The 46,945-nt window shown below is 34.2% G+C and carries 54 protein-coding genes, 1 tRNA gene, 1 pseudogene and 1 riboswitch; of the genes and pseudogenes, 46 read left to right on the forward strand and 10 right to left on the reverse strand.

What is annotated here, in order from left to right:
- Together metK and KTQ83_RS03015 are read left to right on the forward strand one after the other, a co-directional pair.
- The coding region (gene metK, locus KTQ83_RS03010; RefSeq protein WP_217255993.1) for a methionine adenosyltransferase at positions 1–792 on the forward strand (792 nt) is incomplete at its 5' end.
- Positions 793–984: 192 nt separating this feature from the next.
- Entirely contained in the window at positions 985–1,854 is an 870-nt protein-coding gene (locus tag KTQ83_RS03015; protein ID WP_227402349.1) for an NlpC/P60 family protein, read from the forward strand.
- Positions 1,855–1,927: 73 nt separating this feature from the next.
- Here the strand turns inward: KTQ83_RS03015 and fucO are convergent, their stop codons facing one another.
- Positions 1,928–3,091, reverse strand: coding sequence for a lactaldehyde reductase (fucO, locus tag KTQ83_RS03020; RefSeq protein ID WP_217255992.1), 1,164 nt, complete (start codon positions 3,089–3,091; stop codon positions 1,928–1,930).
- Positions 3,092–3,249: 158 nt separating this feature from the next.
- Here fucO and KTQ83_RS03025 point away from each other — a divergent pair, with 158 nt between their 5' ends.
- The 10 genes from KTQ83_RS03025 (at position 3,250) to KTQ83_RS12490 (ending at position 11,681) form a co-directional block, all read left to right on the forward strand.
- Entirely contained in the window at positions 3,250–4,185 is a 936-nt protein-coding gene (locus tag KTQ83_RS03025) for an AEC family transporter (RefSeq protein ID WP_217255991.1), read from the forward strand.
- Positions 4,186–4,243: 58 nt separating this feature from the next.
- Positions 4,244–4,900: an amino acid ABC transporter permease gene (locus KTQ83_RS03030; RefSeq protein ID WP_117925185.1), complete on the forward strand. Its 657-nt coding sequence runs from the start codon at positions 4,244–4,246 to the stop codon at positions 4,898–4,900.
- 3 nt (positions 4,901–4,903) lie between these two features.
- Complete coding sequence (locus KTQ83_RS03035) at positions 4,904–5,644, forward strand: amino acid ABC transporter ATP-binding protein (protein ID WP_117925187.1); 741 nt, start codon at positions 4,904–4,906, stop codon at positions 5,642–5,644.
- 1 nt (position 5,645) lies between these two features.
- A complete protein-coding gene (locus KTQ83_RS03040) occupies positions 5,646–6,428 on the forward strand; it encodes a transporter substrate-binding domain-containing protein (protein ID WP_117925189.1) in 783 nt (260 codons plus the stop codon).
- A gap of 127 nt (positions 6,429–6,555) precedes the next feature.
- On the forward strand, positions 6,556–7,761 hold the full coding sequence (locus KTQ83_RS03045; RefSeq protein WP_186998745.1) for a M20 family metallopeptidase: 1,206 nt from the start codon (positions 6,556–6,558) through the stop codon (positions 7,759–7,761).
- A 99-nt stretch (positions 7,762–7,860) separates the two neighbouring features.
- Positions 7,861–8,781 carry a LysR family transcriptional regulator gene (locus KTQ83_RS03050; RefSeq protein WP_186998746.1) on the forward strand — a complete coding sequence of 307 codons (921 nt, stop codon included), beginning with the start codon at positions 7,861–7,863 and terminating at the stop codon, positions 8,779–8,781.
- Positions 8,782–9,005: 224 nt separating this feature from the next.
- Positions 9,006–10,052, forward strand: coding sequence for a methionine ABC transporter ATP-binding protein (locus tag KTQ83_RS03055; protein ID WP_186998747.1), 1,047 nt, complete (start codon positions 9,006–9,008; stop codon positions 10,050–10,052).
- Complete coding sequence (locus tag KTQ83_RS03060) at positions 10,045–10,743, forward strand: methionine ABC transporter permease (protein ID WP_217255990.1); 699 nt, start codon at positions 10,045–10,047, stop codon at positions 10,741–10,743. Before KTQ83_RS03055 ends, KTQ83_RS03060 begins: the two co-directional genes overlap by 8 nt.
- Positions 10,744–10,761: 18 nt before the next feature.
- Positions 10,762–10,968 (forward strand): MetQ/NlpA family ABC transporter substrate-binding protein, encoded by a 207-nt coding sequence (locus KTQ83_RS12485; RefSeq protein WP_217255989.1) that lies wholly within the window; start codon positions 10,762–10,764, stop codon positions 10,966–10,968.
- Positions 10,965–11,681 (forward strand): MetQ/NlpA family ABC transporter substrate-binding protein, encoded by a 717-nt coding sequence (locus KTQ83_RS12490; RefSeq protein ID WP_217255988.1) that lies wholly within the window; start codon positions 10,965–10,967, stop codon positions 11,679–11,681. Before KTQ83_RS12485 ends, KTQ83_RS12490 begins: the two co-directional genes overlap by 4 nt.
- Before the next feature lie 28 nt (positions 11,682–11,709).
- Here the strand turns inward: KTQ83_RS12490 and KTQ83_RS03075 are convergent, their stop codons facing one another.
- Genes KTQ83_RS03075 through KTQ83_RS03090 form a run of 4 tightly spaced genes read right to left on the reverse strand, consistent with a single transcriptional unit; the run spans position 11,710 to position 13,828 of the window.
- Positions 11,710–12,015, reverse strand: coding sequence for a multidrug transporter (locus KTQ83_RS03075; RefSeq protein WP_186998749.1), 306 nt, complete (start codon positions 12,013–12,015; stop codon positions 11,710–11,712).
- A 10-nt stretch (positions 12,016–12,025) separates the two neighbouring features.
- Entirely contained in the window at positions 12,026–12,853 is an 828-nt protein-coding gene (locus KTQ83_RS03080) for a hypothetical protein (RefSeq protein WP_186998750.1), read from the reverse strand.
- On the reverse strand, positions 12,853–13,224 hold the full coding sequence (locus KTQ83_RS03085) for a hypothetical protein (RefSeq protein WP_217255987.1): 372 nt from the start codon (positions 13,222–13,224) through the stop codon (positions 12,853–12,855). Before KTQ83_RS03085 ends, KTQ83_RS03080 begins: the two co-directional genes overlap by 1 nt.
- On the reverse strand, positions 13,214–13,828 hold the full coding sequence (locus tag KTQ83_RS03090; protein WP_117925207.1) for a M15 family metallopeptidase: 615 nt from the start codon (positions 13,826–13,828) through the stop codon (positions 13,214–13,216). The genes KTQ83_RS03085 and KTQ83_RS03090 overlap by 11 nt, the downstream gene beginning before the upstream one ends.
- Before the next feature lie 79 nt (positions 13,829–13,907).
- Between KTQ83_RS03090 and KTQ83_RS03095 the strand changes: the two genes are divergently transcribed.
- Positions 13,908–14,510 (forward strand): hypothetical protein, encoded by a 603-nt coding sequence (locus KTQ83_RS03095; RefSeq protein ID WP_186998752.1) that lies wholly within the window; start codon positions 13,908–13,910, stop codon positions 14,508–14,510.
- Positions 14,507–15,121, forward strand: coding sequence for a pentapeptide repeat-containing protein (locus tag KTQ83_RS03100; RefSeq protein ID WP_117925211.1), 615 nt, complete (start codon positions 14,507–14,509; stop codon positions 15,119–15,121). The genes KTQ83_RS03095 and KTQ83_RS03100 overlap by 4 nt, the downstream gene beginning before the upstream one ends.
- Here the strand turns inward: KTQ83_RS03100 and KTQ83_RS03105 are convergent.
- Positions 15,111–15,641: a TetR/AcrR family transcriptional regulator gene (locus tag KTQ83_RS03105; RefSeq protein WP_117925235.1), complete on the reverse strand. Its 531-nt coding sequence runs from the start codon at positions 15,639–15,641 to the stop codon at positions 15,111–15,113. The two genes, KTQ83_RS03100 and KTQ83_RS03105, sit on opposite strands and share 11 nt — an antisense overlap.
- Before the next feature lie 81 nt (positions 15,642–15,722).
- Between KTQ83_RS03105 and KTQ83_RS03110 the strand changes: the two genes are divergently transcribed.
- The 15 genes and pseudogenes from KTQ83_RS03110 (at position 15,723) to KTQ83_RS03185 (ending at position 30,569) form a co-directional block, all read left to right on the forward strand.
- Entirely contained in the window at positions 15,723–16,094 is a 372-nt protein-coding gene (locus KTQ83_RS03110) for a metal-dependent transcriptional regulator (protein ID WP_117925213.1), read from the forward strand.
- Positions 16,095–16,139: 45 nt separating this feature from the next.
- Positions 16,140–18,305, forward strand: coding sequence for a peptidase U32 family protein (locus KTQ83_RS03115; RefSeq protein WP_217255986.1), 2,166 nt, complete (start codon positions 16,140–16,142; stop codon positions 18,303–18,305).
- Between the two features lie 62 nt (positions 18,306–18,367).
- A complete protein-coding gene (gene eno, locus KTQ83_RS03120; protein WP_117925217.1) occupies positions 18,368–19,696 on the forward strand; it encodes a phosphopyruvate hydratase in 1,329 nt (442 codons plus the stop codon).
- A gap of 95 nt (positions 19,697–19,791) precedes the next feature.
- On the forward strand, positions 19,792–20,598 hold the full coding sequence (locus KTQ83_RS03125) for a Cof-type HAD-IIB family hydrolase (RefSeq protein WP_217255985.1): 807 nt from the start codon (positions 19,792–19,794) through the stop codon (positions 20,596–20,598).
- A gap of 3 nt (positions 20,599–20,601) precedes the next feature.
- Entirely contained in the window at positions 20,602–21,594 is a 993-nt protein-coding gene (locus tag KTQ83_RS03130) for a dipeptidase (RefSeq protein ID WP_217255984.1), read from the forward strand.
- A 93-nt stretch (positions 21,595–21,687) separates the two neighbouring features.
- Positions 21,688–22,359, forward strand: a complete 672-nt coding sequence (locus KTQ83_RS03135) for a 5-oxoproline transporter, DUF969 family subunit (RefSeq protein WP_217255983.1) — start codon at positions 21,688–21,690, stop codon at positions 22,357–22,359.
- An 89-nt stretch (positions 22,360–22,448) separates the two neighbouring features.
- Positions 22,449–22,987, forward strand: a pseudogene (locus KTQ83_RS12235) (5-oxoproline transporter, DUF979 family subunit).
- Entirely contained in the window at positions 22,969–23,262 is a 294-nt protein-coding gene (locus tag KTQ83_RS12495; RefSeq protein ID WP_254242890.1) for a 5-oxoproline transporter, DUF979 family subunit, read from the forward strand. The pseudogene KTQ83_RS12235 and the gene KTQ83_RS12495 overlap by 19 nt, the downstream one beginning before the upstream one ends.
- A gap of 13 nt (positions 23,263–23,275) precedes the next feature.
- Positions 23,276–23,923 (forward strand): pyroglutamyl-peptidase I, encoded by a 648-nt coding sequence (gene pcp, locus KTQ83_RS03155; protein ID WP_217255980.1) that lies wholly within the window; start codon positions 23,276–23,278, stop codon positions 23,921–23,923.
- Positions 23,924–24,209: 286 nt separating this feature from the next.
- A riboswitch (Lysine riboswitch) is annotated at positions 24,210–24,376 on the forward strand.
- Between the two features lie 82 nt (positions 24,377–24,458).
- Complete coding sequence (locus KTQ83_RS03160) at positions 24,459–25,289, forward strand: transporter substrate-binding domain-containing protein (protein WP_117925225.1); 831 nt, start codon at positions 24,459–24,461, stop codon at positions 25,287–25,289.
- A gap of 2 nt (positions 25,290–25,291) precedes the next feature.
- Complete coding sequence (locus tag KTQ83_RS03165) at positions 25,292–26,014, forward strand: amino acid ABC transporter permease (protein ID WP_117925227.1); 723 nt, start codon at positions 25,292–25,294, stop codon at positions 26,012–26,014.
- 10 nt (positions 26,015–26,024) lie between these two features.
- Positions 26,025–26,762, forward strand: coding sequence for an amino acid ABC transporter ATP-binding protein (locus tag KTQ83_RS03170; protein ID WP_117925229.1), 738 nt, complete (start codon positions 26,025–26,027; stop codon positions 26,760–26,762).
- A gap of 103 nt (positions 26,763–26,865) precedes the next feature.
- On the forward strand, positions 26,866–28,404 hold the full coding sequence (gene gpmI, locus KTQ83_RS03175; RefSeq protein ID WP_217255979.1) for a 2,3-bisphosphoglycerate-independent phosphoglycerate mutase: 1,539 nt from the start codon (positions 26,866–26,868) through the stop codon (positions 28,402–28,404).
- Between the two features lie 91 nt (positions 28,405–28,495).
- Positions 28,496–29,182: a response regulator transcription factor gene (locus KTQ83_RS03180; RefSeq protein WP_117926851.1), complete on the forward strand. Its 687-nt coding sequence runs from the start codon at positions 28,496–28,498 to the stop codon at positions 29,180–29,182.
- The gene (locus tag KTQ83_RS03185) at positions 29,175–30,569 is read left to right on the forward strand and encodes a sensor histidine kinase (protein WP_186999570.1); all 1,395 of its coding nucleotides are present in this window, start codon (positions 29,175–29,177) and stop codon (positions 30,567–30,569) included. Before KTQ83_RS03180 ends, KTQ83_RS03185 begins: the two co-directional genes overlap by 8 nt.
- Here the strand turns inward: KTQ83_RS03185 and KTQ83_RS03190 are convergent.
- The gene (locus KTQ83_RS03190; protein WP_217255978.1) at positions 30,566–31,453 is read right to left on the reverse strand and encodes a hypothetical protein; all 888 of its coding nucleotides are present in this window, start codon (positions 31,451–31,453) and stop codon (positions 30,566–30,568) included. The genes KTQ83_RS03185 and KTQ83_RS03190 overlap by 4 nt on opposite strands.
- Positions 31,454–31,715: 262 nt before the next feature.
- Between KTQ83_RS03190 and KTQ83_RS03195 the strand changes: the two genes are divergently transcribed.
- Positions 31,716–32,084: a thioesterase family protein gene (locus KTQ83_RS03195; RefSeq protein ID WP_186999309.1), complete on the forward strand. Its 369-nt coding sequence runs from the start codon at positions 31,716–31,718 to the stop codon at positions 32,082–32,084.
- Between the two features lie 31 nt (positions 32,085–32,115).
- Here KTQ83_RS03195 and KTQ83_RS03200 read toward each other — a convergent pair whose 3' ends face one another.
- Genes KTQ83_RS03200 through KTQ83_RS03210 form a run of 3 tightly spaced genes read right to left on the reverse strand, consistent with a single transcriptional unit; the run spans position 32,116 to position 34,709 of the window.
- Entirely contained in the window at positions 32,116–33,744 is a 1,629-nt protein-coding gene (locus KTQ83_RS03200; protein ID WP_217255977.1) for a putative glycoside hydrolase, read from the reverse strand.
- Between the two features lie 45 nt (positions 33,745–33,789).
- Positions 33,790–34,191 (reverse strand): VanZ family protein, encoded by a 402-nt coding sequence (locus KTQ83_RS12695; protein ID WP_217255976.1) that lies wholly within the window; start codon positions 34,189–34,191, stop codon positions 33,790–33,792.
- On the reverse strand, positions 34,188–34,709 hold the full coding sequence (locus KTQ83_RS03210; RefSeq protein WP_217255975.1) for an HAD domain-containing protein: 522 nt from the start codon (positions 34,707–34,709) through the stop codon (positions 34,188–34,190). Before KTQ83_RS03210 ends, KTQ83_RS12695 begins: the two co-directional genes overlap by 4 nt.
- Positions 34,710–34,791: 82 nt before the next feature.
- Here KTQ83_RS03210 and rapZ point away from each other — a divergent pair, with 82 nt between their 5' ends.
- From rapZ to rplT, 16 genes are all read left to right on the forward strand, one after another.
- Positions 34,792–35,652: an RNase adapter RapZ gene (rapZ, locus tag KTQ83_RS03215; RefSeq protein WP_186999313.1), complete on the forward strand. Its 861-nt coding sequence runs from the start codon at positions 34,792–34,794 to the stop codon at positions 35,650–35,652.
- On the forward strand, positions 35,649–36,596 hold the full coding sequence (locus KTQ83_RS03220; protein ID WP_117926531.1) for a gluconeogenesis factor YvcK family protein: 948 nt from the start codon (positions 35,649–35,651) through the stop codon (positions 36,594–36,596). Before rapZ ends, KTQ83_RS03220 begins: the two co-directional genes overlap by 4 nt.
- A 2-nt stretch (positions 36,597–36,598) precedes the next feature.
- Positions 36,599–37,546: a DNA-binding protein WhiA gene (gene whiA / locus KTQ83_RS03225; RefSeq protein ID WP_217255974.1), complete on the forward strand. Its 948-nt coding sequence runs from the start codon at positions 36,599–36,601 to the stop codon at positions 37,544–37,546.
- Positions 37,539–38,060 (forward strand): hypothetical protein, encoded by a 522-nt coding sequence (locus tag KTQ83_RS03230; RefSeq protein WP_117926533.1) that lies wholly within the window; start codon positions 37,539–37,541, stop codon positions 38,058–38,060. Before whiA ends, KTQ83_RS03230 begins: the two co-directional genes overlap by 8 nt.
- Entirely contained in the window at positions 38,060–38,416 is a 357-nt protein-coding gene (locus KTQ83_RS03235) for a NusG domain II-containing protein (RefSeq protein WP_118116392.1), read from the forward strand. The genes KTQ83_RS03230 and KTQ83_RS03235 overlap by 1 nt, the downstream gene beginning before the upstream one ends.
- Positions 38,413–38,922: a Gx transporter family protein gene (locus KTQ83_RS03240; RefSeq protein WP_117926535.1), complete on the forward strand. Its 510-nt coding sequence runs from the start codon at positions 38,413–38,415 to the stop codon at positions 38,920–38,922. The genes KTQ83_RS03235 and KTQ83_RS03240 overlap by 4 nt, the downstream gene beginning before the upstream one ends.
- A complete protein-coding gene (locus KTQ83_RS03245; protein WP_199593316.1) occupies positions 38,909–39,157 on the forward strand; it encodes a TIGR03905 family TSCPD domain-containing protein in 249 nt (82 codons plus the stop codon). Before KTQ83_RS03240 ends, KTQ83_RS03245 begins: the two co-directional genes overlap by 14 nt.
- Positions 39,150–39,749 carry a hypothetical protein gene (locus tag KTQ83_RS03250; RefSeq protein WP_117926537.1) on the forward strand — a complete coding sequence of 200 codons (600 nt, stop codon included), beginning with the start codon at positions 39,150–39,152 and terminating at the stop codon, positions 39,747–39,749. The genes KTQ83_RS03245 and KTQ83_RS03250 overlap by 8 nt, the downstream gene beginning before the upstream one ends.
- Positions 39,750–39,846: 97 nt before the next feature.
- Positions 39,847–40,482: a redox-sensing transcriptional repressor Rex gene (locus KTQ83_RS03255; RefSeq protein ID WP_117926538.1), complete on the forward strand. Its 636-nt coding sequence runs from the start codon at positions 39,847–39,849 to the stop codon at positions 40,480–40,482.
- Positions 40,483–40,714: 232 nt separating this feature from the next.
- On the forward strand, positions 40,715–42,070 hold the full coding sequence (gene asnS / locus KTQ83_RS03260) for an asparagine--tRNA ligase (protein WP_217255973.1): 1,356 nt from the start codon (positions 40,715–40,717) through the stop codon (positions 42,068–42,070).
- A 57-nt stretch (positions 42,071–42,127) separates the two neighbouring features.
- The gene (locus KTQ83_RS03265; protein WP_217255972.1) at positions 42,128–43,414 is read left to right on the forward strand and encodes a hypothetical protein; all 1,287 of its coding nucleotides are present in this window, start codon (positions 42,128–42,130) and stop codon (positions 43,412–43,414) included.
- 9 nt (positions 43,415–43,423) lie between these two features.
- Positions 43,424–45,286 (forward strand): ABC-F family ATP-binding cassette domain-containing protein, encoded by a 1,863-nt coding sequence (locus KTQ83_RS03270; RefSeq protein WP_217255971.1) that lies wholly within the window; start codon positions 43,424–43,426, stop codon positions 45,284–45,286.
- 81 nt (positions 45,287–45,367) lie between these two features.
- Positions 45,368–45,443 (forward strand) — tRNA-Lys (locus KTQ83_RS03275).
- A gap of 228 nt (positions 45,444–45,671) precedes the next feature.
- Positions 45,672–46,223 carry a translation initiation factor IF-3 gene (gene infC, locus KTQ83_RS03280; RefSeq protein ID WP_117926784.1) on the forward strand — a complete coding sequence of 184 codons (552 nt, stop codon included), beginning with the start codon at positions 45,672–45,674 and terminating at the stop codon, positions 46,221–46,223.
- Positions 46,224–46,236: 13 nt separating this feature from the next.
- A complete protein-coding gene (gene rpmI / locus KTQ83_RS03285; RefSeq protein ID WP_003865815.1) occupies positions 46,237–46,431 on the forward strand; it encodes a 50S ribosomal protein L35 in 195 nt (64 codons plus the stop codon).
- An 18-nt stretch (positions 46,432–46,449) separates the two neighbouring features.
- Positions 46,450–46,809, forward strand: coding sequence for a 50S ribosomal protein L20 (gene rplT, locus KTQ83_RS03290; RefSeq protein WP_003865814.1), 360 nt, complete (start codon positions 46,450–46,452; stop codon positions 46,807–46,809).
- The last annotated feature ends 136 nt before the right edge of the window (positions 46,810–46,945 follow it).

Raw genomic sequence — 46,945 nt, forward strand, 5'->3', positions numbered from 1 at the left:
GATGAAGTATGTGCTGGTGACCAAGGTATTATGTTTGGTTATGCATGTGATGAAAATGATGAATACATGCCATTAACTATCTATTATGCACACCTTTTAGCTCGTCAATTGTCAAAAGTTAGAAGACAACACCCAGATTTATTAAAACCAGATGGAAAAACACAGGTGTCTGTTGAATATGAAAATGATGAAATCAAACGTATTGATACAATCGTTGTTTCAACTCAACATTCAAAAGATATTACGCAAAAAGAAATTAAAGAATTAATCATGAATGAAGTGATTAAACCTTGCATTGATGAAAAATATTTAGATGAAAACACAAAATATTTCATTAACCCATCTGGAAGCTTCGTTGTTGGTGGATCATGGGGAGATTCAGGAACGACAGGACGTAAAATCGTATGTGATACATATGGTGGACGTGGACGTATTGGAGGAGGATGCTTCTCTAGTAAAGACCCTACGAAAGTAGACCGTAGTGCTGCTTACTACTCTCGTTATGTAGCTAAAAACATTGTTGCCAATGGCTTAGCTCGTCGTTGTGAAGTTGAAGTTGCGTACGCAATTGGTAAAGCACAACCTGTATCTTTATGTGTAGACACTTTTGGAACTGGTAAATTTGATGATGAAAAACTATTAGAAATCGTTAAGAAAAACTTCAATTTTGAAGTAGGAAACATCATTTCCGAATTGGATTTAAGAAAGCCAGTTTACCACAAAACATCATGCTATGGACACTTTGGTGATCCTCAATTTACTTGGGAAAAGGTTAAAAAATTGGAATATTAATCGTTTAGAACTACAAATCTTGTAGTTCTTTTTTTTACTAAAAAGTGCAAATTAATGGGACGAGCTCGTTAATAATGGCAAATTTAAACAAATTAATATGTTAAATTGTGGGAAATACGGGTATTCTTTTGACACTTACAAGAAATTAGTGTAGCTTCTTTAATTGTGTGAGCAATGAGGAGGCCCATAACAATGAAAAAATTAATGCAAGTATTTGCGAGTGTGATGATTGCTACATCTACATTTGGAGGCGTTACAAGTGTTGCGGCAAAAGAAAACACAGCAGCTTATAAAATTGAATATCAAGATGCAGATTCAATGCAGTCTGTATTTACAAAAGAATTACATAAAAAATATGCGAATGTAAAATTTAAAAAGAAATCAAAAAATGTATCTGTATATGAATCAAAAAACTACAAGGTAAAAGTAAAAGATTTAGATATAGAAACAGTTGGTAAACAAACTGTTTCTATTGAAGGAAAAAACAAAAATACAAATGAAAAGCACAGTGCTGAAGTAAGTATCAAGGTAGAAGATACAACAGCTCCTGTAATTACTTGTGAGGATACAATCACAGTGGAACAAAATGAAGCATTTGATATCAATCGCTATGTTTCATTAAATGAAGAAGGAACTATGACTGTGACTAAAAATGTAGATACAGCAAATACAGGAACTTTTACAACATCCATTAAAGCGAAAGATAAAGCGGGAAATGTAAGTGAAAAAAATATAACAGTTAATGTAGAAAAAGATTTCTATCAAAGAATTGCCGATGCTGCATTAGCTCAGATTGGTGTTTATCAAGATTGTACAATGTTAGTGACAAATTCACTTGCTGCTGTAGGAATCAATTTCCATGGTGCACCAGCAGCTTATTTAAGTTTAGGAACTTTGACAAACAATCCAGTTCCAGGAGATATTTGTGTCTATCAAGGACATGTAGCATTATATATTGGTAATGGGCAGGCTGTTCATGGTGGATGGTTTGGATGTCAGACAACAATTTATAGTGTTGAATGTAACCAACCATTTATTGGATATGTTCATGTAAATCGTTAATGAGATGAGAGTGATCTCATCTTTTTTTGCACAGAAAAAAGAAGGCAACTAGATTGCCTTCTAAATGGATGTATTAGTCTCTTCCGTTAAATGCGTATTTATATAAGTCGAAGATCAATTCTTTAGTACATGGACGTGGGTTACCACCTGTACATACGTCAGCCATAGCTGAATCTGTTAATGTAGGTAAGTCTTCTTCTTTAACACCGATTTCTTTTAAGCTTTGAGCAATTCCACAATCTTTACTTAATTGAATAACGGCATCAATAGCTGCTTGACGATATTCTTCTTGAGACATTTCATCAACACCTTCAACTCCCATTACACGAGCGATTTCTCTAAATTTTTCACCAGTGTAATCTTTGTTGAATTCCATAACGTATGGAAGTAATGTAGCACAAGCAACACCGTGAGGGATTCCGTAGAATGCGCTTAATGGGTGAGCCATACCGTGGTCAACACCTAAACCAACGTTAGAGAATGCCATACCTGTCATATATTGTCCTAAAGCCATGTCTTCACGTCCTTTTGGATCGTTAGCACATGCAGCACGTAAGCTTCTTGAAATGATTTCGATAGCTTTTAAGTTTAATGTATCAGCAAGTTCCCAAGCAGCTAAAGTTGTATATCCTTCAATAGCGTGAGTTAATGCGTCAAGACCAGTACTTGCTGTTAAGCCCTTTGGCATACTTGACATCATTTCTGGATCGATAATCGCAACAACTGGAATATCGTGAGCATCTACACAAACGAATTTTCTTTTCTTTTCAGTATCTGTAATTACATAATTGATTGTAGTTTCTGCTGCAGTACCTGCTGTAGTCGCAATAGCGATAACTGGGACAGATTTGTTTTTAGTTGGAGCAACACCTTCCAAGCTAACAACATCTTCAAATTCTGGGTTTGCCAAGATGATTCCAATACCTTTACAAGTATCTTGTGGGCTTCCACCACCAATAGCGATTAAATAGTCTGCACCAGCATCTTTAGCTGCTTGTACACCATTTTTAACTTGTTCAACAGTTGGGTTTGCCTTAACCTCATCATAGATTTCGTAAGGAAGACCAGCTTCATCTAATAAGTCTGTGACTTTAGTAGCTACACCAAATTTGATCAAGTCTTTGTCTGTAACAACTAAACCTTTCTTTAATCTACGTGCTTTAACTTCTGTAACCACTTCTTTGATGGCTCCAGCACCATGATAACTTGTTTCATTTAAAATAAAACGATTTGCCATAAGTATTATTTCCTCCTTATATACTTGTTAATTTTATTTTACGAACTAAACCGCTTACATACAAGTTACAGATTGATAATAATGTCACATATAAGTGTTTTAGTGCATATTGTCCAATATTTGTGCTAAAATTTTAAGAAAGTTTTGGAGGGATTTTTGTGGAAAATTTATTATTTAGCCTAAATGCAACGATTCCCATCTTTCTATTGATGGTTGTCGGTTATTTCTTAAATAAAATCAATGTGTTGGATGACATACTGGCATCGAAATTAAATTCATTTGTCTTTAAAGTATCATTGCCACTATTGTTGTTTGTCGATGTGTCTAAATCTAATTTTAAAGATCTTTGGGATACAAAGTTTGTCGTATTTTGTGTTGTATCTACTCTAATTAGTATTCTATTATCTATATTATTTTCATTGCGATTAAAAGATAAAGCGATTCAAGGTGAATTTATTCAAGCTTGTTACAGAAGCAGTGCTGCCTTATTAGGACTTGCATTAACATCAAATATTTATCCAGATGTAGGTGTTGCCCCATTGATGTTGATGAGTGTTGTATTTGTTTATAACGCAGTATCTGTTGTGATTCTATCTTTCTTTAAGGCTGAACAATCGAAGGTTGATTATAAGAAAACATTCATTGGAATTTTAAAGAATCCACTAATTCTAGGTATTGTGATAGGTGTACTTGTTAGTATATTACCGTTTAAACTGCCACAAGTCATCAATAAAACAATTTCTATGATTGCAAGTACGGCAACACCACTAGGTTTAATGGCGATGGGAGCTATTTTTGATTTTGATCAGGCGAAAGGAGAATTGAAACCATCTTTATTTTGTACATTTATGAAATTAATTGGTTTTTGTACGATCTTCTTACCAATTGCAGCTTTATTAGGATTCAGAAATCAAGCCTTAGTTGCGATTTTGATTATGTGTGGTTCAAGTACAACCGTATCTGGTTTTGTGATGGCTAAAAGTATGGGACATAAAGGTGTTTTAACATCAAGTGTTGTGATGCTGACAACATTGCTTAGTGCTTTCAGTATTACATTCTGGTTAACGATATTAAAATCGTTTGGATTGATTTAGTTGACCTAAAGTTCACTTTAGGGTGTAGAATAGTATAAAGATTTTAGGGAGGGAAAGAATGGAATTGTTTTTAGAATCATTCCCAAAGATATTTATTTCGGGAATTGTAATGACATTACCTTTGGCAGTCATTTCTTTTGTTCTAGCTATGATATTGGCCATTTTTTGTGCCTTGATACAATATGCGAAAGTTCCGGTTATGAAGTATGTTGTTCAATTCTATATTTGGATATTTAGAGGAACACCTATGCTTGTACAATTATTTATTATGTATTTTGGAATGCAATCGATTGGCGTGAGAATATCGGCTATTACGGCAGCGATTATTGTATTTTCATTAAATACAGGCGCTTATTGTGCAGAAACCATTCGCGGATCGATTGAAAGTGTACCACAAGGACAAATGGAAGCCGGACTATGTGTAGGAATGAGCTATATGCAGATTATGATGCATATTATTTTACCGCAAGCTTTTCGAAGTGCATTTCCATCATTGTTTAATAACTTGATTTCACTTGTAAAAGATACGTCTTTAGCTGCGAATATTACAGTTACAGAAATGTTTATGCAGACCGAAAGGATTGCAGGAAGAACTTATCAGTTTATGCAGTTATACATAGAAGTGGCTTTAGTTTATTTGATTTTCTGTACAGTTTTAACTTGGCTGCAAGCTTGGGGTGAAAAGAAGCTGAATTATTATCAGGCAGGGAGATAGAGTATGGCTTTATTAGAAATTAAAGATATTCATAAATCATTTGGGAATTTAAATGTTTTGAATGGAATAGATCTTACGGTCAATAAAGGAGATGTCATTGCGATATTAGGTCCTTCAGGATCGGGTAAGACAACTTTGCTTCGCTGCATTAATTATTTAGAGACAGCTGATGCAGGGACTATGATTTTTAATGGAAAATCTTATGATTTATCGAATACATCAAAGAAGGATGTTGCCCAGCTTAGAAAGTATACGGGATTTGTATTTCAAAATTACAATTTATTTGCGAATAAGACAGCCCTACAAAATGTAACATTAGGTCTTACTGTAGCGCGAAATGTTTCTAAAGAAGAGGCCAATGTGATTGGTATGCAGATGCTTGAAAAAGTAGGAATGAAAGATCTTGCGACTCATTATCCTTCACAATTATCGGGTGGACAACAACAGCGTGTCGCAATCGCAAGAGCTTTGGCAACAAATCCAGACATTATTTATTTTGATGAACCGACTTCAGCTCTTGATCCAGAGTTGATTCAAGAAGTTTTAAGTGTTATGAAAACACTGGCTAATGAAGGAATGACTATGGTTGTGGTCACGCATGAGATGGCTTTCGCGAAGAATGTTTCTAGTCATGTGATTTTAATGGAAAAAGGAAAAATTGTTGAAGAGGGCAGTTCAAAGAATTTCTTTGAAAATCCGAAACAAGAACGAACAAAAGATTTTTTAAGGAAAGAGGAAATGTAAGATGAAAAAATTATTAGCAAGTTTATTAAGTACGGCTATGGTTTTTACTTTAGCAGGATGTGGATCAAGTAAGGATCATTTAGCTACGATTCAAGATAAAGGTGAAATCACAATTGGTTTAGAAGGAGATTGGCAACCATTCTCTTATCATAATAAGGATGATAAATTGATGGGTGTTGATGTGGAAGTCGCTAAGAATATTGCCAAGAAATTAGGTGTAAAAGCCAATATTGTGGAAGGCAAATGGGATGGATTATTAACTGGATTATCAACGGGTACGTATGATTTAGTTATTAATGGTGTCGATATCACAAAGGAAAGAGAAAATAAATTTGATTTTTCTACACCTTATGCGTATGATCATACAGTCTTAGTTGTTCGTAATGATAATACGACAATTACTTCGTTTGATGATTTAAAAGGAAAGACAACTGCCAATTCGATTGGATCTACCTATATGGAATTGGGTGAAGACTATGGGGCAACTGTAAAAGGTGTTGATGATTTAACGAAATGTATGGATCTTGTAAAGAGTGGTGGTGTGGATGCGACAATCAATGCAGCTACTTCAATCAATGATTATCTTCAGACGACAAAGGATAGTTCATTTAAAATTGTTGATCAATCTAAAGAATCTACCCCCTATGCCATCCCAATGGTAAAAGGGGATGATAATGCCTCTTTAAAGAAAGCTGTAAATAAGGCTTTAAAAGAACTAAAAGAAGATGGAACTTTATCTAAGATTTCTATCAAGTATTTTGGTGAGGATCTAACGAAAGAATAAGCGGCTATGCCGTTTTTCTTTTTGCTTGAAATATAAAAATAATTTATAACTAGATATAAATAAATAGAATTTGAATATAGCAATTGTTCTTTGTACAATAGACTCAACTTTTAGGAGGAACTATTTTATGTCAGAATTAAAGAATCAAATTTCTCAATTTATAGATACAAACGCAAAAGTATATCAAGATATTTCTTTGGCTATTCATGCCAAGCCAGAAGTTAGTGACTTTGAATATTTTGCTTCTCAAACCTTGAGTGAACAATTAAAAAAAGAAGGCTTTGAGATTGAATTACCAGCGGCAGGACATCGTACAGGCTTTGCGGCAACCTACAAAAGTAATAAACCAGGTCCTACGGTTGTTTTTCTAGCAGAATATGATGCTCTTGCAGGTTTAGGCCATGGATGTGGACATAATGTGTTTGGTGCTACTTCTTCTCTTGCTGGTGCTGCTTTAAAAAGTGTCGTGGATCAAATTGGTGGAGAAGTACGTGTATATGGTACGCCTGGAGAAGAGGGTGGACAAAATGGAAGTGCCAAAGGTTCTTTTGTGAAGAAGGGATATTTAAAAGATGTGGATTTTGCCTTATGCGTGCATCCAGGCTCAGGTCCAGAAGATGGATTAAGTACGCGTAATTATGCATGTGCACCTGTAGATATTGAATTTTGGGGAAAACCGGCGCATGCAGCAGGATGTCCTCAAGATGGAATCAATGCGTTGGATGCGCAGATCTTAACTTATGCAGCCATTGGTGTTTTACGACAACAACTAACAGATCGCATTCGTATTCATGGTGTGATTGTTGATGGGGGAACAGCTCCCAATGTCATTCCAGAATACACAAAGGCCAAATATTATATTCGAGCTGCCGATATTGATACGTTGCATGAGTTATATGAAAAAGTAGAGAATATTGTGAAGGGTTCCGCTTTACAGACGGGTTGTACATCGAGTATGAAGTTGTATCAAAATCTTGTAGAAAATATGGTTTTAACACCTTCTTTAGATGCAATCTATGAAAAATATATTACAGAACTTGGCAATACTGTAAAACATGTAGAAGATGTGGTCATGCCTGGAAGTAGTGATGTGGGTAACATTAGTCAGGTTGTACCTACGATTCAGCCACATATTAGTATTACAGATGTACAGATTGCAGGGCATAGTCAAGATATGGTCAATGCTTCATGTAGTCAAAAGGCAATGGATGCGATTGTCAAAGGTGCAAAAGCATTGGCTTTTACGGCACTCGAATTATTTGAAAATCCAGAAGAACTTGCGAAAGTGAAAGAGGATCATACTTGGCATGTAGAACATCAAAAAGAGAATTAATTATTTTACGCTTAAAGGGCTTTTCAAGCTCTTTTATTTTATGGAATCTTGAAAATCAACAAATATTCATTAAAATTATATAAATAAAGGAGACTGAAAATGACGCTTCAACAATTACTTTATGTATTAACGGTGTCAGATGAGAAATCTATGAATAAGGCGGCTGAAAAGCTTTTTGTGTCTCAGCCTACTTTAACGTCTGCCATTCAATCACTTGAAAAAGAACTGGATATTCAAATCTTTAATCGTACAAGTCATGGAGTCACTGTGACGCAACAAGGACAAGAGTTTTTAACATACGCAAGACAGTTGTACCAACAATATGAATTGTTAAAAAATCGCTATGAAGATGTAAGCTTACGAAGAAATAAGTTTCGTGTTTCGTGCCAGCACTATTCATTTGCGACCAAAGCATTTGTGGATACAGTGAAGAAGTATGGGACTTCCAAATATGATTTTGCGATCAGTGAAACTAAGACGATGCATGTTATTGAGGATGTAGGTAATTCTTTAAGTGAGATAGGAATCTTATATTTATCCAACTATAATCGTCGTTTTATGATGAAACAATTTGATGAGTGGAATTTAGAATTTCATAAATTAGCGGATTGCGATGCCTTTGTGTATTTGTATAAGGGGCATCCTCTTGCTAATAAAAAATCAATTACGTATGAAGAATTATTGCCATATCCAAATATGACTTTTGATCAAGGGGATAATCCTTCGATGTATACGGCAGAGGAGATATTGGTTGAAAATGAATTTCCAAGAAAGATTCAAGTGAATGATCGTGCTACGATGCTGAATTTAATGAGAGGACTGAATGGATATACTTTATGTTCTGGAATTATTAGTCGTGATTTGAATGGGGATGACTATGTAGTTGTGCCTTATGAAGCGAATGTAGAGAATCCCAATTCTATGATGGAAATTGGGTATATCACAAGGAAAAATACAGTGTTGAGTGAGATTGGTAGTACGTATATTCAAACGATGAAGGATTATTTTAGTAATAAATAAAATTTATTACTGCTTCAAAAATTTAACAATTAGACAATAGCTAAACCTTCTTGTAGAATACAAACATGCAAGGAGGAAACGAAAATGAAAACAATGATGATGTCAATGATGCAAATGTATATGTTAAAAAATGTGACCCGGTTTTCAATTCGTTTGTCGCTTATTTAAGTGTGTGATTGCCGGGGAAATACCTCGGCTTTTTTTGTTAGATTGGAGTGTTATAAATGATTAATATAGAGCATTTAGATAAAACCTATCATTTAAAGAATGCAGACGTACATGCCGTAGATGATGTTTCACTACATATTGAAAGTGGGCAAATCTATGGGGTGATTGGATATTCTGGTGCTGGTAAAAGTACTTTGGTTCGATGCTTGAACTTTTTAGAGATTCCAGATTCTGGAAGTATTGAAATTGAAGGATTTGGAAAAGTAAGTGCAAATCAAGGAAGTTTAGATATAAGTCAAAAGAAATTAAGAGAGTTAAGACGATCCATAGGAATGATCTTTCAACATTTTAACTTATTAGATCGAAGCACTGTATTTGATAATGTGGCGTACCCATTAAAATATACGGGGTTATCAAAGAAAGAAATTGAGACTCGTGTGGATGAATTATTAGATCTTGTGGATTTGGCAGATAAAAAATACGTGTATCCATCACAATTATCTGGTGGACAAAAACAGCGTGTAGCCATCGCAAGAGCCTTATCAAACAATCCTAAGGTGTTACTTTCTGATGAAGCAACTTCTGCTTTAGATCCAGATGCGACAGAATCCATTCTAAAGTTATTGAGGGATTTAAATAAAAGATTAGGAATAACAATTATCTTGATCACACATGAAATGAGTGTGATTAAATCTATCGCAAATCGTGTGGCAGTTATGGAGAATGGTAAGGTTGTTGAAGAAGGAGATGTATATGATATCTTCGCCAATCCTAAAGAAGAGATTACCAAAAAATTTATCAACTCGTCTTCTGCATTATCGAATATTACGAAGTTGATTGAGAATAAGACAATTATTCCTGCAGATAGTAAATTAGTTAAACTTACATTCACTAGAGATAGTGTTGGTAATGCAACCATTTCAAAAATATCTCGTGAATATAATGTGGATGTAAATATCATGTTGGCTAACGTGGATGTCGTTAATGCGGATGCTTTGGGTGGCATTATTGCTTCAATTGAAGGGACTAAAGAAAATGTACAGCGTGCCATAGATTTTCTACATGAATCTAATGTAAAAGTGGAGGTGATTCATCATGCCTAAATTTATAGCAGATTTTTTTCCAAATGTTGCCAATTACTGGGATATATTTTTAACAGCATTGACTGCAACGTATCAAATGTTTTTCATCGCAGGCTTGATTACATTACTAATTGGAGGTGCTTTTGGAATTTCATTGATTGTAACAAAGACAGATGGTATTAAGCCAAATCGGATTATTCATTTTATTCTAGAAGTTATCACGAATGTGTTTAGAGCCGTACCATTTATCATCTTGTTGATTTTCTTGATTCCGTTAACACGAAGTATTGCGGGTACTTCGATTGGAGTCAAAGGGGCTGTTGTTCCATTAGTCTTTGGAGCGGTTCCATTCTACACAAGACAAGTCGAAACGGCATTAGCGGATGTAAATCCAGGAAAAATAGAGGCCGCTAGAAGCATGGGAAGCTCAACACTAGGAATTATCTTTCGTGTTTATCTGCATGAGGCGTTACCGGATTTGATTCGTGTAACAACCATTACGGCTATTTCATTGATTGGATTAACAACTTCTGCAGGTGCAGTTGGTGCTGGTGGAATTGGTTCGTTCGCAATTAATTATGGACAAAACTTACATTATCAAGATGTTGTGAATTTATGTGTAATCTTATTATTGATCATTGTTTCGTTGATTCAATTATTGGGAAATACATTGTCAAAAGCAACAACGAATAAAGAATTGTTTCATAAATAAAAGAGGGAGAAAAGGATTATGAAGACAAATAAATTATTTAAAACATTTTTAACAGTAGGCTTAGTAGCTACAACATTACTTACAGGATGTTCATCAAAGTCATCAAGTGAACCTGTAAAAATTGGTATTCCAAGCGATGCCACAAATGGTGGAAGAGGGTTATTGCTTCTAGAAAAAGCTGGCTTGATTGAAGTGATGACAAGGCTGGTTGGACTCCAGAATTGAAGGATGTTACGAAGTATAAATACAATATTGAAATTGTTCCTACACAAGCCAATACATTAGTTTCGACTTTGGATGATTTTGGAGCAGCCACAATCAATGGAACATATGCGGTTCCAGCTGGATTAAAACCTAAAAAGGATGGTTTAATTACGGAAGTACAAGAAGTAGGAAGTGATAATCCATTTATTAATGTGATTGTTGCGCGTACAGCTGATAAAGATAATGAAGATTATCAAAAGGTAGTAAAGACATACCAAAGTCAATTGGTGGCTGAATATATTTTAGAAAAGAATAGTGGCGCTACGGTTCCTGCATTTGAATATGATGAAGATTATACAGTCGATAAAAATTTTGTGGGCGATATTGAAGGATATCAATCAAGTTCAGATGGAAAGAAAGTTATTAAGATTGGTACTTGTGGTTCTGCCGACACATTTAGAGCGGTACAAAAAGTATTAGATGATGAAAATTCTGGAATCTATTTAGATGTAGTTGTATTTGATGCATATAACTTACCAAATGAAGCTTTAAATAATGGCGAAATTGATTTGAACTCATTTCAACACAAAGCGTATTTAGAAAATGAATGTGAAGCACAAGGATATGATTTAACAGCGATTGGTGATACTAGTTCTGCTCCATTAACTTTATATTCAAAGAAAGTTGATTCTTTGAAAGCATTAAAAGAATTAGCTGGTAAAAAAGAAGACTAAATGAAAAAAGCCGATTTATTTCGGCTTTTTACTTCATATATTGTTTAATATCTTCCTTTAGCTCATCACTAAACTCATCTAGATCATCCATGGTGATTGCTTCATCGCGCAATAATCCTAACAAAATGATAAACATATTTGAACGAGAAACATCTCTTGCCAAAACACCAGGACTTTTATAATCCTCATAAATTTTCTTTCGTAGAGCCCAGTATTTATCAGAAGATAATGCATCTGAATTTAAAATGGATTTGTATTCCTCAACGAGCTTATCCATATAGGCTTCTTGCCATCTACCTAGTTTCTTTCTAAATAATTTCCAATCTTTTTCCATGTTGACCTCCCTATTGAAATAAAGTTTGAATGATTTGATCAATACTCATAGAGTGCAATTGATCTGTATCTTTTAATGTTTTTGAATTCCAGTGAAATAAAGATACATTACTTGGTTCAGTAAAACTAGAATCGACAGTGCAATTTGGATAACGACTGTACCAGTCTGGATAATACGTTTCCATGATTTTTTGTGCATATCCGACAGCTTGTGAATTTGAATTTCCATTTTGGTCATATGTACCTGAAATTTTAACACCTGGAGGACTAGAGTGAGCAATCAATAAACTGCCATCCTCACATACACAAAGTACAATATAAACATGAGCATTCGCCATAGAGACAATATCACCTGGTTTTGCGTTTTGAATTGAATCTTTGTAGCTTCCTAACTTCATGTTCGCATATGTTTTTGTCATTTCTTCAGCCTTTAATACATAGCCATTGCCATGATTGGATTTGGTTTCTAGAGTATTGTAGATAGTCCAACCGATATAGCCTGAACAATCAAGACCTTTATGGATTTCATACATATAGTTTTCATAATTATATGTACTATCTTGTGTATCATAGAAGGATTTCCATTCCTTAGATAAGCCCAAAGTTAACGCTTCAGTTCCGGAACCTGTTTGCGCTTCGTTCCAGCCTCCACCATAAATATAGAGTGTTTGACCAACGGGTTTTAACGCGTTCTTTAAAAAATCAGTTGTAGTATGAATGGGTTTTGATTGAACTTTTGTTTCTTCTGTTTTATGACATGAAGATATCCCAAAGATGATTACACACAGTATTAAGATAGGCAATAAAATACGGTCATAGCGAATTTTTCTTTTTTTCATTATTTCTTGACCTCTTCTATCAATTCATCAATATAAGAATCATCAATGTCAAAGCCTAAATAACATAGACCGCGATAGATGAAGTTCATATCATTTAAATGAAGGATTTGATTCATCAATTCCTTTTTCTTGTCATTAATCAAAGACATGTCATAATCACTTGTATTGCCACAAGGATGCGTACACGTTTTACATCCTGGTGATATCTTGTCTTTTTCTTTGTGTACTAAATCAATTAGATCTTGTGTTACCGTATGATTTTTTAAATGTTGAAGACAATCTAAAATAATTGTGTCTGTGTTTTCTGTTTTTGGATTTGAATCCACGGTTTTAGAAAGACCAATTAAAGCAGACCATAATTTAGTTTCCATCAGATTTTACCTCCACATTAAAATAAGTATCTGGATAGGGTTCATCCTTTAAAGTATAGTGCCACCACTCGGATTCTAAAGGGATAAATCCATTGTCTAACATTAAATTTCTAAGTGTCTTGCGATTGTTTATTTGATGATTCGTTAATCCTTTTGTGTATAATGGACTAGAAATATCGCCAAAGTAATCAAAGTAAGATCCCATATCTAATTCTTTTCCTGTTTTTTCATCAACTAAAGTTAAATCGACAGTGCTACCTCTGGTGTGCGCTGATTTTTCAATAATAAAGTCATTCTCAAAAAGATAGCTTTTGGAATATTTTGGATAGAAAATGGATTTCATTTTATCATCCTCTGTATCTTTCCAAGTCATGAAATGATCAAGGGCACTTTGAGGTCGATAGGCATCCCATATCTTTAATCGATATCCCATTTGTCTTGCCTTTGAATTGATTACTTTTAATTGCTTCACCAATTCTTTTGTTCCTAACGCTACCGGATCTATATAGCCATCAATGATTTCACCAATGAAATTGTAAGTTGTGCAATAGCGAATATCTAAAAGAATATCGGGTATTTCTTTTTGTATATTTAATAATTTCATGTATATATTCTAATATATTTGTTTATGTTAATCCACTTATGTTTTGTGTATAATACATGTTAGAAATGAGGTAATAAACATGAAATTTAGTGATATTGATTTTTCTGCCATTTCAAGAATGATGGACAATATGAGCGATGAAGAAAAGAATAAGTTAAATGACATGGCTCAAAATATGATGAATAATATGAAACAAAACGAAGAGCCTGAAGAAGAAACTGACTTTTATGAAGCTTTAAATATAAATGAAGAAGATTATGCAGATTTTCCGGGAAGTGTCTTAGATCAAATCGAAGCAGGAAGTGATTTGGAAGTCTATTATGAAGATGTAAAGGATGCAGATTTTAGTGCGAGTGCCTTATTTTATGCGAAAGCTACTTTGAACATGTTACGAAAATATATCTATCCTATCTTTAAGAATTTCTTTGATGGATTTAATAATCCTTCAACGACAACCATCTATTCTTATTTATATCCTTTAATGAACCAGGATAACATTCATAAGTTGTTTGATGAAGAGTTTGGTACGCCAGAAGGATGGATGGAACTTAAAAATGCTCTTCAACAAATCTATATTATTTTAAATCGTGCAGAGTATGATTTTGTGAGCCATGAAGATTTACAATTATTAAAAGATATCTTGTTTAATCAAGAAGTATTATTGAAAATTAAGAATCTATGAAAAAGCTAAAAATCAATACGAGTCTTGAACAAATGGATGAATGGACATATGAATCGTATGTGAGTGATTATATATTTGAGAATGTTTGTATTGAAGAAAACTTAGATAATATCACGATGGATGGGTGTAAATTTAGCAAGTGTCAATTTAAAGATTGTAGCTTTAGCTTTATTGAATATATGGACATTATTTTTGATCATTGTGAATTTGAAAATGTACACTTGAATCAATGTAGTTTAAGTCGTGTTCATTTCATTTCTTGTCGAATCAGTGGAATGGAACTTTCACAAAGCTTAGTGCAAGATACATTATTTCAATTATGCAAAGGACATTATTGTGACTTTGGTGGCAGTACATTTAAAGATTGTATGTTTGACATCAATGATTTAACGGGTTCTGGATTTGTTCAATGTGATTTTAAAAAGACTTCATTTGATAAATGTATATTAAATTCAACGGAATGGTTTAACACAAAATTAAAAGAGCTTGATTTCTCAAGCTGTGAAATTGAAAATATTGCGTTGTCGAGTGATAAATTAACAGGTGTTGTCGTGAATTCATCCCAGGCACTTGAATTTGTGAGACTTTTAGGTATTGTAGTTAAAGATTGATATATTGTTTTAATCTTTCGGGCATGGATTCAATCAACATATTGACTAGCGTTTCTATATCTAGATACATATTTTTTTCGACCCAGGACTTAGTCATTTCAATAGATCCATGACAATACATTTGAAGTAGAAAGTCTAGTTGTGGATCAATTGTTGTTTTTGTTTCGATTTTCTTTTTGTAGAAATCATAGATACAGCGATAATCATAGTTTGTCAAAGAATTGTAGTCATCTTCTTTAAAGGCTTCTTTAAAAAATGTGTTTTGGCTTTGAATAAAAGTGAATTTCTTAATTAAAGCTTCTTTTAAAGTGGTTTGATCAGCCATTTCTTTAAAAGAGTCTAGGCATAGCTTTTCAAAATACCAGTTTACTAGATCTTCTTTATCTTCAAAATTACGATAAAAAGTCTGTCGTGTTAAATTGGATTCCTTTGTGATTTGAGTGACTGTAATCTTGTTTAAGGGTTGTGTTTTTAATAAGTTTAATAGCGCATTTGCGATTGTTAGTTTTGTATCGTTCATATAACTATTATATGTCATGACAATTGACTTTAAAAGAGGACTAGCTTAAAATTAAATAAGAGAATTAGAGGAGTAAAGAATATGCAGTTAGGCGAATCGATGGAAGATTATTTAGAAGCCATATTAGTTTTATCAAAATGTTTAGATCATGTTCGTAGTGTTGATGTCGCAAGTTATTTGGGTTTTTCTAAGCCTAGCGTCTCACATGCCGTAAAATTATTGTCTGAGCAAGGATTAATTGTTTTAGATGTTAGTAAATTTTTAACTTTAAGTGAAGAAGGAAAGAAAATCGCAGAAGAAACATATGCGCGTCATACTTTCTTTTCAGATATGCTACAAAATATAGGTGTACCTAAAAATATTGCGATAGAAGATGCTTGTCGTATTGAACATGTGATTTCGCAAGAAACTTTTGAGGCAATTAAAAAGTATTATCAAAATAATAAAAACTAGCTATAGATTGTATCTGTAGCTTTTATTTTGAAAGGAGTAAGGAAAATGAGACCAGAAATATTAGCACCCGTAGGAAGTGTGGAAGCATTAAATGCAGCATTAGCAGCAGGATGTGATGCTGTTTATTTTGGTTTGCCTAGTTTTGGGGCTAGGGCATTCGCAAATAATTTTGACTTAGAAACTACAAAAGAAGTTATTGAAAGATGTCATTTGTGTGGTGTAAAAGTATATATTACGATGAATACAATATTATATGAGGATGAAATAGAGGATGCCTACAATATGGCAAAGATGGTTCATTCTTTTGGCGTAGATGCTTTGATCATTCAAGATTTAGGTTTTATTCATCTTTTGCATCATAGACTACCCAATTTGGTGCTACATGCTTCTACACAGCTTTCAGTTTCTAATCCTTATCAAATTGAACAACTAAAAAAATTAGGTGTTCAACGTGTTGTTTTAGCTAGAGAATGTACAAAAGAAGAAATTCAAGCATGTGTAGATACAGGTATTGAAGTGGAGGTTTTTGTGCATGGAGCTTTATGCATTTGTTATTCGGGACAATGTTATTTTTCAAGTATACATTATGGACGAAGTGGAAATCGTGGAATGTGTGCACAGCCATGTCGAATGAAATACACCCTTTATGAAGATGGAAATAAAGTGGATACGCATGGAGAATATGTATTAAGTCCAAAAGATCTATCTTTGATTGATGAAGTGAATACATTAGCGGATATGGGGGTTTGTTCATTAAAAATTGAAGGGCGAATGAAGAGTGCTCCATATGTTTATGAGAGTGTTTTACAAGTCAAAAAGGTATTAGAGAATATGGAACGAAATGTTGAGGACAAACAAAACTTACGTGTTACATTCAATCGAAAATATACTGTAGGGCATATGTATAGAGCCAGTGGCAAAGAATTAATGAATAGTAAAACTTGTAATCATCAGGGAATTGAAATTGGCAAGGTTGTAAAGGTAAATAAAAATAAGATTTGTATTCAATTAAGTCAAGATCTGCATCAAAATGATGGAATTCGTTTTGAAAAAGAGAACTTGGGTTGTCATGTGAATTTTATGTATGATAAGAAACAAAAGTTGATTTCTTTCATGCCTAAAAATAATACAGTTCTAATCGAAGGACCGTCAGGTCTGCATGTAGGTAGTATTGTTCGTAAAACAATGGATTCTGAATTGAATAAAACAATTGCTGAAGAAATTCGTACATCCAATCGTCAAAGCAAGGTTAATGCGATAGTGACTTGTGGTGCAGTTGGAAAGCCAATGGTGATGGAAGTATACAATGATTTGACAAAAATTAGTGTTTCTACTGAAATTGATAGTGTACAAGCTTTAAAGCGTGCAACGGATGAAGAAACGTTAAACAAACAGTTTTCTAAGACAAAAGATAGTTGGGCAAGTTTTGATCATATTGAATATCATTTGGGTAAAGATATTTATTTTCCAATTTCTGTCATGAACCAACTTCGTAGGGATGCTCTTGAGAAAATGAAAGAGGCTTGTTTAAAACAGGAGGCACTTGTTGAAAAAGAATATAGTTATATTCCGCAAGAGAGTAAAACCTCATTTGATTTGTTTGAAATTAATTCAATGAATCAAAAGGTTGATGATTCTTCTTGTTATGTGAGTGAAATGTTTAACAGTGATCAAGTCTTAGAAAAATCAAATATAACGAGAGTTGATGGATTTGTGAATGCGCATCTAGGTAAAGGAAAAATTGTAGATTCATTAAATGTTTCTAATTCGTATAGTGTGGCTGCTATCTTAGAAATGGGATATGAAAGTTGTGTAATCAGTGATGAGTGTGACAAGTATCAGGTTGAAGAAATAATGAAGGCTTTTTCAAGTCGTTATCATTTTGATGCTCCAGTCTATAAGACTTTATATCAAAAACAACGCTTGATGACGATGAAACATTGTCCTGTAAATACGACTTTAAAAGATGGTAAGCGAATGAATTGCAGTTTGTGTCATCATCATCGTTATGAGCTTGAAGGCTTAGATGGAAAGCGTGTCTTTTTACTTGGAGATAAAGATTGTCACATGCGATTGTATGATGTGAATATTATGGATGAAATTGAAAATCGAAAAGATTATGAATCGTATGGTATAAAACATTTTAGATTTGTGTTTACTGATGAAAGTCAAGAGGAAGTTAAAAGCGCTTTCAGAGCCTATAATCGTTGATTTTAGATGGCTTGCGTGCTATTATTTTATTAGCTTAAGGCTTAGAGGAGGATATTTTAATTATGCCTATTATTGTTGATGTATATGCTCGTGAAGTTCTAGATTCACGTGGAAATCCAACTGTTGAAGTTGAAGTAACTACAGAATCTGGTGCTTACGGACGTGCTATGGTACCAAGTGGTGCAAGTACTGGTGTTCGTGAAGCTTTAGAATTACGTGATGGAGACAAAGCTCGTTACTTAGGAAAAGGAACAACTCAAGCTGTTGAAAACGTAAACACTAAAATTGCTCCAAAAGTTATCGGTATGGATTGCCGTGACCAGGTATTAATTGACAAAACAATGTTAGAATTGGATGGAGACCCATTCAAGAAAAATTTAGGTGCTAACGCTACTTTAGGTGTTTCTATGGCTTGTGCTTTAGCAGCTGCTGATTTCTACGGAGAACCTTTATACAAATACTTCGGTGGATTCAACGGAAAAACATTGCCAGTTCCTATGTGCAACGTTATCAACGGTGGATCACACGCTGACTCTACAGTAGATTTCCAAGAATTCATGATTATGCCAGTTGGTGCTAAGAGTGAAAAAGAAGCTGTTCGTATGGCTGCTGAAACTTTCCACGCTTTAAAATCTGTATTAAAGAAAAAAGGATACAACACTAACGTTGGTGATGAAGGTGGATTCGCTCCAAGCTGTAAAGATGGAAACGAAGAACCTCTTGAATTATTAGTTGAAGCTATGAAAGCTGCTGGATATGTTCCAGGAAAAGATATGAAGATCGCAATGGACGTTGCTGCTTCTGAATTCCACAACACTGAAACTGGATTATATGAATTGAAAAAATCTGGTCAAGGAACTAAGACTAGCGATGAAATGATCGACATGTACGAAGAATGGATTGCTAAATACCCAATCGTATCTATCGAAGATGGATTAGGAGAAAGCGACTGGGACGGATGGAAAAAATTAACTGACCGTCTAGGAGATAAAGTACAATTAGTTGGTGACGACTTATTCGTAACTAACCCTTCAATTCTTTACGAAGGAATCGAAAAAGGAATCGCTAATGCAATCTTAATCAAAGTTAACCAAATCGGTACTTTAACTGAAACATTTGACGCTATCGAAATGGCTAAGAAACACGGATACACTTGCATCGTATCTCACCGTTCAGGAGAAACTGAAGACACTACAATCGCTGATATCGCTGTTGGATTGAACGCAGGACAAATCAAGACTGGTTCATTAAGCCGTACAGACCGTATTGCTAAATACAACCGTTTAATGCGTATTGAAGACGAATTGAACCAACGTGGAACTGTTAACGTTGCTGAATACCTTGGAGACAAGACTTTCTACAACTTACCAGCTGTTGAATTCAAAAAGTAGTATTTCGCTAAGAACTTTAGCTAATTAAGGCCCTTCGGGGTCTTTTTTTTTGACGCGTTTCGTATTACTATTAAACAAGTAAAAGGAAGTGCTATATGGTTAGGACAATTGTATGTGATTTAGATGGATCTTTGATGAATCCGAGTAGTGGAATCTATGTAAATGAAGCTGTTAAAGAAGCATTGATTGAGGTTGAAAAGAAAAATGTCTTAGTTATATTAAATTCAGCTCGATGCTTTCAAGGTGTGTATCCATTGTCTAAACAGATTTTGATGCAAGATTTTGGTGGATATGTCATTAGTTGTAATGGAGCCCATTGTTTTGATGTGAAAATGAAAAAGACGATGTTTGAGTATGTTATCTCAAATAACGATGTTTCATTTATTTGGCAATATGCTCAAAAGCATAATTTAGGCGTTGGATATAGTCAATCCGATTATTTTGTGGCAAATAAAATGACACATGGATTTGAACTGGATATGCATAATTGTGATGTGGATTACATTTTAACGAATCACATGGAAAAATATTTAAAGGGTTCTGTGTGGAAAATGTCTATATCGGATTCAAAATCACGAATTGATTCAATTTATGATGAAATGAAATCGATTATTGAATTAAATTGTAATGTAAAAGTTGTGCATAGTACAGATACGATGATTGACATTATTCATAAGGATTGTGAAAAGTTAAATAGTGTGAACCGCTTGTTGAAGAATCTTGAAATCTCTTGGAAAGATGTCAGTTCCATCGGAGATGGTTCAAGTGATGCGCCTGTATTAGAAGCATCTGGTCTTGGTGTTACTCTTGAAAATGGCTGTGAAGCATGTAAAAAAGTCGCAAAAAAAATTGTTCCTTCATGTTATGAAGATGGCTGTATAGAGTGGTTAAAGGAGTTGTAGAATATGAGAGTAGTCGATATGCATTGTGATACGATTCTGGAATTATTGAGTCGTGATTTAAAAGGGAAAGAGGCAAGTTTGTTTTCAAATGATTTGTCGATTGATTTAAAAAAAATGAAAAAGGGTAATTATTTATTACAGAATTTTGCGTTGTTTACAGATCAAAAAGAACTAGCTATTCCTGAGCAACAGACAATGCGTTTGTATGATGAATATTGTACACAAATGGATAAGTATGCTGATTATATTGCACCTGTATATACGTTTAGTGATATTGAAAAAAATGATAAAGAAGGAAAAATATCAAGTTTATTAACTTTAGAAGATGGTGGTGTTTGCTTCAATGATTTAGCGATGTTAAGAAACTATTATCGCATGGGTGTGAGAATGATTGCACTAACATGGAATTATGAGAACGGAATTGGTTATCCAAACCTTTCTATGAAAGATATGAATGGGAATCAACCTAACTATAAGCGTAGTGTAGATACAGAAAGAGGATTGACAGAGTTTGGTATTTCATATGTAAATGAAATGGAAAGATTAGGCATGATCATTGATGTTTCTCACTTAAATGATGCAGGTTTCTATGATGTATTGAAATATACGACAAAACCATTTGTGGCATCACATTCTAACGCAAGAAGTGTATGTAATGTAGCCCGTAATATGAGTGATGATATGATTCTTCAATTGGCAAAACGTGGTGGTGTCATGGGACTTAATTTCTGTGGCAGTTTCTTGGCGGATCGCACTGATCACAAGAGTTGTGTAGAAGATATGGTGAAACATATTCTATACATCAAAGACTTAGCTGGAATTGATGTCATTGGATTAGGTACAGATTTTGATGGGATTTCATGTCCTTTAGAAATTGAAGATGCTTCTATGATGAATTTATTAGAAGAAGCTTTATATAAGGCGGGTCTTACACAAGAAGAAGTGGAAAAAATCTTCTATAAGAATGTATTAAGAGTCTATAAATCAGTATTGTAAATGGATCGTTGGATCCATTTTTTTTTGTGAGGGACATGATATAATTTCTGATGTAAAAATCTGTAAGAAACATGAAAGATAGAATGAAAGGCTATGGAATCATTAAAACTGTTAGGTATTCTAATTGTCGTAATCGGATTTGTATTAAAATTGGATTCGATTTTGATTATTATGATTGCCGCTATTGTGACTGCACTTGTTGCAGGTATAGATCCAGTTACTTCCTTGGAAACACTTGGATCTAGTTTTTTAGCTAACCGCAGTATGTGTGTGTTTGTGATGGTTATGGTAGTTACGGGTACTTTGGAAAGAAATGGTTTAAAACAATCAGCAGCTAATTTAATGAAGAAATTTAAAAATGCATCAGCCGATGTTGTTCTTGCGATTTATGGTGTATTCCGTCTAGTCTTTGCGGCATTTAATGTAAGCTTTGGTGGCGTTGCCGGATTTGTTCGTCCTATTGTGTTACCTATGGCTACAACTGCAGCTAAGAAAAATGATAAAAAGATCAGTGAAAAGTATGAAGAAAACTTAAAAGGAATGGCAAGTAGTATGGAAAATATCGCATGGTTCTTCGGACAAGTTTTGTTTGTAGGAACAAGTGGAATGATTTTAGTACAATCTACATTAGCTGTTTTAGGCTACAATGTTGAATTGGTTGATTTAATGAAAGTACAAATTCAAGTGGGAATTATTGCCGTAGCTGTTGCGATTGTTTATTACTATATTAAAGATAAACAATTATCTAGGAGGGAGACTAAATAATGAATCCAATTCAATTTTATACGCGTGTAGATGTTACACTTTCAGATAAACTTTTAGAAGTCATGTATTGTATTATTGGATTGATTTCTATGTATGTTGCTTTTAAAAATCTAAAAGATAAAGAAAACAAAAATAATGTTGGTTCATTTATTTTCTGGTTTGATTTAGGATTGATGTTTGTGCTAGGTAAATGGTTGCCAGCATTGGTAGATGGTATTTTGTTGATTATCTTGGTTTTACCTCCAATTTTTAAGAAAGTTTCACTGGTAATGAGCCTGAACATACTCTTGAAGAGATGGAACAAAACAACAAGAAGATTGGCTCAAAAGTATTTGTTCCAGCAGTATGTATTGGTTTATTTACGCTATTAGCTGCATTCTTTACTAAGATTTCACCACGGGTTGGAATGAGTGTAGGTGTTTTTGTGGCCGTGATTATTTTGCGTATCTATTCAAAATCAAATACACCAAGTGTCTTCTTAAAAGATTGTCGTAGAATGATGGATGTGGTTGGACCATTAAGTATGCTTCCAATGTTACTTGCTGCTTTAGGACCATATTTACAGCTGCAGGCAACATTACAATTGGAATTATTGTTTATGCGATTGGCATGGCGGTATTTACCATGATCATGGGAAATGCTTTTGTGGCAATTACCGTAATGACAGTTGGTATTGGGGCACCTTTTGTCCTTCAATATGGAGCAGATCCAGTAGTGATTGGATCTTTAGCATTAACTTGTGGATATTGTGGTACACTATGTACGCCAATGGCAGTAAACTTTAATATGGTTCCTGTTGCAATCTTAGAAATGAAAGACAAAAATGGTGTCATTAAAAAACAAGTGCTTGTTGCCGTAATTATGTTAGTGGTACAAATTGTCATGATGATCATGATGTCATAGGAGATGAAATGTTATGAAAAAAGTATTAATTACAGGTTTTGATCCTTTTGGAGGAGAAAAAATCAATCCAGCTTATGAAGCTGTTAAATTATTGCCGGATGAAATTGGTGGGGCAAAAATTATTAAGAAAGAAATTCCTACAGTATTTCAAAAAGGGCCAGATGCAGTTTATGAAGCGATTCAAGAGAATCAGCCAAATTTTGTATTGTGTATTGGTCAAGCAGGAGGAAGAAGTCAAGTCACACCAGAATGGGTGGGTATTAACTTTAGAAATGCGAGAATTGCCGATAATGAAGGCAATCAACCTTTACAGACAAGTGTTGTAGAAAATGGCCCAGAAGCTTATTTTACAATGCTTCCTGTGTTTAGAATGGTTGAAAAAATGAAGGAAAATGGAATTCCTGCAAGTGTTAGTTATACAGCAGGAACTTATGTTTGTAACGATGTAATGTATTCTGTATTGCATTATTGTCATACAGAATTTAAAGATGTAAAAGGTGGCTTTATGCATGTGCCTTTTGCCACTGAACAAACAGTAAATCAGCCAGCAGGAACTCCTGGAATGAATTTAAAAGATATTGCTAAAGCCATTGAATTGTCTGTAGAAGCTATGTTAGAGAGTGATACGGATATTAAAGTGATTTCTGGAGAAACGCATTAAGAGAAAAGATTTATTCTTTTCTTTTTTTCTTGTTCAAAAAAAAGGGTGAGTCTATTATTATGACTCACCAAGAAATAGGAATATATGAAATAAACAGAATAAGTTATTTAGGAAAGGGTTATATGTATTGGGTTGATACCTGTTTATTTCTGTCTATAGAATAGTTTTTAAAACTTAAAAGAAGCTTAAAGAAATGATGAAAATATTTACAGTTTTATGAAAATTTGCAAATTCTTTCTTGACACTATGTATATGTCGAGTATAATAAGCACTATAAAGTGAATCGAGTAAAGATAGAGGCAGCATTGCATCAGAGTAAAACATGGAGTTGGCAGACTGTGAAGTGTTTGAAAGGTAACCAATGCCGAAAGAGATAAAATGGCAATTTTATTTCTTGGGGTTATAAGGAATACTTATAACACTCCTTCGTCAGGAAGAGGCGTTATCTTATAGTTAATGAGATATTTTTTAGCTATGTGGTATGCCCGCATAGCTTTTTTCTATTCTTTGCCGATTAGAGAAGGAGAAAAGAAATATGAACTTTAAAAAATTAATGGCATCTGCCATGGTATGTGCTTTTGCACTAACAGGATGTGGATCAAACACAGCTACAACATCAGAAGATAAGGACACATTTGTCGTAGGAATGGAATGTGCATATGCTCCATTTAACTGGCAAACTTCTACAAAAACAGATACTTCTGTAAAATTAGGAAAATCAGGATATGCGGATGGATATGATGTGCAGGTTGCAAAAAAGATTGCGAAAAAATTAGGAAAAAAATTAGTCATTAAGAAAACATCATGGGATGGATTGATTCCAGCTTTAGAGGGTGATGAAATCGATGCGATTATCGCTGGTATGACTAAAGATAAAACACGTGAAGAAGGAGCTGACTTTACAACTCCATATTATGATTCAAAGGGAATGATCATGATTGTTCGTAAAGATGGTGAAGAAGCTGGATATACAGATATTCAACAATTTAGTGGTAAAAATGTTGTTGGTCAAAAATCAACAAACTACGATGATGTCATTGATCAAATTAAAGGTGTAAATCACGTAACACCAAAGGCTACTTATCCAGAAATGGTATTGGCTTTACAACAACACGAAGTGGATGGGATTACTGCTGAAATGGCAGTTGCCAAAGGTGTTGTAGAAGCTAACCCAGACTTAACTATCATTCAGTTCGAAGATGGACATGGTTTTGATTGTGATACAACTGTTTCAATCGCATTAAAGGAAGGTTCTCGTGATTCTGAATTCTTCAAAAAGGTTCAAAAAGCATTAGATAGTATTTCGGATGAAGAACGTGAAGAAATGATGAAATATGCAGTTGAACACCAACCAACAGAGGATTAATTATGCGTATTGATTTTGCGAAAGCTTGGAACATATTTGTTCATAATTTGCCTCTTTTCCAATATGGAATTGAGATGACTTTGTTGTTCGCATTTGTTGGTACGTTTGCAGGATTTGTCGTCGGCTTATTAGTCGGCGGCATTCGTGCGATTGAGATCAATGAATATGATTCAACGGGTATCAAAGTTTTAAAAAGAATAGGAAGAATCATTACGGGATTGTATATTTGGGTGTTCAGAGGTACACCAATGATGGTTCAAGCTATGTTTATTTACTATTTAGGAAAACCTGTGATTGGATGGACTCCGATTACAGCAGGTTTGATTATTATTTCAATCAATACAGGCGCTTATATGGCTGAAATTATTCGTTCTGGAATTCAGTCTGTGGATAAAGGACAAAATGAGGCCGCAATGTCTTTAGGTATGACAACGATGCAAACTTTGATGTATGTTGTATTTCCTCAAGCTATTAAAAATTCATTTCCTTCAATTGGAAACCAATTGATTGTAAACATTAAGGATAGTTCAATGTTGAATGTTATTACGGTAACTGAACTGTACTTCCAGACAACATCTGTAGCTGGAAGTAACTATCGTTATATTGAAACGTTTATGGTTTCTGCAGTTTTATATTTAATTTTAACAACACTTGCTTCTTTCTTATTGAATTATCTTGAAAAAAGAATGGATAGCGAAAGTAGCATGAAAGATTTCTGTAGCTAGGAGGATATTTATGGAAACAATTATTCAAATTCAACATCTCCAGAAACATTTTGGAAATCTTAAAGTATTAAATGATGTAGATTTCGATATTCATAAAGGAGAAGTGGTTACGATTATTGGATCGAGTGGATCTGGTAAAAGTACGATGTTGAGATGTGTAAACCTATTAGAAAGAATGGATGGAGGCCATGTTTTATATCATGGTAAGGATATTCTAAGTGGTCAAATGGATGTGAATGAATATCGTTCAAAGGTTGGAATGGTGTTCCAAAGTTTTAATTTATTTAATAATTTGACTGTTTTAGAAAACTGCATGTTAGGCCAGGTCCGTGTCTTAAAGAAATCGAAAGAAGAAGCAAAAGCCACAGCTTTAAAATTCTTAGATGAAGTAGGAATGAAAGAGTTTGCGAATAAGCCTAGTACTAAACTTTCTGGTGGACAAAAGCAACGTGTTGCGATTGCGCGTGCCTTGTGTATGGATCCAGAAGTGCTACTATTTGATGAACCAACAAGTGCATTAGACCCAGAAATGGTTGGTGATGTTTTGGATGTCATGAAAAAGTTAGCTGATGAAGGTTTGACTATGGTTATCGTTACACATGAAATGCAGTTTGCCAGAGAAGTTAGTGATCGTGTTATTTTTATGGATAAAGGTGTCATTGCAGAACAGGGTAGCCCAGAACAGTTGTTCGAGCATCCTCAACAAGAAAGAACACAACAGTTTTTATCTCGTTATCAAAGCCGTTAAGCGGCTTTTTCTTTTTGTGAAAAAATTCATTTGTTGAGACGAGTTCATTGAAAAAAGGCCTAGTTAGTGTTATATTATTATCGATTAATGGAGGAAAAATACAATGGAAAAAAGACCAGTAATTTTGGTTGTTATGGACGGTATTGGTATTCGTGAAGATAAGAAGAACAATGCTGTTGCATTAGCCAACAAACCAACACTTGATAAATTGTGGGCAGAATGTCCACATACACAACTTCGTGCTCATGGACTTGCAGTAGGACTTCCTACAGATTCAGATATGGGTAACTCAGAAGTTGGACACAACGCATTAGGTTGTGGACAAATTTATTCTCAAGGAGCTAAATTAGTTAACGAAAATATTGAGTCTAAAGAAATCTTCAATTCTAAAACTTGGAAGGATTTAGCTGAAAATGCAAAAGACAGCAAAATGCATTTCATCGGTCTTTTAAGTGATGGAAACGTACACTCTAATATTTCTCACTTAAAGGCTTTGATTAAAGAATCTAAAAATGAAGGTATTAAGGAAGTTCGTGTTCATGCATTGCTTGATGGACGTGATGTTCCTGCAACTTCAGCTTTAGAATATGTAAATGATATTGAATCATTTATGGCAGAATTAAATGATGACAATTTCCACGCATGCATCGCTAGTGGTGGTGGACGTATGCAAATCACAATGGACCGTTATGAAGCTGACTGGTCTATGGTTGAGCGTGGATGGAAAATTCACGTAATGGGTGAAGGAAGACAATTTGCTTCAACTACAGAAGCTATTGAAACGTATCGTAAAGAATTAAATGTTGTTGACCAAGATCTTCCAGGATTTGTTATTGCGAAAGATGGTGCACCTGTAGGAACTATCGATGATGGAGATAGCGTTGTATTGTTCAACTTCCGTGGTGACCGTGCTCAAGAAATTTCTTTAGCATTTGATGGAGATGCTTCATTTGATAAATTTGATCGTGTTAAAGTTCCAAATGTTAAATTTGCAGGTATGTTACAATATGATGCAGACTTACAAATTCCAAAGAACTATTTGACGGAACCACCAAAAATTAAATATACATTAACTGAAGAATTGTGTAAACATGGTATTCGTGAGTATGCAATCAGTGAAACACAAAAGTATGGACACGTTACATATTTCTGGAATGGTAACCGTTCAGAAAAATTTGATGAGTCTTTAGAAACTTATGTTGAAATCCCAAGTGATGTAGTCCCATTTGAACAAAGACCTTGGATGAAGGCTGCTGAAATCACTGATAAATTGTGTGAAGCAATCGAAAGTGGAAACTATGATTTCATTCGTACAAACTATCCAAACGGTGACATGGTAGGACACACTGGAAGTTTACCAGCAACTATCATTGGTGTTGAATCAGTAGACTTAGAACTTGCACGTGTTATTGAATCTGTAAATAAAGTAAATGGTATTTTATTAGTTACTGCAGACCACGGTAATGCGGATGATGAAAGTAAGACTAGCCACACATTAGCACCAGTTCCATTCATCGTATACAATGCGGAATGTGAATTAAAAGAAGGCGAAGATCTAGGATTGTCAAATGTTGCAGCTACAGTTTGTGATTTCTTAGGATTAGAACCAAATGAACACTGGAACCCATCTTTAAAAAAATAATTTAGATTATTAAGGAGTAATGTAAAAAAAACTTTACTCCTTTTTTACTTGCTTTCATGATAAAATGACAAAAAAAAAGAGGTTTGATTTTATGGAACGAGTCTTAATTGTTGAAGACGATGAAAATATTCGTCAATTATTAAAATTAACATTGGCTAGTTTTAATTATGAACTAGTTGATTTTGAAAATGGAAAAGATGCATATGATTATCTACAAAACAATAAAGTAGATTTAGCCATATTAGATTTGATGTTACCAGGCATGAATGGGTATGATATATTAAAATTTATTCGTTCAAAGGCAACGCTTAAAGATTTACCTGTTATTATCTTAAGTGCAAAAGATAAAGAGCTTGATAAAATCATGGGACTTGATTTAGGAGCTGATGATTATTTGACGAAGCCATTTAGTGTGTTAGAGCTTGCTGCTCGTATTCGTTCATTACTTCGTAGAAGTAAAAAGGATGAACGATTGATTCAAATACATGGCTTATGTATTGATTTAGATAAAAGAACGGTGACAATTCATGAAGAACCGATTGAATTGACATTTAAAGAATTTGAATTGTTGAAATATTTAGCTAAAAATGAAGGTAGAGCTGTATCACGAGAAGAGTTGATCAATCAGATTTGGGGATATGATTTTATTGGAGAAAGCAGAACACTGGATGTACATATTAACTCATTGCGTAAGAAGATGGGAAATGAATATGCACATTGGATTCAATCTGTAAGACAGGTTGGATATCGTTTTGTTGCTGAGGATCACAATGCATAAGAAGATTGTTCATTCGTTTTTAACAACTTTTTTGATCACATTTATCTTGGGCTTTGGTTTACTTTACGTGAGTTTATATAAAGCATCTATTTCTCAAAATCGACAATATTTAATGAATACAGTTAAATTGGTAAAAAACTTAGAAATAGATGATTTAAATACGACTCGTTTGGGTGATACTGTTAAATCGGAAGATATTCGTATCACAATTATTAAGCGAAACGGAAAAGTTTTATATGATAACTATAAAAATAGAATTCGTGAAAAACATCTGCAGCGTGAAGAGGTAAAACAAGCTATTGCTCAAGGTACAGGGACATGTATTCGTTATTCAGATACAATGCAACGTTCTTATTTATATATAGCTGACTATGAGGAAGATAATCAAACAATTGTTCGTTTAGCTATGCCATTTGATGGGTTGAGCCAATCTATTTCGATATTATTAGTACCATTTTTATTTAGTATTGCCGTATCTTTTATGGTGGTATTTGTTTTGTCTAAAAAAATGGCCAATGAAATTGTAGAACCTTTTAAAGATATCACAAATACAATTAATTCAACAAATATTTCAAAAGAAGTGCTATCGTTTCATAAATATAATTATCCCGAACTTTATGGAATCACAGATGCATTGACGAATATGTCCGAAGAAAATAAAAAATATTTAGAAAGACTGGAAAAAGAAAAAAAGGTTCGCCAGGAATTTTTTAGTAATGCGAGTCATGAATTAAAAACACCACTCACTTCTATACGTGGATATACAGAATTGATTCGTTCGCATACAATTCAGGATAGTGCTCAAATCGATACATGTTTAGATTGTGTTTTAAAAGAGAGTGACCATATGACGCAATTGATCAATGATATTTTAACGATTTCAAAATTAGAAACAGAAGAGATGCAAGTCACATATTCGCATATTCAAGTAAAGAAATTGTTGGATTCTGTTGTCGAGACTTTAAAGCCACAAATTGAAGCGATGCATTTAAATGTTTATGTGAATGCGACAGAGTTTACAGTTTTTGCGAGTTTAGATCATATTAAAGGTATCTTCTATAATTTAATTTCGAACGCAATTAAGTACAATAAACAAAACGGACGAATAGATGTTGTTCTAAAGAAAAATCAAAAAAATATGTATTTTAGTGTGGAAGATACAGGTGTGGGAATTGCGCAAGAAGATCAGAGTCGAATATTTCAAAGATTTTATCGGGTAGATAAAGAACGCTCAAAAACAATACCAGGTACAGGTTTAGGTTTGTCGATTGTAAAACATGTTGTCTATTATTATCAAGGCAAAATCCATTTAACTTCAAAGGAAGATGTGGGAACTAAAATCACAGTTGAATTGCCTATTATTGTAAAAGAAATCCCAGAGAATTAGTCTCTGGGATTTTGTGCATATTCTTGTTTTGATTGTAAAACACGGATTGCGAATATAGATAGAATAACCAATCGAATGAGATCTAGAATCACAAAGAAGATAAATACACGAAGCGAATATTCCTGTGATTTATAGTAGTTCATAAAGGTTGGTAAATAAACTAAAATACGAATAAATTCGCCTATCATACAACATGCGATAATCTTCTTTGTCGCCTTTTGATTGTAGTACATATAGAATAATGGAATGGTCCAAATAAAAGCAGTAAAAATACACAACATAAACATGTCTTTTGTTGCAAATACTTTTTGCATATCCAAACTTGCGAATAGATTTGAAAAGATTTGGATTAGAATTGGAAATAAAATTAATTCGCCATAAATAATAATGCCTAAACGAACGGATAGTTGGGGCAAAGTCATAGGCGCTTTTTCTACTACATATTCATCTTCTTCATCTTGTTCAGTTGGTTCGAATTTTTTTTCGTATTTATCTTTGATTTTTTCATAATCTACATTCTTTGTTTGTTTAGCTACCCAATCATCGTTTTCATCGTCTAACTCGATTGTGTGATCAAAATAAATCTTACACCAACGATTGTTTCTTAAGTATCCCCCAATTTGGCAAAGTACAATGGTTTTTAAAAGCATACAAGCAACAAGGACAAAGAATGGTAAGATGGTTGTAAGGTTTGACAACAATAATTTGATTGGAAAGTATATAATCAAAAAACTAATCGCAATATTTATCCAATATAGAATACGAAACCATTTTTTACCTGTTGAAAGAAGAAGAAATGTGATGCCATATAAAAGAATCTGTCCGATTCCTAATTTGATCAACATAGAGCGGAATGCTGGATCATCTACTTTCAAGAATTCCATGCTTGAGAAAAGATATGCCATGGCTAAAAAATAAACGCAAAGTACAAAAAAATAAAGAATAAGATGTATAGTGATTTTATGTTTTGATTTTTGGTATAGGATTAGGTTTTCTTCTTGTTTAGAATACATATATGACCTACTTTCTATTAGAAATGATTGATTCTTTTCTCTTAATACATTCTATCACAGAACGAGGAAACTAATAAAATACATTGTCAATATTTTAACAATGGATTAATATATCAAAGGAGGGATAACAAACATGGATTTAAAAACAATTCGAATTCAACGTGTGGTTGAAAAACAAAATTTGGCTTCCGTTATGAAGAGTGGATCATTGGATGTATTAGCTACACCGCAAATGATCGCATGGATGGAAGAGGCTGCATGTCTATGCCTAGAATTAGAAGAAGGTAAGACAAGCGTTGGCATCAGTATGAATGTGTCTCATGATATGGCAAGTCCATTAGGGGCAACAATCACAATTGAGGCTAAGATGGTTAATGTGGATGGTCGCAAAATTGATTATGAAGTACAAGCGTTCCAAGATGGTAAATCAATTGGAAAAGGTGTACACAGTCGTTTTGTGGTTGATGCACAAAAATTTATCGATAAAACATACCAGAAATAAAAAAAGAAACCCATGTTAATATGCATGGGTTTTAAAATCCGCTTTTGATTCTATCTATATCTTTCTTATCGCCACTAGCTAACCAAACCATATAATCCGGGTAATTTGTGTCTTTAAGTGCTTTTATTTCTTGTTTTACACCATCTGCATCTATATTGTATCCCTGAATCCATGTTCGGTATTTAGCGGGATATTTGATACTTTTTAATTGCTCGTCACTGATCTTAGTGAATGCATATAAAGTGTCGTATGGCTTTTCAATAGGATTATCAATGTTAAAGCTTCCATTTGAAAAGTGATCTAAATAAGGCATAGGACAAATGATATCAACGACATTCGCGATGGCTGGAAGAAATTGTCCAATATCTTGATCATCGCAAGCTACAATAGGCCACGCGAACATATCGGCTGCAACATAAACGCATTTTGGGGATAATTCTTCTTTTGCGTATTGAAGAAAACTTTGGATGGCGGCTACTTTACTTTCTTTATATGTATTGTGAAAGTTTAGTTTAGAGTTTGCGCTTGCGGTTCCATCAGGAAAACGGACATAATCAAATTGAATTTCATTAAAGCCTAGATCAGCACACTCTTTGGCAAGTTCCACATTATACATCCATGCTTTTCTAGAATACGCACTAGGCCAGTATTGATCGTTGTAGACAACTAAATTGCCATTGTGGTCCGTTAATGATTCATTTGGGTTTTCCATCGCAAAAACAGCATCTTTAAAAGTAACGATACGGCTTACACAATAGAATCCCTTTTTTTTGTATTCTTTTATGATTTTTGTTAAGTTTTTTTTTGAAATCATCGCATTATTTGTTGCTTGACTAGGATCTGATAAATAATCCTTACATACATCACTCGCATATAAAACTGAGCCTTCATCATTCTTAGTTTCGACAATAATCGTATTGATGTTCTTTAACTTTTCGATGTATTTTTGATTGTTGATGAAATTGTCCATTGATACATGGACGGACTTAACATGTTTAGGCATCGAATTTTCTTTATATATTTCTTTTTTGATAGGCTTGTAGTCAATTTGTGATGTGTAGGCATCTTTAGAATATCCATCTTTGTAGTAATCATCCCAATATGTCGAATAAGATATGGCTTGATCATACTTTTTTAATGCTAATTTTCTTGATGATTCCACATATGCACCACTTAAGTAATAGGTTTTGTTTTGCTTTTTGACTTTGTACCAACGAATTTGGCCTGTGTCTTTATCCCAGTCTTTTTGATCGATGGAGACTACCTTTACTTTTTCACCTTTCTTGACAATCGCTTTACTTAGTTTTCCACCTTTTTCTTCTCTTAAGTTTACCAGTCTTCGACAATAGACATAATCTAAGTGAGTAGCTTCTTCAAAACTATTTGCGAGATTTGAATTCTTAACTTTTAGTTTATCGTGATTGTATATGATGATGCTTGAATATTCTTGTTTTTGATGAACTTTTACTTTTGTACCTTTAGGAATTTTAATTTTTTCAATAACAGCTTCACCATCTTCTAAATGTGCTTTTTCTACCGTTAGCTTACTGGTATCGCATTTAATATATCGAGTAGGGTGGAGTGAGTTTGCGGCTAAGGTAAGTAAAAATAAAAATGCCACGATTAGCATTGGAAGAATGAACATTTGTTTACTTTTCATGTAATCACCAATAGAATCGTAGCATAATTCATATAATTGTCAATTTTAAAGCGTTTTTTGGGATGATTTCCATCGGATCAGACCAATATTTAATAGAATTAGGGATAAAGCACCGCAAGTATCAATGCATATGTCTGTAATCTGCGGGCTTCTTCCTGAGACAAAAGATTGATGCCATTCATCACTGCAAGCATATAGAATGCATGTGACCAAAGCGTATAGTGCAGAGTGTTTCACACCATAGCTCTTATACATATAGAATGTATTGAATCCAAGCATGGCATAAATTGTGAAATGTGCGAGTTTACGAACGATATGCATTGAGAATGGTAAAAATTGTAAAAACCAGGCACTTGTTTGTGTGGATTGTGCTGCATTTTGACTGGAAAAATAAAAGATCAGTAGCATGTTACAGATTGTAAAAATGGTAAAAATGTGTTTTTTCAATTCGAAAACTCCTTTTGTTGAATAAATAAAGCATAGTCCGCCTTCTTGTAGTCGGATTCTTTGAAATAGTGGCGAACATAAACAAAATGATAATCGAAAGCTTTGGACATGTCAAAATCATCTAAAATAATATAACTTGTCACATTGTTTTCATTAATAAATTCTCGAATAGCTTTTGTGCGTGGATTAATCAAAGTGGTAACGGATTTAACATACTTTCCTAAATCAAAGATGTCAAACATGGCCTGAAGTTGTTCTAATGAATAGACTATTCTCCATGAGCTTGTGATGATGATTTGAGCATCATATTTTTCAATGAGTTGCTTCAAAAGTAGAATACTTTCTTTTGAAAAACAATAATAAACTTGATTGACTAAATATGCGTTTAGTGTGGCAATTTTTGGGTGGTTCAATTTTTTTGCCAGGGCATCTGGTAAATTGTAATCGAGACAATAGGAATTCTTTTTACGACTCGGATTGATTACTCCATCGATATCTAAAAATATACATGGTTTCATATGTGTTCCTCCTTTTATTATGATAGTCAAAATTGTACTCAAGTTCAAATGTTGGTATAATCTGTAAAAAGGATGTGTGATTATGGAAAATAAAATTGTTCTTGTGACAGGAATGTCAGGGGCCGGAAAATCAAGTGCAATGAATGCTCTAGAAGATTTGGGCTATTATTGTATGGATAATTTTCCTAAGGAATTGTTGGATAATTTAGAAGACTTACTAAGAAAAGATGAGTCTCATTATAAAAATGTAGCACTTAGTGTGAGTGCTATTGATTACCAGGCTTTTGTGAGCTACTTTGAAAATATTAACCGCGATCTTCAAATCTTGTTTTTAGATTGTAGCGATGAAGAATTGTTGTTACGTTATCGCTTTACAAGAAGACAACATCCAATGATCGTGAATCATTTGGCTACAACATTAGAAGATGCGATTGAAGTAGAACGCGATTTTTTGGATCATCTACAAGAGAATTCACAGAATACGATTCATATTGATACGACAAAATTAAGTACTTCTGCTTTGGCAAGTCGTGTTTTACACCGTTTTAAAAGTGCTCAAAGAAGCGTGTTTACAGTCACATTCCAATCTTTTGGATTTAAACATGGAGTACCATTAGATGCAGATATGGTCATTGATGTTCGTTTCTTGCCAAACCCATTTTATGATCCATTGCTTCGAGATAAAACAGGAAATCAAAAAGAAGTATATGACTATGTAATGGATAAACCAGAAACACAAGAGTTTATTGTAAAACTAAAGGATTATTGTGATTTTGTGTTCTCACAATACGAGAAACAGAACAAGTCCCATATGATTGTTGCGATTGGATGTACAGGTGGTCAACATCGCTCGGTTTCGATTTGTAACTGGTTGTATGATGAATATAAGGATACATATCGTTGTTTTAAATCGCACCGTGATATTGGAGTTGACGAAGAATGAAAAAAATAGTCGTAATTGGTGGGGGCACAGGTCTTTCAAGCATGTTAAAGGGTATGAAACGTTTGGAAGATGTTGATTTAACGGCCATTGTTACAGTAGCCGATGATGGTGGTAGTACGGGACGAATTCGTGATATATACAATATTCCTGCAGTTGGAGATATTCGACATGTTTTATGTGCTATGGCCGATGAAGAAGATGAAGGCTTTTTCTCTGATTTGCTGAATTATCGTTTTGAAGGAAGCGAAGATGTGGGTGGTCATAATTTAGGAAACTTGATTTTCTTGGCAATGATCAATACTACAGGCTCATTTATGGGAGCAATTGAATCAATTTCAAGAGTATTAAATGTGAAGGGGAATATTCTTCCTAGTACATTGGATGTTGTTACATTATATGCAATGATGAAAGATGGCACGCTGGTTCGTGGAGAAAAAAATATCCCAACAGTATACAACAGTATCGATCATGTTTTTTATCAGAAGTATGTGCATGCATATAAACCGGCTATTGAAGCTATTAAAAATGCCGATTTGATTATTTATGGAATTGGATCTTTATATACTTCAATTATGCCGAATCTAATTATTTCGGATATCTCGAAAGCTATTGAAAAGAACCCTTGTAAGAAAATCTATTTTTGTAATGCTATGTCTCAGCCTGGAGAAACAGATGGATATACGGTTCAGGATCATATTAATGCAATTGAAAAACATTCATTTAAACATCCAGTAGATTTAGTGGTGGTTAACCAGTCGATGTTACCCAAGGAAGTTTTAGACATGTATGCTTCACAAAATAGTTATCCAATTTGTATTGGAAATGAAGCAACAGACTATGCTATTATACAAAGAGATTTATTGGCGTTGGATACAAAAGGTCGTATTCGTCATAATCCAATGGCTGTCAAAGAAGTTGTAGAAGAATTGATCAAGGGGGTATAGACTTGTCCTTTACATCTGAAATTAAAAAAGAAATTTGTAAAGAAGAAATCGATGCTCAAATGATAAAGGCACAATTATGTGCCCTTTTTCAAATGCGAGCAAGTTTACATATGAATTGGCAAGGCATGTATTTGTCGTTTCAAACTGAAAATGCAACAATTGCCAAACATGTTTTTCAAATCATGAAAACGTTATATGATGTCGATCCTCGTCTTTCTGTGTTGAAAAAAATGCAGTTAAAGAAAAATAACATTTATCGCATTCAAGTGTTTGATAAAGCTCAAGAAATATTGGAAGATCTTCAGATTTTAACTGATTCAGGTTTGCGTTATACACCAAGCGTAAAAATGGTTCGTTCTGAAAAGATGGCTAGAGCTTATTTGCAAGGGTGTTTTTTGGCTAGTGGCAGTATCAACTCACCAAAATCGAGTAATTATCATCTAGAAATGTCGAGTCAGGAAAAAGATTTAGCGTTAAGTGTTCAAAAATTAATGCAGCGTTTTTATTTGCCGGCAAAAGTCATCGAAAGAAAAAGTGTTTATGTGGTATATATAAAAGCTGGAGATAAAATTGCAGACTTCTTACGTTTATGTAATGCTTCGAATGCGTTGTTTGAATTTGAGGATTCTAGAATTCAAAGAGATTTCTATAATCAGATCACGCGCCTCGATAATTGTGAGGTTGCCAATGAGGTAAAGAGTTTAAAGGCTGCCAAATCGCAGTTAGAGGCTATTGAGTTTTTGGAGAGTCATGCCAAAAATATTGTGATTCCAGAAAAAATTATGCATGCGATGCAAATTCGCAAGATGTATCCGGAGGCCAATCTAAATGAATTGTGTTTAGAGTGTAAAAATGAATTTGGTGAAGATATTTCAAAATCTGGAATGAAGCATCGCTTAGCGAAAGTGAAGCAGATGGCTTCAGAATTAAAGGAGGAATTGGATGCTTAAAAAAATAGGAATTATAAGCTTATCATTCTTATTGTGTGCATGTTCCTTGGGGGTTCAATTAAAAAAGTCGATGTTCACGATTGAACTTGGAAAAGATATTTATGCCAATCCAACTTTATATTTAAAGAATGCGACTTTTTCATCTCGTTTAAAAGTTGTTTCAAAAAGTGTTGGGGTAGATAAGAAAAATAATCGCTTTATGACATCTGGAATGGATTATTTGGTTGTTGGTGAATATGACTTTGCGATTGTGGATGGGAGTAAAGAGTATCCTTTTGTGATAAAAGTTAAAGATACAACGGCTCCAGTATGTGCAAGTGAAGTGGGTCAAATCACAATTGGGGTTGGACAGAATATTGATTGGAATTCCTATTTTCATGCAACAGATCTGTCGGGAGTTACTTTTGAAGCTAATGTTGATACGTCCACTGCATCAACACAGGATGTACAAGTAAAAATCAGTGATCGTTTTGGAAATTCAGTCACAAAAAATGTAAGTGTGGTCGTTCAATAATGAAAAAGGCAGATAAAATTCTGATAGTATGCATTATGATCGTAGCGGTAGTACTATGTGTTCCTTTATTTTTTAGTGAAAATGAAAATGCGTATGCGAGTGTATATGTTAAGGAAAAACAAGTTTTGCGTATTGATTTATCAAAAGATAAAACGTATGTCGTAAATGGAAAGCTTGGAAAAGTGCATATTGAGGTTAAACAGAAAAAAGTGCGTGTTACACAAGAAAAGAGTCCACATCATTATTGTTCGAAACAAGGTTATGTTTCGGATGCCAATGTTCCCATTGTATGTTTGCCCAATGAGACAGTGGTAAAAATTGAAAAAGAAGCCAGTCAGGATACGGTGATACAATGAGGGTCAAGAAAAGTGTAATTTTAGCTTTCTTGGTCGCGGTCGGTATTTTGTTGCAGCTTTTAGAAAGCTTTATAGGTATATTTATGATTGTTCCTGGATATAAGATTGGCTTGGCAAATATTGCTGGCTTATTTGCACTTTATATGTATGATGAAAAATCATTGGCTTATGTATCGTTGCTTCGTATCATTTTGTCAAGCTTAATGCAGGGAATGTTATTTTCTGTTTCGTTTTGGCTTTCGTTAAGCGGTGGTATTTTGGCTTGTATTGCGATGATCTTAGCGTATCGAAGTAAGGTGTTTTCGATTTATGGCGTAAGTATACTTGGAGCTAGCTTTCATAATATAGGACAAGTAATCGCAATTACTTGGATTTACCAACAGTATTTTATGCAGTTGTTTTTACCAATTCTTTTGGCATTGTCCATTGTGAGTGGTATATTAATAGCAGTAGTATGTAGAAAGGTTTTAGACCGATTAAATGGAGGAAATTATGGAAAAATATAGTTATACACCAAAGGGTGTTTGTAGTCGTCAATTCAATTTTGAAATTGAAGATGGAATTCTTAAGAGTTTTGAGGCCATTGGTGGATGCAATGGAAATTTAAAGGGAATTGGATGTTTATTGAAGGGAAGAAGTGTAGATGAAGTTATCGATACTTTGACTGGAGTAACATGTGGAAATAAGCCAACATCTTGTCCAGATCAAATCGCATGTGCGCTTAAGGCATATCGTGGCTGATCATTTTCTTGGGGCTTTAAAAGAAATTGAAAGACGTGCTCAAAATAACATTCTTGTATTTTCAGATGTATTAACAGAACGTTTAGAAGTCATTGCACAAAATATGGTTGGAAAATCAATTTCGGATAATGATTATTTAAAGTTGTTGGAATTGTATTATAAAAAGTTTTCGAAAGATGAAAATAAGCAGGCCATGTTGTTTTGTCTTTTAAGAATGCAGGAAGTTGTATTTTATAAAGAACATAAAGAGAATCAGGATGATTTAAGTAAGATGGAATTTAATGAGGAATATGATTCTATCACGAAAGCTTTTCTATCTAGAAAAAGAGATTATTATCAGATTACACTGAAAAATATATTTCAACGATTTATCTTATTAGACACACTTGCGTATATTGTGTTTTTACTTGTGTTTGTTCTTTTGATTCACATTTCTTTTAGGGTTTCATTTGTTTTACTAGTAATTTTGTGGGCGCTTGTATTGTATTTCGCGAAAAAGAAGGGTGTTCCTTATTTTTATAATTCAAGAATTCAAACACTTCTTCAAGATGTGGATTCAACGTTGTTGCAGGTGGATCAAGCCATTTTCTAAAGTCGAGTAATCGACTTTTTTGTTTTTTAAATTTTTTCACAAGTTAACTTGTTAAATATATCACAAATATGATATTATTAATGCGTGGGGTGATAAAATGCAGAATAGAAATGTACCCAAAGCAACTTTACAGAGGTATCCGGTATATTTAAAAGCTTTACGTAAACTTCAAAAAAATGGCGTTGAACGAATTATGTCCAAAGAATTATCGAGCTTTGTAGATATTGAACCTACAACAATTCGTCGTGATTTCTCCTTTTTAGGGAATCTTGGAAAACAAGGTTACGGATACGATGTGGATAAACTGATTGAAATATTTAATAGTCAGTTAGGCGTTGATTTTGATGAAAAAATAATTTTAGTTGGTGCTGGTAACTTAGGTCGTGCGTTAATGAATTATAATAAATGGGATTATGTTGTTGGTGAAATCGCATGTGCATTTGATGTGGATCCAGCTAAGTGTGGAACACAATTTGGTGTCGAAGTATATCCGATGTCGGAGTTAGATACGAAGATTCCTGAAGGATGTCGTATTGCGATTTTAACAATTTCACATGATGTACAAGAAACAGTAGATAAATTAGTACAGTGTGGAATTAATGGTATCGTTGATTTTACGCATCAACATTTTTTAGTCCCAAAAGGGGTTGTCATTAAAAGTATTGATGTGGTATCATCAATACAAGAATTGGTATTTATTACAAATTCATTAGAAACAAAGACGCAGAAATAGAAGTCGTCCAAAACGAACATGTAAAGAGAGTCTTGTTAGGTGAAAATAGACAGTGCAAGTTTGGATTGATAACACCTGTGGAGTCGTACTGGAGAAATTAAGTAGACAGTAACGTGTGGAATGCGTTAAATTCCAATTGAGTGCATACATACGTGTGATGAAACAGGATGGTACCGCGGTAATAATCGTTCCTTTTAATTAAGGAACTTTTTTTATTTTGAAGGGAGAAACTATGTTAGTAAAAAAATTAAAAGAAACATTTGAACAGTACGATGGACAAAGTATTACTTTGCAGGGATGGGTTCGTACAAATCGTAATTCAAAGGCAGTTGGATTTATTGCGTTGAATGATGGAACAACTTTTTCGAATGTGCAGGTTGTATATGCGGATAGCTTAGAAAACTTTGATGAAGTATCAAAAATTACAACAGGTTCAGCTATGGAAGTAACAGGAAAACTTGTATGTACTCCAGATGCAAAACAGCCATTTGAAATTCAAGCCGAAAGTATTAGTGTTTTAGGATTATGTGATCACGATTATCCATTGCAGAAAAAACGTCACAGTTTTGAATTTATGCGTGAAATTCCTCATGTACGTCCTCGTGCAAATACATACTATGCTATGTTTAGATTAAGAAGTGTATTAAGTATGGCAATTCACACATTCTTCCAGGATCGCGGATTCGTATATGTACATACACCAGAAATCACTGGTAATGATGCAGAAGGTGCTGGTGAATGTTTTACAGTTACAACTCGTGAAGATGCAAAATATGACAAGGATTTCTTTGGTAAACATGCTCAACTTACAGTATCTGGACAATTGCATGTTGAACCATTCGCATTAACATATCGCAATGTTTATACTTTTGGTCCAACTTTCCGTGCAGAAAATTCAAATACAACTCGTCACGCTTCTGAATTCTGGATGATTGAACCAGAACTTGCGTTTGCGGATTTAGCCGATAACATGGATTGTATTGAAGAAATGATCAAATATTGTATCAACTATTGTTTAGAACATGCTAAAGAAGAAATGGAATTCTTTGCATCAATGATCGATAAAGAATGTATTAAACGTGTGACTCATGTTGCAAACTCTAACTTTGAAAGAATGACTTATACAAAGGCTATTGAATATTTGGAAAAAGCAAAAGATCAATTTGAAAACCAGGATATTTTCTGGGGTATGGATCTTCAGAGTGAACATGAGCGTTATATTTGCGAAAAAGTCGTAAATGGTCCTGTTTTCTTAACAGATTATCCAAAGGATATTAAAGCATTCTATATGCGTGTCAATGATGACAACAAGACAGTTGCAGCATGTGACTTATTAGTTCCTTATGTTGGAGAATTAGTTGGTGGTTCTCAACGTGAAGAGCGTTATGATGTGTTAGTGAATCGCATGAAAGAAATTGGAATGGAACAAGAGACATTACAATGGTATTTAGATTTACGTCGCTTTGGAGGATGCAAGCACTCAGGATTTGGTCTTGGGTTTGACCGTATGTTGATGTATTTAAGTGGTGTTGCGAATATTCGTGATGTTCAGCCATATCCACGTACACCTAGAAATTTAATTTTCTAATGAATTAAACAGGTATCTCGTTGATACCTGTTTTTTTGTGTGATATAAATAAGGGGTATGAAAAAAGTAAGAGTAGTTAATAATAAAAATTTAAGCACGATGATCGTCGGAGTTGTTACTATCGCTATTGTGGTTGTCTGTGTTTTTTTATATGTATCAAGGCCAACTGAAATAGATAAGTTGTCACAATCTTATTTGGATACAGTGGATGTTGAAAAGCTGCGAAAAAAGGTGGAGACAAGTTTTGATGGGTCTTATCGACTCAGTGATTATTTAGTTTATGGGGAGACGTTGTCTTTGTATAAAGATGAGTATGGTACAAAGAAAATGGATAAAATGCAAGGCAATAACATTGTTCTAAGAAATGTTATGAATGATGCCATTACAAGTTTTACATTTAATGGAAAAGTGGATTCAGGTATTGATTTAGGTTCTTTAAAAGAAGGAATTTATGAACTATATACATATGATCATTATGAAAAGGAGCGTATTTATTTTGACGATGCATTTAAGGCGAAGACAATCACGACAATGCGTCGCAATAAAAAGGTGAAAGATGTTACGTTTGTGGCAGATAAAGAGGCATTAAAAGAGTATGATATTCATTTAAAGAAAAATTATACGTTTATTGTTGTCACTAAGCATATCCCAAAATCCAATGTATATGATGTAGTGATCGATCCATGTGGAAATGCGATGAATTACATCTCGAATACAGTAGATTATGGTGCAAGTACATCAATTTTAGATGAACCAACTTCTTCCATGGAATTTGCGAAAAAATTAAAAAAAGAATTAGAAGAAAAGGGATTAAAGGTAAAAATCTTGCGTAAAGAAAACGAAACGCCTGGATATTATGGTGCAGATGGTCGTCCGGCTCGTGGTTATAAGGCAAAGGCTAAATTATATATTGCCTTGGGTGCAAGCTATGATGAAAATGTAGATGCGCCTTATATGATGGCAAGTCCATATACAAATAGTGGGTTGGCTAATACAATCTCATATTATATGGATCAAAGTGGATTGACATTGTATGCGGCTAGAACGAACAGCACGCAGGAAAATGGAGTTTTATATGATTCATTTGCCGAAGATGAAAAGGGTGAAGTAAAAAAATATGAACTTTACCCACAATTAAGAGAAACTGGTGGAAGAGCAACATACACTGGTGTTTATGGTGATGAAATGAGAAATGCAAAATATAAAGATGTCTTTGGGATGTATGGATTATACTTTTCATATGCGAGCGCAATGAATTCTCAAAGTGTTGCTTATTTTAACGACAATACGGATGCGATAGCGAAAACTTTGGTGAAAGGTATTGTTAGATATTTTGAAATTTAGGGTGATAGTATGAAGTTACAATTAAGTAATATACAAAAGTCATTTGGAGCAAAAACAGTTTTGGCAGGTGCTAACTTTCAAGTGCGTGATAATGAAAAGATTGCGTTGGTTGGTCGTAATGGATGTGGTAAAACAACATTGATGAAAACTATATGTGGACTGGAACACTATGATTCGGGTTCTCGTATGGTTTTAAATGGTACAAATATTGGGTATTTGGCACAGATTACTTTTGTGGACGAAGAAAAGACAGTGTATGAAGAACTTTTAACGGCTTTTGACAAGGTTCGAGAATTGGAAAAGCAGTTAAATGCTCAGGCAGAAGTACTTAAAACGGATTCAAGTGAGAAGCAACTTGAAAAGTATGATGCATTGCAGACACGTTTTGAGGCATTGAATGGATATCAATATGAGGTGGAATTAAAGAATGTGTTTTTTCATTTTCAGTTTGATGAAAGTGATTTAAATAAAAAATTGTGTGAATTTAGTTCTGGACAAAAAACGAGAATTGCGCTGGTTAAACTGTTATTGACAAAACCAGATATCTTATTATTGGATGAACCGACAAACCATTTGGATGTTGCAGCTATTGAATGGCTTGAAAATTATGTGAAGCATTATCCTTTCGCGGTTGTTTTAGTGAGTCACGACCGAATGTTCTTGGATCATGTTGTAGATGAAATCGTGGAAATTGAGTTTGGTAAAACTCAAAGATATGTGGGGGATTACTCGCATTATTTGAAGGCAAAAGATGAATATCTAAAAAAGAATCATGAAGCGTATATTCGTCAGCAACAAGAGATTCATCGTTTAGAAGATTTGATTGAAAAATTCCGCTATAAAAAGAATAAGGCCGCTTTTGCTAAGAGTAAGCAGAAATATTTAGATCGCATGGATAGAATTGAAGATAGTACTTCAGATACAAGTCAGATGAAGGCCGTGTTTACTTGTGCAAGAAAAGGTGGTAAGCAGGTTCTTGAAGTGGAAGATTTACAGGTTGGTTATGATAAAGTGCTGTCTGATGTTTCTTTTCAGTTATTGCAAGGACAAAGAATGGCTATCGTTGGTCCTAATGGAATAGGTAAATCAACTTTGATCAAGACTTTGGTGAAAGAACTGCCTGCGATATCAGGTAGCTTTAAATTTGGCCATCAAATTGATGTAGGGTATTTCAATCAGGAAAGTGCTCAGATGAAGTCGAATAAGAATGTATTGGATGAATTGTGGGATATGGATCCGGATGCAACACAAACACAGATTCGTAATACGTTAGCAAGTTTCCTTTTTACACAGGATGAAGTTTTTAAAGAAGTGAATGATTTGTCGGGTGGAGAAAGAGTTCGATTGGCTTTGGCAAAATTAATGTTAGAGCATGATAATGTTTTATTATTGGATGAACCTACAAACCACTTAGATATTCCGGCGAAAGAAGCTTTGGAATCCGCTTTAGAAAAATATGATGGAACGATTCTATTTGTATCGCATGACCGTATGTTTTTAAAAAAGATGGCTACACGTGTACTAGAAATGGGTTCAATCAGTAAAGTGTATGATTTAAATTACGAAGAGTACTTAGAAAAAAAGGCAAGTAATGAACTTGTGGAATCGGTTGCCAAGGTCGAAAAAGAAGCGAAGCCACAAACGGTATCTTTCACGGATTTAAAAGCAATTAAGAATCGTGTCGCAAAACTAGAAGTGCTTTTAGAGGAAGCAGAACAAGATTTAGAGGCAATGCGAGAATTGAGATATGAACCAGAATATTACCAAGATTATCGTAAGATGGAAGAGTTAGATGCGAAAATAGATGATAAACACAACGAAATTGCTGCATTGATGCAAGAGTGGGAAGAAAAAATGGCTATGTTGGAATAGAGTGTCAATTCGGCACTCTTTTTTGAAAAAATAGTTGCATTTAAAAATATGCTGTGGTAATATAAATGAGCACTGATAAATGGACTCTTAGCTCAGCTGGCAGAGCAACTGACTCTTAATCAGTGGGTCTGGGGTTCGAATCCCCAAGAGTCCACCATTTATGTGTTTAAGCCGATTTACTCGGCTTTATTTTTTTGAAAAAAGATATTGAATAAACCATATGTGTGTGGTATTATCAATGAGTAAAAGAAATGGAAAGATAGAAGCACCCCTTCTCACCTGATGTCTAAGAGACATAGGTTCACGGCCAATTCAGTTTGAATTCGTTTAAAAAGAGTGATGGGTGTGGAATGCACCCATTTTCTTTTTGGAAAAATGAAGAAGGATGGTGTCGAATATCAATAATAGAAAAGTTGCCCCAAATAATGTAAACGATGATTTGTTTAACGAAAAGATTCCGTTTAGAGAAGTTCTTGTCATCAATGCGGATGGAGAACAATTGGGAGTTATGTCAAAAAAAGAAGCATTGGACATTGCATACAAACAAAATTTAGATTTGTTGTGTGTAGCACCCAAGGCGCGTCCGGCCGTGTGTAAAGTTTTAGACTATGGTCGTTATCATTTCGAACAACAGAAAAAAGCAAAAGAAGCTAAGCGTAAGCAACATGTTGTTGAAGTTAAATCTTTGCGTTTATCGCCGATTATCGATACACACGATTTTGAAACAAAAGTTCGTCAGACGTCAAAATGGATCGAAGCGGGTATGAAAGTAAAGATTGATATGCGATTCCGTGGTCGTTTGATCACTCGCTTGGAAGTTGGTCGTAAGATCATGAATGACTTCATCGAAGCTATGGATGAAGTAGCTATCGTTGAGAAAAAACCTTCAATGGAAGGTAATACGATGTCAACAGTGTTGGCACCTAAAAAGAAGTAAGGAGGACTAGACTATGCCTAAAATGAAGAGTCACAGAGGATTAGCAAAACGTGTAAAAAAGACAGGTTCTGGAAAATTAAAGAGATCTCACGCTTATACATCTCACCGTTTCCATGGAAAGACTAAGAAACAACGTCGTCACTTAGCTAAACCAGGTACTGTACATGCTACAGATTACAAACGTATTAAGGAAATGTTAGTTAAGTAATTAAGGAGGATATAAAGAATGGCAAGAGTTAAAGGTGGAACAGTTTCACGCGCTCGTAGAAAAAAAGTGTTGAAACTTGCCAAAGGATACTTTGGATCAAAACATACATTATACAAAACTGCAAATGAGCAGGTAATGCATTCATTCAGATATGCATACAACGACCGTCGTAAGTTAAAAGGAAACATGCGTAAAATCTGGATTACACGTATTAATGCAGCTGCACGTATGAATGACTTATCATACTCTCGTTTAATGCACGGATTAAAATTAGCTAATATTGCGATCAACCGTAAAATGTTAAGTGAAATGGCTATTCACGATGCTGAAGGCTTCACTAAACTTTGCGAAGAAGCAAAAGCAGCTTTAAATGCATAATTAAACTGTCGTATGACAGTTTTTTTTGTATATTAAGATTTTGGCTTCGGAACAGGGGAATGCGGCATGTGAAAAACTGTCGAATTGTCACAATTTGTTGATTATGAGGAACGACAAAAAGGACTATCGTAATAGC

The organism is Holdemanella porci (genome assembly GCF_019052655.1).
Classification (GTDB): domain Bacteria; phylum Bacillota_I; class Bacilli_A; order Erysipelotrichales; family Erysipelotrichaceae; genus Holdemanella; species Holdemanella hominis.

Bases quoted from the DNA above. Each gene is read 5' to 3' on its own strand.
- KTQ83_RS03080 (WP_186998750.1), bottom strand. From the start codon at position 12,853: ATGAAAAAAAGAAAAATTCGCTATGACCGTATTTTATTGCCTATCTTA.
- KTQ83_RS03265 (WP_217255972.1), top strand. From the start codon at position 42,128: ATGAAAAAAGTAAGAGTAGTTAATAATAAAAATTTAAGCACGATGATC.
- KTQ83_RS03160 (WP_117925225.1), top strand. From the start codon at position 24,459: ATGAACTTTAAAAAATTAATGGCATCTGCCATGGTATGTGCTTTTGCA.
- pcp (WP_217255980.1), top strand. From the start codon at position 23,276: ATGAAAAAAGTATTAATTACAGGTTTTGATCCTTTTGGAGGAGAAAAA.
- KTQ83_RS03090 (WP_117925207.1), bottom strand. From the start codon at position 13,828: ATGAAATTATTAAATATACAAAAAGAAATACCCGATATTCTTTTAGAT.
- KTQ83_RS03210 (WP_217255975.1), bottom strand. From the start codon at position 34,709: ATGAAACCATGTATATTTTTAGATATCGATGGAGTAATCAATCCGAGT.
- KTQ83_RS03170 (WP_117925229.1), top strand. From the start codon at position 26,025: ATGGAAACAATTATTCAAATTCAACATCTCCAGAAACATTTTGGAAAT.
- KTQ83_RS03085 (WP_217255987.1), bottom strand. From the start codon at position 13,224: ATGGAAACTAAATTATGGTCTGCTTTAATTGGTCTTTCTAAAACCGTG.
- KTQ83_RS03125 (WP_217255985.1), top strand. From the start codon at position 19,792: ATGGTTAGGACAATTGTATGTGATTTAGATGGATCTTTGATGAATCCG.
- KTQ83_RS03190 (WP_217255978.1), bottom strand. From the start codon at position 31,453: ATGGAATTCTTGAAAGTAGATGATCCAGCATTCCGCTCTATGTTGATC.
- KTQ83_RS03185 (WP_186999570.1), top strand. From the start codon at position 29,175: ATGCATAAGAAGATTGTTCATTCGTTTTTAACAACTTTTTTGATCACA.
- fucO (WP_217255992.1), bottom strand. From the start codon at position 3,091: ATGGCAAATCGTTTTATTTTAAATGAAACAAGTTATCATGGTGCTGGA.
- eno (WP_117925217.1), top strand. From the start codon at position 18,368: ATGCCTATTATTGTTGATGTATATGCTCGTGAAGTTCTAGATTCACGT.
- KTQ83_RS03045 (WP_186998745.1), top strand. From the start codon at position 6,556: ATGTCAGAATTAAAGAATCAAATTTCTCAATTTATAGATACAAACGCA.
- KTQ83_RS03130 (WP_217255984.1), top strand. From the start codon at position 20,602: ATGAGAGTAGTCGATATGCATTGTGATACGATTCTGGAATTATTGAGT.
- KTQ83_RS03135 (WP_217255983.1), top strand. From the start codon at position 21,688: ATGGAATCATTAAAACTGTTAGGTATTCTAATTGTCGTAATCGGATTT.
- KTQ83_RS03050 (WP_186998746.1), top strand. From the start codon at position 7,861: ATGACGCTTCAACAATTACTTTATGTATTAACGGTGTCAGATGAGAAA.
- KTQ83_RS03180 (WP_117926851.1), top strand. From the start codon at position 28,496: ATGGAACGAGTCTTAATTGTTGAAGACGATGAAAATATTCGTCAATTA.
- gpmI (WP_217255979.1), top strand. From the start codon at position 26,866: ATGGAAAAAAGACCAGTAATTTTGGTTGTTATGGACGGTATTGGTATT.
- asnS (WP_217255973.1), top strand. From the start codon at position 40,715: ATGTTAGTAAAAAAATTAAAAGAAACATTTGAACAGTACGATGGACAA.
- KTQ83_RS03230 (WP_117926533.1), top strand. From the start codon at position 37,539: ATGCTTAAAAAAATAGGAATTATAAGCTTATCATTCTTATTGTGTGCA.
- KTQ83_RS03055 (WP_186998747.1), top strand. From the start codon at position 9,006: ATGATTAATATAGAGCATTTAGATAAAACCTATCATTTAAAGAATGCA.
- KTQ83_RS03095 (WP_186998752.1), top strand. From the start codon at position 13,908: ATGAAATTTAGTGATATTGATTTTTCTGCCATTTCAAGAATGATGGAC.
- KTQ83_RS03165 (WP_117925227.1), top strand. From the start codon at position 25,292: ATGCGTATTGATTTTGCGAAAGCTTGGAACATATTTGTTCATAATTTG.
- KTQ83_RS03110 (WP_117925213.1), top strand. From the start codon at position 15,723: ATGCAGTTAGGCGAATCGATGGAAGATTATTTAGAAGCCATATTAGTT.
- KTQ83_RS03030 (WP_117925185.1), top strand. From the start codon at position 4,244: ATGGAATTGTTTTTAGAATCATTCCCAAAGATATTTATTTCGGGAATT.
- KTQ83_RS03235 (WP_118116392.1), top strand. From the start codon at position 38,060: ATGAAAAAGGCAGATAAAATTCTGATAGTATGCATTATGATCGTAGCG.
- KTQ83_RS03075 (WP_186998749.1), bottom strand. From the start codon at position 12,015: ATGGAAAAAGATTGGAAATTATTTAGAAAGAAACTAGGTAGATGGCAA.
- KTQ83_RS03060 (WP_217255990.1), top strand. From the start codon at position 10,045: ATGCCTAAATTTATAGCAGATTTTTTTCCAAATGTTGCCAATTACTGG.
- KTQ83_RS03245 (WP_199593316.1), top strand. From the start codon at position 38,909: ATGGAAAAATATAGTTATACACCAAAGGGTGTTTGTAGTCGTCAATTC.
- KTQ83_RS03035 (WP_117925187.1), top strand. From the start codon at position 4,904: ATGGCTTTATTAGAAATTAAAGATATTCATAAATCATTTGGGAATTTA.
- KTQ83_RS03015 (WP_227402349.1), top strand. From the start codon at position 985: ATGAAAAAATTAATGCAAGTATTTGCGAGTGTGATGATTGCTACATCT.
- rplT (WP_003865814.1), top strand. From the start codon at position 46,450: ATGGCAAGAGTTAAAGGTGGAACAGTTTCACGCGCTCGTAGAAAAAAA.
- KTQ83_RS03115 (WP_217255986.1), top strand. From the start codon at position 16,140: ATGAGACCAGAAATATTAGCACCCGTAGGAAGTGTGGAAGCATTAAAT.
- KTQ83_RS03100 (WP_117925211.1), top strand. From the start codon at position 14,507: ATGAAAAAGCTAAAAATCAATACGAGTCTTGAACAAATGGATGAATGG.
- KTQ83_RS03220 (WP_117926531.1), top strand. From the start codon at position 35,649: ATGAAAAAAATAGTCGTAATTGGTGGGGGCACAGGTCTTTCAAGCATG.
- KTQ83_RS03240 (WP_117926535.1), top strand. From the start codon at position 38,413: ATGAGGGTCAAGAAAAGTGTAATTTTAGCTTTCTTGGTCGCGGTCGGT.
- KTQ83_RS12485 (WP_217255989.1), top strand. From the start codon at position 10,762: ATGAAGACAAATAAATTATTTAAAACATTTTTAACAGTAGGCTTAGTA.
- KTQ83_RS03195 (WP_186999309.1), top strand. From the start codon at position 31,716: ATGGATTTAAAAACAATTCGAATTCAACGTGTGGTTGAAAAACAAAAT.
- KTQ83_RS03105 (WP_117925235.1), bottom strand. From the start codon at position 15,641: ATGAACGATACAAAACTAACAATCGCAAATGCGCTATTAAACTTATTA.
- KTQ83_RS03200 (WP_217255977.1), bottom strand. From the start codon at position 33,744: ATGAAAAGTAAACAAATGTTCATTCTTCCAATGCTAATCGTGGCATTT.
- rapZ (WP_186999313.1), top strand. From the start codon at position 34,792: ATGGAAAATAAAATTGTTCTTGTGACAGGAATGTCAGGGGCCGGAAAA.
- infC (WP_117926784.1), top strand. From the start codon at position 45,672: ATGGTGTCGAATATCAATAATAGAAAAGTTGCCCCAAATAATGTAAAC.
- rpmI (WP_003865815.1), top strand. From the start codon at position 46,237: ATGCCTAAAATGAAGAGTCACAGAGGATTAGCAAAACGTGTAAAAAAG.
- KTQ83_RS03040 (WP_117925189.1), top strand. From the start codon at position 5,646: ATGAAAAAATTATTAGCAAGTTTATTAAGTACGGCTATGGTTTTTACT.
- KTQ83_RS12495 (WP_254242890.1), top strand. From the start codon at position 22,969: ATGGCGGTATTTACCATGATCATGGGAAATGCTTTTGTGGCAATTACC.
- KTQ83_RS03255 (WP_117926538.1), top strand. From the start codon at position 39,847: ATGCAGAATAGAAATGTACCCAAAGCAACTTTACAGAGGTATCCGGTA.
- KTQ83_RS03270 (WP_217255971.1), top strand. From the start codon at position 43,424: ATGAAGTTACAATTAAGTAATATACAAAAGTCATTTGGAGCAAAAACA.